50 protein-coding genes and 1 rRNA gene (1 of these 51 only partly in view) are annotated in these 56235 nt (G+C 66.4%); 31 read left to right on the plus strand and 20 right to left on the minus strand.

The annotated features are described in order from the left end of the window. Nucleotides 1-186: 186 nt before the first annotated feature. Nucleotides 187-301, plus strand: a 5S ribosomal RNA gene (gene rrf, locus AC13GA_RS00005). A 351-nt stretch (nucleotides 302-652) separates the two neighbouring features. Here the strand turns inward: rrf and AC13GA_RS00010 are convergent. Both AC13GA_RS00010 and AC13GA_RS00015 read right to left on the minus strand, forming a co-directional pair. Continuing rightward, on the minus strand, nucleotides 653-2368 hold the full coding sequence (locus tag AC13GA_RS00010; RefSeq protein ID WP_482997295.1) for a M28 family metallopeptidase: 1716 nt from the start codon (nucleotides 2366-2368) through the stop codon (nucleotides 653-655). Between the two features lie 86 nt (nucleotides 2369-2454). Further along, nucleotides 2455-3117, minus strand: coding sequence for a DUF4097 family beta strand repeat-containing protein (locus tag AC13GA_RS00015; RefSeq protein WP_253079358.1), 663 nt, complete (start codon nucleotides 3115-3117; stop codon nucleotides 2455-2457). A gap of 95 nt (nucleotides 3118-3212) precedes the next feature. On the opposite strand from AC13GA_RS00015, the gene AC13GA_RS00020 reads away from it, so the two are divergent. Both AC13GA_RS00020 and AC13GA_RS00025 read left to right on the plus strand, forming a co-directional pair. After that, nucleotides 3213-4511: a murein hydrolase activator EnvC family protein gene (locus AC13GA_RS00020; RefSeq protein WP_482997296.1), complete on the plus strand. Its 1299-nt coding sequence runs from the start codon at nucleotides 3213-3215 to the stop codon at nucleotides 4509-4511. Between the two features lie 108 nt (nucleotides 4512-4619). Then, a complete protein-coding gene (locus tag AC13GA_RS00025; protein WP_482997297.1) occupies nucleotides 4620-6152 on the plus strand; it encodes a S41 family peptidase in 1533 nt (510 codons plus the stop codon). A 109-nt stretch (nucleotides 6153-6261) separates the two neighbouring features. Here the strand turns inward: AC13GA_RS00025 and AC13GA_RS00030 are convergent, their stop codons facing one another. Further along, nucleotides 6262-6954, minus strand: a complete 693-nt coding sequence (locus tag AC13GA_RS00030) for a rhomboid family intramembrane serine protease (protein WP_004138280.1) — start codon at nucleotides 6952-6954, stop codon at nucleotides 6262-6264. Between the two features lie 226 nt (nucleotides 6955-7180). On the opposite strand from AC13GA_RS00030, the gene AC13GA_RS00035 reads away from it, so the two are divergent. Both AC13GA_RS00035 and pnuC read left to right on the plus strand, forming a co-directional pair. Further along, complete coding sequence (locus AC13GA_RS00035) at nucleotides 7181-8530, plus strand: outer membrane protein transport protein (RefSeq protein ID WP_046983902.1); 1350 nt, start codon at nucleotides 7181-7183, stop codon at nucleotides 8528-8530. Nucleotides 8531-8672: 142 nt separating this feature from the next. After that, on the plus strand, nucleotides 8673-9245 hold the full coding sequence (gene pnuC, locus AC13GA_RS00040; protein ID WP_019338979.1) for a nicotinamide riboside transporter PnuC: 573 nt from the start codon (nucleotides 8673-8675) through the stop codon (nucleotides 9243-9245). Between the two features lie 118 nt (nucleotides 9246-9363). Here pnuC and putA read toward each other — a convergent pair whose 3' ends face one another. Beyond that, complete coding sequence (putA, locus tag AC13GA_RS00045) at nucleotides 9364-12582, minus strand: bifunctional proline dehydrogenase/L-glutamate gamma-semialdehyde dehydrogenase PutA (RefSeq protein ID WP_482997298.1); 3219 nt, start codon at nucleotides 12580-12582, stop codon at nucleotides 9364-9366. A 274-nt stretch (nucleotides 12583-12856) separates the two neighbouring features. Between putA and AC13GA_RS00050 the strand changes: the two genes are divergently transcribed. The 6 genes from AC13GA_RS00050 to AC13GA_RS00075 all read left to right on the plus strand — a co-directional run bounded on the left by AC13GA_RS00050 (nucleotide 12857) and on the right by AC13GA_RS00075 (nucleotide 17653). Further along, nucleotides 12857-13333, plus strand: a complete 477-nt coding sequence (locus AC13GA_RS00050) for a DUF2244 domain-containing protein (protein ID WP_046983900.1) — start codon at nucleotides 12857-12859, stop codon at nucleotides 13331-13333. An 11-nt stretch (nucleotides 13334-13344) separates the two neighbouring features. After that, nucleotides 13345-14301, plus strand: a complete 957-nt coding sequence (gene coxB / locus AC13GA_RS00055; protein WP_253079362.1) for a cytochrome c oxidase subunit II — start codon at nucleotides 13345-13347, stop codon at nucleotides 14299-14301. 61 nt (nucleotides 14302-14362) lie between these two features. Continuing rightward, a complete protein-coding gene (gene ctaD, locus AC13GA_RS00060) occupies nucleotides 14363-15970 on the plus strand; it encodes a cytochrome c oxidase subunit I (protein ID WP_025878294.1) in 1608 nt (535 codons plus the stop codon). Between the two features lie 8 nt (nucleotides 15971-15978). Beyond that, nucleotides 15979-16176 carry a hypothetical protein gene (locus tag AC13GA_RS00065; protein WP_025878293.1) on the plus strand — a complete coding sequence of 66 codons (198 nt, stop codon included), beginning with the start codon at nucleotides 15979-15981 and terminating at the stop codon, nucleotides 16174-16176. Further along, nucleotides 16173-16763 carry a cytochrome c oxidase assembly protein gene (locus AC13GA_RS00070; protein WP_426354592.1) on the plus strand — a complete coding sequence of 197 codons (591 nt, stop codon included), beginning with the start codon at nucleotides 16173-16175 and terminating at the stop codon, nucleotides 16761-16763. The genes AC13GA_RS00065 and AC13GA_RS00070 overlap by 4 nt, the downstream gene beginning before the upstream one ends. Nucleotides 16764-16777: 14 nt before the next feature. Beyond that, entirely contained in the window at nucleotides 16778-17653 is an 876-nt protein-coding gene (locus AC13GA_RS00075) for a cytochrome c oxidase subunit 3 (protein WP_046983897.1), read from the plus strand. A 20-nt stretch (nucleotides 17654-17673) separates the two neighbouring features. On the opposite strand, the gene AC13GA_RS00080 is transcribed toward AC13GA_RS00075, so the two are convergent. Continuing rightward, entirely contained in the window at nucleotides 17674-17892 is a 219-nt protein-coding gene (locus AC13GA_RS00080) for a twin transmembrane helix small protein (protein WP_010484233.1), read from the minus strand. 57 nt (nucleotides 17893-17949) lie between these two features. On the opposite strand from AC13GA_RS00080, the gene AC13GA_RS00085 reads away from it, so the two are divergent. The 4 genes from AC13GA_RS00085 to cyoE are packed head-to-tail and all read left to right on the plus strand — an operon-like array spanning nucleotide 17950 to nucleotide 21358. Then, the gene (locus AC13GA_RS00085; protein ID WP_046983896.1) at nucleotides 17950-18666 is read left to right on the plus strand and encodes an SURF1 family cytochrome oxidase biogenesis protein; all 717 of its coding nucleotides are present in this window, start codon (nucleotides 17950-17952) and stop codon (nucleotides 18664-18666) included. A gap of 50 nt (nucleotides 18667-18716) precedes the next feature. After that, nucleotides 18717-19286, plus strand: coding sequence for a hypothetical protein (locus AC13GA_RS00090; RefSeq protein WP_012509837.1), 570 nt, complete (start codon nucleotides 18717-18719; stop codon nucleotides 19284-19286). A gap of 10 nt (nucleotides 19287-19296) precedes the next feature. Further along, nucleotides 19297-20460, plus strand: coding sequence for a COX15/CtaA family protein (locus tag AC13GA_RS00095; protein ID WP_253079364.1), 1164 nt, complete (start codon nucleotides 19297-19299; stop codon nucleotides 20458-20460). Nucleotides 20461-20464: 4 nt separating this feature from the next. Further along, a complete protein-coding gene (gene cyoE, locus AC13GA_RS00100) occupies nucleotides 20465-21358 on the plus strand; it encodes a heme o synthase (protein ID WP_004138490.1) in 894 nt (297 codons plus the stop codon). Nucleotides 21359-21535: 177 nt separating this feature from the next. On the opposite strand, the gene AC13GA_RS00105 is transcribed toward cyoE, so the two are convergent. The 6 genes from AC13GA_RS00105 to rpsU form a co-directional block, all read right to left on the minus strand. Then, the gene (locus AC13GA_RS00105) at nucleotides 21536-22507 is read right to left on the minus strand and encodes a bile acid:sodium symporter family protein (RefSeq protein ID WP_004138540.1); all 972 of its coding nucleotides are present in this window, start codon (nucleotides 22505-22507) and stop codon (nucleotides 21536-21538) included. Nucleotides 22508-22535: 28 nt separating this feature from the next. Next, nucleotides 22536-23036, minus strand: a complete 501-nt coding sequence (locus AC13GA_RS00110) for a protein tyrosine phosphatase family protein (protein WP_482997299.1) — start codon at nucleotides 23034-23036, stop codon at nucleotides 22536-22538. A 27-nt stretch (nucleotides 23037-23063) separates the two neighbouring features. Next, nucleotides 23064-24803: a DNA primase gene (gene dnaG, locus AC13GA_RS00115; protein ID WP_482997300.1), complete on the minus strand. Its 1740-nt coding sequence runs from the start codon at nucleotides 24801-24803 to the stop codon at nucleotides 23064-23066. A gap of 60 nt (nucleotides 24804-24863) precedes the next feature. After that, a complete protein-coding gene (locus AC13GA_RS00120) occupies nucleotides 24864-25808 on the minus strand; it encodes a YihY/virulence factor BrkB family protein (RefSeq protein WP_482997301.1) in 945 nt (314 codons plus the stop codon). 103 nt (nucleotides 25809-25911) lie between these two features. Continuing rightward, nucleotides 25912-26355, minus strand: coding sequence for a GatB/YqeY domain-containing protein (locus AC13GA_RS00125; protein WP_482997302.1), 444 nt, complete (start codon nucleotides 26353-26355; stop codon nucleotides 25912-25914). Between the two features lie 132 nt (nucleotides 26356-26487). Continuing rightward, nucleotides 26488-26703, minus strand: a complete 216-nt coding sequence (gene rpsU / locus AC13GA_RS00130) for a 30S ribosomal protein S21 (RefSeq protein WP_002808376.1) — start codon at nucleotides 26701-26703, stop codon at nucleotides 26488-26490. A gap of 166 nt (nucleotides 26704-26869) precedes the next feature. Here rpsU and tsaD point away from each other — a divergent pair, with 166 nt between their 5' ends. Continuing rightward, on the plus strand, nucleotides 26870-27895 hold the full coding sequence (tsaD, locus tag AC13GA_RS00135) for a tRNA (adenosine(37)-N6)-threonylcarbamoyltransferase complex transferase subunit TsaD (RefSeq protein ID WP_482997303.1): 1026 nt from the start codon (nucleotides 26870-26872) through the stop codon (nucleotides 27893-27895). Between the two features lie 90 nt (nucleotides 27896-27985). On the opposite strand, the gene AC13GA_RS00140 is transcribed toward tsaD, so the two are convergent. Beyond that, nucleotides 27986-28462 (minus strand): hypothetical protein, encoded by a 477-nt coding sequence (locus AC13GA_RS00140; RefSeq protein ID WP_482997304.1) that lies wholly within the window; start codon nucleotides 28460-28462, stop codon nucleotides 27986-27988. Between the two features lie 473 nt (nucleotides 28463-28935). On the opposite strand from AC13GA_RS00140, the gene folB reads away from it, so the two are divergent. The 4 genes from folB (at nucleotide 28936) to AC13GA_RS00160 (ending at nucleotide 33579) form a co-directional block, all read left to right on the plus strand. Then, on the plus strand, nucleotides 28936-29289 hold the full coding sequence (gene folB / locus AC13GA_RS00145) for a dihydroneopterin aldolase (RefSeq protein ID WP_025878255.1): 354 nt from the start codon (nucleotides 28936-28938) through the stop codon (nucleotides 29287-29289). A gap of 58 nt (nucleotides 29290-29347) precedes the next feature. Beyond that, the gene (locus tag AC13GA_RS00150; protein ID WP_482997305.1) at nucleotides 29348-30619 is read left to right on the plus strand and encodes a mechanosensitive ion channel family protein; all 1272 of its coding nucleotides are present in this window, start codon (nucleotides 29348-29350) and stop codon (nucleotides 30617-30619) included. A gap of 128 nt (nucleotides 30620-30747) precedes the next feature. After that, complete coding sequence (locus tag AC13GA_RS00155) at nucleotides 30748-32922, plus strand: glycoside hydrolase family 3 N-terminal domain-containing protein (RefSeq protein WP_482997306.1); 2175 nt, start codon at nucleotides 30748-30750, stop codon at nucleotides 32920-32922. 108 nt (nucleotides 32923-33030) lie between these two features. After that, nucleotides 33031-33579 carry a hypothetical protein gene (locus tag AC13GA_RS00160; protein WP_046983884.1) on the plus strand — a complete coding sequence of 183 codons (549 nt, stop codon included), beginning with the start codon at nucleotides 33031-33033 and terminating at the stop codon, nucleotides 33577-33579. Between the two features lie 70 nt (nucleotides 33580-33649). Here AC13GA_RS00160 and AC13GA_RS00165 read toward each other — a convergent pair whose 3' ends face one another. Next, nucleotides 33650-34816: a PQQ-dependent sugar dehydrogenase gene (locus AC13GA_RS00165; RefSeq protein ID WP_136639637.1), complete on the minus strand. Its 1167-nt coding sequence runs from the start codon at nucleotides 34814-34816 to the stop codon at nucleotides 33650-33652. 170 nt (nucleotides 34817-34986) lie between these two features. On the opposite strand from AC13GA_RS00165, the gene yiaA reads away from it, so the two are divergent. Next, nucleotides 34987-35439, plus strand: coding sequence for an inner membrane protein YiaA (gene yiaA, locus AC13GA_RS00170; protein WP_046983882.1), 453 nt, complete (start codon nucleotides 34987-34989; stop codon nucleotides 35437-35439). 52 nt (nucleotides 35440-35491) lie between these two features. On the opposite strand, the gene AC13GA_RS00175 is transcribed toward yiaA, so the two are convergent. From AC13GA_RS00175 to AC13GA_RS00200, 6 genes are all read right to left on the minus strand, one after another. Further along, nucleotides 35492-35833, minus strand: coding sequence for a hypothetical protein (locus AC13GA_RS00175; protein WP_478474513.1), 342 nt, complete (start codon nucleotides 35831-35833; stop codon nucleotides 35492-35494). 111 nt (nucleotides 35834-35944) lie between these two features. Beyond that, nucleotides 35945-37246 carry an APC family permease gene (locus tag AC13GA_RS00180; RefSeq protein ID WP_426354557.1) on the minus strand — a complete coding sequence of 434 codons (1302 nt, stop codon included), beginning with the start codon at nucleotides 37244-37246 and terminating at the stop codon, nucleotides 35945-35947. Further along, nucleotides 37243-38004 (minus strand): L,D-transpeptidase family protein, encoded by a 762-nt coding sequence (locus AC13GA_RS00185; protein ID WP_482997307.1) that lies wholly within the window; start codon nucleotides 38002-38004, stop codon nucleotides 37243-37245. The genes AC13GA_RS00180 and AC13GA_RS00185 overlap by 4 nt, the downstream gene beginning before the upstream one ends. A 15-nt stretch (nucleotides 38005-38019) precedes the next feature. After that, a complete protein-coding gene (locus AC13GA_RS00190; RefSeq protein WP_046983879.1) occupies nucleotides 38020-38868 on the minus strand; it encodes a MurR/RpiR family transcriptional regulator in 849 nt (282 codons plus the stop codon). A 323-nt stretch (nucleotides 38869-39191) separates the two neighbouring features. After that, complete coding sequence (locus AC13GA_RS00195) at nucleotides 39192-40286, minus strand: dipeptide epimerase (protein ID WP_004139139.1); 1095 nt, start codon at nucleotides 40284-40286, stop codon at nucleotides 39192-39194. After that, nucleotides 40287-41723 carry a C40 family peptidase gene (locus tag AC13GA_RS00200; protein WP_482997308.1) on the minus strand — a complete coding sequence of 479 codons (1437 nt, stop codon included), beginning with the start codon at nucleotides 41721-41723 and terminating at the stop codon, nucleotides 40287-40289. A gap of 132 nt (nucleotides 41724-41855) precedes the next feature. Here AC13GA_RS00200 and AC13GA_RS00205 point away from each other — a divergent pair, with 132 nt between their 5' ends. The 9 genes from AC13GA_RS00205 (at nucleotide 41856) to hglS (ending at nucleotide 52979) form a co-directional block, all read left to right on the plus strand. Next, complete coding sequence (locus tag AC13GA_RS00205; RefSeq protein WP_482997309.1) at nucleotides 41856-43346, plus strand: transglutaminase-like domain-containing protein; 1491 nt, start codon at nucleotides 41856-41858, stop codon at nucleotides 43344-43346. 51 nt (nucleotides 43347-43397) lie between these two features. Next, nucleotides 43398-46421, plus strand: a complete 3024-nt coding sequence (locus AC13GA_RS00210) for a TonB-dependent receptor (protein ID WP_482997310.1) — start codon at nucleotides 43398-43400, stop codon at nucleotides 46419-46421. Between the two features lie 55 nt (nucleotides 46422-46476). Continuing rightward, nucleotides 46477-48030, plus strand: a complete 1554-nt coding sequence (locus AC13GA_RS00215; protein WP_482997311.1) for a serine hydrolase domain-containing protein — start codon at nucleotides 46477-46479, stop codon at nucleotides 48028-48030. Next, nucleotides 47963-48676, plus strand: a complete 714-nt coding sequence (locus AC13GA_RS00220) for a M15 family metallopeptidase (protein ID WP_482997312.1) — start codon at nucleotides 47963-47965, stop codon at nucleotides 48674-48676. Before AC13GA_RS00215 ends, AC13GA_RS00220 begins: the two co-directional genes overlap by 68 nt. A gap of 351 nt (nucleotides 48677-49027) precedes the next feature. Beyond that, complete coding sequence (locus tag AC13GA_RS00225; RefSeq protein WP_032968343.1) at nucleotides 49028-49399, plus strand: hypothetical protein; 372 nt, start codon at nucleotides 49028-49030, stop codon at nucleotides 49397-49399. A 232-nt stretch (nucleotides 49400-49631) separates the two neighbouring features. Beyond that, nucleotides 49632-50042, plus strand: coding sequence for an EF-hand domain-containing protein (locus AC13GA_RS00230; protein WP_004139214.1), 411 nt, complete (start codon nucleotides 49632-49634; stop codon nucleotides 50040-50042). 95 nt (nucleotides 50043-50137) lie between these two features. Then, nucleotides 50138-50890, plus strand: coding sequence for an HAD family hydrolase (locus AC13GA_RS00235; protein WP_482997313.1), 753 nt, complete (start codon nucleotides 50138-50140; stop codon nucleotides 50888-50890). Nucleotides 50891-50921: 31 nt separating this feature from the next. Further along, nucleotides 50922-51410, plus strand: coding sequence for a hypothetical protein (locus AC13GA_RS00240; protein WP_253079821.1), 489 nt, complete (start codon nucleotides 50922-50924; stop codon nucleotides 51408-51410). 204 nt (nucleotides 51411-51614) lie between these two features. Next, complete coding sequence (hglS, locus tag AC13GA_RS00245) at nucleotides 51615-52979, plus strand: 2-oxoadipate dioxygenase/decarboxylase HglS (RefSeq protein WP_482997314.1); 1365 nt, start codon at nucleotides 51615-51617, stop codon at nucleotides 52977-52979. Nucleotides 52980-53070: 91 nt separating this feature from the next. On the opposite strand, the gene AC13GA_RS00250 is transcribed toward hglS, so the two are convergent. After that, nucleotides 53071-54585 carry a succinyl-CoA:acetate CoA-transferase ScpC gene (locus tag AC13GA_RS00250; RefSeq protein WP_046984464.1) on the minus strand — a complete coding sequence of 505 codons (1515 nt, stop codon included), beginning with the start codon at nucleotides 54583-54585 and terminating at the stop codon, nucleotides 53071-53073. 386 nt (nucleotides 54586-54971) lie between these two features. On the opposite strand from AC13GA_RS00250, the gene glnE reads away from it, so the two are divergent. Further along, nucleotides 54972-56235 carry the start of a bifunctional [glutamate--ammonia ligase]-adenylyl-L-tyrosine phosphorylase/[glutamate--ammonia-ligase] adenylyltransferase gene (glnE, locus tag AC13GA_RS00255; protein WP_482997315.1) on the plus strand. 1532 nt of this gene lie beyond the right edge of the window, so the window shows 1264 of its 2796 coding nt (coding positions 1-1264); it begins with the start codon at nucleotides 54972-54974; its stop codon lies off the right edge, out of view.

The raw sequence follows: 56235 nt of genomic DNA on the forward strand, positions 1-56235 counted from the left end.
GCTGCGCCGATGGTAGTGTGGCCTAAGCCATGCGAGAGTAGGTCATCGCCAGGGTTTATACCCAAAAACCCCGCTGCTCACGCAGCGGGGTTTTTCTTATTAAGTGAAGGCACTGCTTTTTGAGTGGCTTCCGCCCCGAGGGCAAGATCGCGATGCTGGCGCTGCAAGCGCTGCTGCAACCGTCTCCCTGGTGAAATTAGCGCTATGGAACCACCCGATCCCATCCCGAACTCGGAAGTGAAACGTAGCTGCGCCGATGGTAGTGTGGCCTAAGCCATGCGAGAGTAGGTCATCGCCAGGGTTTACACCCAAAACCCCGCTGCTCACGCAGCGGGGTTTTTCTTTGTGCGCAGGAAATGCGGGTAGTGCCGGCCGCTGGCCGGCAACCCGATGGCGTTACATCACCCGGTAGATCCACGACATGCGTGGATGCCCTCCGTGAGGAATCACGGCGCCAACCAAGGTTGGCAGCTACCTAGGGCAGGCGAACCCACAGTAGATCCACGCAATGCGTGGATGGATTGTTCCCGCAAAGAGCGGCGCCAACCAAGGTTGGCATCTACCACCGCGCTGCAATCGCACGCACAAAAAAGCGGCGCCCTTGCGGGCGCCGCCTTGGATTGCTTCAGTACTCAGTCGAGCAGGGTCGACGCTACTTCGCCGCAGCCGGTGCCTTGTCCTTCATCATTGCATCGCGGGCCGCCTTGAACGGGTTGCCTGCATACCAGTTCGGCCAGCGATCGCCGCCGGCCAGTTCCTTGCCGACGCCGTACATCAGCTGCAGGTCTTCGACAGTCCCGTCCAGCTTCCAGGTGGCCGCGTCGAACTCGTCCTTCGGGCCGTGGTAGCGATTGGCGCCGTAGTCCGCTGCGGCCTTGCGGCCGGCCTCCACGCCACCCTCGCGCAGGTCCTCGCCACCATCGGCGTACAGGGCCGGCACGCCGGCCTTGGCGAAGTTGAAGTGATCCGAGCGGAAGTAGAAGCCACTCTGCACCGAGGTCTCACCGTGCAGGGTACGGTCCTGGGCCGCGGCCAGCGGCTTGAGAATGTCTTCCATCTCCGAGCTGCCGAAACCGGTGACAGTCACGTCCTTGGCACGGCCAGCCACCGACATCGCATCGATGTTGATCACGCCGGCGATCTTGTCCAGCGGGAAGGTGGGGTGCGCGACGTAGTACTTCGAACCCAGCAGGCCGGATTCTTCCAGGGTCACCGCCAGGAACACCACTGAACGCTCCGGCTTCGGATCCTGGTGGGCCATTGCTTCAGCCACCTCGAGGATGCCGGCCACGCCGGTCGCATTGTCGACTGCACCGTTGTAGATGTTGTCGCCGGTCTCGCCCTCGTGCTTGCCCAGGTGGTCCCAGTGCGCCATGTACAGCACGGCCTCGTCGGCACGCTTGCTGCCCGGCAGCACGCCCACCACGTTGCGCGACTGCTTCTGCGCGATCTGGCTCTTCAGGTCGACCGCGGCGGTGGCCTTCAGCGGAACCGGCTTGAAGCCGCGCTTGCTGGCGTCCTTGTACGCCTGCGCCAGGTCCAGGCCGGCGCCGGCGAACAATGCCTTGGCGGCTTCCGCACTCAGCCAGCCCTGCACCGGGATGCGGGCTTCCGGGTCGTCCTTGGCCGGCAGGTCGTACTGCGGGCCCGCCCAGGAGTTCTTCACCACGTCCCAGCCATAGGAGGCGCCGGCGGTGTCGTGCACGATCAGCGCGGCGGCGGCGCCCTTGCGTGCGGCTTCCTCGAACTTGTAGGTCCAGCGGCCGTAGTAGGTCATGCGCTTGCCGTCGAACAGCTTCGCGTCATCGACGTGGAAGCCCGGATCGTTGACGAACATGACGACCGTCTTGCCCTTCCAGTCCTGGCCGGCGTAGTCGTTCCACTTCTGCTCCGGCGCATCGACGCCGTAGCCAACGAACACCAGGTCGCTGGCGTCGACCTTCACCTCGGCCTGGCCGGTACGGGTGCCCACCACCATATCGGTACCGAACTTCAGTTCGGTGGTTTTGCCGCCCTGGGTGATCTTCAGCACGGTCGATTCGTTGGCCGTGGTCTCAGTCATCGGCACGTCCTGGAACCAGCTGTCGCCGTTGCCGGGCTGCAGGCCGATGCGCTGCATCTGGTCACGGATGTAGTTGACCGTCAGTTCTTCGCCCTTGCTACCCGGGGCGCGACCTTCGAACTCATCCGAGGCCAGGGTCTTGACCATCTCGGCGAAGTCCCCGGCGTTGATTTCCGGCGAGAACGAATGGGCTGCCGGCTTCGCAGCGGCAGTGTCAGTGGCCGGCGCGGGCGCCGGAGTATCTTCGCCTTTGCAGGCACTGAGCGCGGCCGCAGCGGCCAGGCACAGGAGGAGTTTGCGGGGCATCGTCGATTCCTGGAAAACAAAGGGCGGCCACACCTCGAGCGTGGCCGGTAACAGCGAGTATCACCGAACCGAATGGCCCGGTGCGCTCAATCCGCCGGAGCGGTTTCGGCGTCGAACGGGATCGGCTCGGCGCCGGTGACCGGCCCGATACGAGCGGTGCGATGCACGTACAGCACCACCTCGCGTTCGAACTGCAGTGGGCCGTTGACCACGGCGTTCGGGCCGATGATCACGCGCGGCTTGCGGCTGGCGGTGAGCGAGACGCTGAAGTTCGGCTTGCGCACATGCACGCCACCGTTCACCTGCGAACCGATGCCGACGGTGATATCGCCGTTGACGGTCTCCACGTCCTTGCCGACGCGGCTTTCGACCAGGCCGATGCCACCGTTCACGGTTTCGACGCCGCCTTCGATCTGGCTGCCGCGATCGCTGAAGATGCTGCCGTTGACCGTGCTGACGTCGCCACGGGCGATCACCTCGCGGCCCAGGCGCACGCCGCCGTTGACCGTCTCGATCTGGCCGGTGCGTGCGCGGTCGGCGACCTTCACCCCACCATTGACGGTGTCGATACTGCCGGTCTCGACGCCTTCGCCGACACGGATGCCGCCGTTGACGGTATCCAGTTTGCCGTAGCGCTGGCCGGCGTCGGCGCTGATGCTGCCGTTGACCTTGCTGATGTCTTCCTGGGCCACAACCGGCCCGGTGGCCAGCAGCACGCCCAACAGCAGCGGAATGGAAAGAGTTTTCATGGGGACCTCGATGGATGTGCGGCTGGCAGGCCGCGTGCGGAGATGTCACCATTCCCCGGTACCCCCTGCAACTGCCTGAAGTCACTGGAAAGCCCTTGCGCGACAACGCCTTCCCATCACGCCGACATCACATCGCCGCCATCCGCGGCGGGCGCTGCCTGCTGCTGGGGCTGGCGTTGGCCCTTGCCCTGCCCTTGCCCGGTGCTGCGCAGACTACCCGCGAGACCGAGCGCAAGCTGCAGAAGCTGCGCACCGAACTGAAGGGCGTGGCGCAGGAGCGCCGGCAGATCGAAGGGCAGCGCGGCCAGGCATCACAGCAGCTGCGCGAGGCGGATGAGAAGGTGGCCCGCACCGGCCGTGCGCTTGCGCAAACAGAAACCGCGCTGCGCGAGCAGGGAAGGGCCCTGGCCGAGGCCGAACAACGCCGCAGCACGCTGCAGGCCAACCTCGCCCAGCAGCATCGCGAGCTGGCCGGCCTGCTGCGTGCGGCCTACCAGCTGGGCAACCACGCACCTTTGAAGCTGCTGCTGTCGCAGGACACGGTGGCCGATGCCAATCGCGCCCTGGCCTACCACCGCTACCTGCAGCGCGAGCGGGCAAAGCGCATCACCGCGCTGACTGCTGACCTGAAGGAGCTGGAGGCGCTGCAGGCGCAGATCGCTGAGCGCAAGCAGAAGCTGCAGGGCGCGCAGCAGAACCAGAAGCAGCAGGCAGCGGCGCTGGAAGTCGACCGCCGCGATCGCGCAAAGACTGTTGCCTCGCTGGACGAGCGCTTCAAGGACCAGCGCGAGAAAGAACAGGCGCTGGGCCAGGATGCCAAGGCGCTGGAAACGCTGCTGGCCAATCTGCGTGCGGCCGCCGCCCGTGCCGAGGCCGAGCGTCGCGCGGCTGCGCGCCGTGCGGCAGCGGAGAAGGCCGCCGCCGAACGTGCCGCACGCCAGGCGGCGGCACAGGGACGGCCGCTGCCGCCCACCAAGGTGCCGCCTGCCGTGGCCTCGGCGCCTGCGCCGAAGGTTGGAGGCCTGGGCTGGCCGTTGTCCGGCAATCTGCTGGCGCGCTATGGCGGCAAGTTGCCTGACGGCCGCACCAGCAGCGGTGTGCTGATCGGTGCACCGGCCGGCAGTACCGTTACTGCGGTGGCCGATGGCACCGTGGTGTTCTCCGACTGGATGACCGGCTACGGCATGATCCTGATCGTCGACCACGGCAACGGCTACATGAGCCTGTATGCCCACAACGACACCCTGCTGAAGGATGCCGGTACCCGGGTCAGTCGTGGCGACGCGGTGGCCAAGGTCGGCAATTCCGGCGGCCAGGGCGTGACCGCGCTGTACTTCGAGCTGCGGCGTGGCGGGCAGCCGGTCAATCCGGACAGCTGGCTGCAGCGGCGCTGAATCCAGCGCTACCGCAGGCATGGCGGATTCAACGGGAATTTAGCTGTGCTTCGCGCATAATCGGCGCATGTGCCTTGGGCACGATGCCATCGTCGACAGGAGTGATCCATGCGCGCAGCCCGTACCGCCACCCTCTTGCTGGCTCTGTTGCCAGCGCTGTCCTGGGCGCAGCAGACCGCGCCCGCCCCGAGCCAGGAAACCAGCGGGCAGGCGGCGAACAGCGAGGAGGCGGTGACCTCGAAGGTACCGCTGGAGGAGATCCGCCGTTTCGTGGCCGTGTACAACGCGGTGCGTGCTGCCTACGTCGACCCGGTCGATGACAAGAAGCTGATGCAGTCGGCGGTGCGCGGCCTGCTGCTCGACCTTGATCCGCACAGCACCTATTTCAACAAGGAAGACGCGCAGGCTTTCGACGAACAGGCCAGCGGCGCCTACGAAGGCATCGGCGTGGAGCTGCAGCAGCAGCCGGACAACGCCAGCATGAAGGTGATCGCGCCGATCGACGACACGCCGGCGGCCAAGGCCGGCATCCTCGCTGGTGACCTGATCATCGCCATCGATGGCAAGCCGATCAGCGCGATCGACGCCAGCGAGCCGCTGCGGGGCGCCGCCGGAAGCAAGGTGGTGCTGACCATCGTGCGCGAAGGCAAGCCCAAGCCGTTCGATGTCAGCCTCACCCGCCAGACCATCCGCGTGACCAGTGTGAAGAGCCGCATGCTCGAACCGGGTTACGCCTACATCCGCCTGAGCACCTTCCAGGCCGATACCGGTTCTGATTTCCAGAAGCACGTGCAGCAGCTGCAGAAGCAGTCCGGTGGTCAGCTCAAGGGCCTGGTGCTGGATCTGCGCAGCAACCCGGGTGGCCTGCTGACCGCCGCCGTGCAGGTGGCCGATGATCTGCTCGACAAGGGCAATATCGTCAGCACCCGTGGCCGCATCAGCATCAGCGATGCACGCTTCGATGCGACCCCTGGCGATCTGTTGAAGGGCGCACCGGTGGTGGTGCTGGTCGACGCTGGTTCGGCCAGTGCTTCGGAAGTGCTGGCCGGCGCGCTGCGCGACAACAAGCGTGCGCGCGTGGTCGGCAGCCGCACCTTCGGCAAGGGCTCGGTGCAGACCGTGCTGCCGCTGGACAACGGCGATTCGGTGAAGCTGACTACCGCGCGTTACTACACGCCCAGCGGCAAGTCGATCCAGGCCACCGGCATCGTGCCGGAGGTCGAGCTGAAGCCGGCGGCGCGCCCGGAAGAAGAGGCGCTGCCGGCCAGCCTGAGCGACTACAGCGAAGCGACCCTGCCGGGCCACCTGCGCGGCGACGACGAAGGCACCGAGGGTTATCACGCAGGGGCAGTACTGCCGGGCGATGGCCCGATCAACGATGCGCTGGCCGAGCTGAAGAATCCCGGTTCGGTGGCTGCACGGTTGAAGGCCGAAGCGGCGAAGGCCGCTGCGGCCAAGGCTGCGAAAACGGCGGCCGCGAAGCCGGAGGCCACGCCGGATGCAAAGGCCGAGCCGAAGCCGGAGGCCACGCCGGATGCGAAGGCCGAGCCGAAGCCGGAGGCCACGCCGGATGCGAAGGCCGAGCCGAAGGCGGAGAGCAAGCCGGAAGCAAAGCCCGCTCCGGCCCCGGTCAAGCCCTGACGGTAGTGCCGGGCCATGCCCGGCGACGAAACCCGCAGTCGAGCACGCTTGACGCTACGAACGAGCGGGTGAGCGTGGAGTTGGCCAGCGGCCGGCACCACCGGACCGGTCAGAACCCGTGGCGCTTGCGCAGCTTGCGGGCGATCGCGGCGCGCACGTAGACCCCGTACACCAGGCCGAACATGAAGCCACCGATGTGCGCCCACCAGGCGACCATGCCGAAGCTCGGGCCGATGTGGGCGAACACCACCTGCAGTGCGGCCCAGACGCCGATCAGCAGGTAGGCCGGGGCGCGCACGAACTCCAGGAACAGGCCGAGCGGGATCACCACGCCCAGCCGCGCGCCCGGGAACAGCGCCAGGTAGGCGCCGATCAAGGCCGAGACCGCGCCGCTGGCGCCGATGATGATCTGGTCCGGGCTGCCCATGGTGTAGATCGCCACCAGGTTGGAGACCGCACCGCCGACCAGGAACAGCAGCAGCAACCGCCACGGGCCCAGCACCCGTTCGGCGGGCAGGCCGAAGATCAACAGGAACACCAGGTTGCCCAGCAGGTGTGACCAGTCTGCGTGCAGGAACAGGGCCGTGAACAGTCGCAGCACGCTGCCGTCCTGCAGGGTCGCCCACCAGTCCAGCGGGTGGGTCAGGCCGGTGGACAGGGCGCCCCAGTCCAGCCAGAGGCTGCCCCGGGCGTCGTCCGGACGCGAGATCGACCACAGGAACGCCAGCCACAGTGCCGCAAACAGCACGGGCGTGGCCCAGCGCAGGGCCGCCTTCTTGCGCGACGGGAGGGAGACGAACATGGGCAATAGCCTAGCGTGCGGGCGCCTGCGGCGGGATTTGTCCTGTTCAGCTTTTGAGACGAAAAAAGCGCCTGCGCTGTTATTGTTTCATTAACAGCTCTGGGTAATACTCGCATACGGCGTCGTATGTCGGGAGGGGAATCCGGCGCGCTCCGAAGGGCCCCAGGGCCTGCCGGGCGCAGGCGCACTCAGAGCACCATCACCGCTTACCGGAGAGAGAACTACGATGCAAACCGCTTCCACCATTGCCCGACTGACCCTGCTGGCCGTCGGCGTTGCCGGTGCGCTGGCCGCCGCCGATGCCAACGCTGCCGCCTTCCAGCTGAAGGAAAACAGCGCCAAGGGCCTCGGCCGCGCGTTCGCCGGTTCCGGCAGCGCCGAGGGCGACGCCTCCATCATCGCCGTCAACCCGGCCGGCATGCGCCAGCTGGAAGGCACGATGGTCCAGGGCGACCTGAGCGCCATCAGCTTCAAGGCCGAGTTCAAGGGCCAGGGCCGCAATGCGGCAGGCCGCCCGCAGACCGGTGGTGACGGCGGCGACGCCGGCATGATCGCTCCGGTTCCGGCTGCGTACTTCCACATGCCGGTCGGCGAGAAGGCCCACTTCGGTGTGTCGCTGACCGCACCGTTCGGCTTCAAGACCGAATACGACAACGGTTGGGTCGGTCGCTACAGCGGCCTGAAGACCGACCTGAAGGCCATCGACCTCGGCTTCGCCGCATCGTATGACGTCAACCCGTACGTGTCCTTCGGCGCGTCGGTGTTCGTCGAGCACCTGACCATCGAGCTGAGCAACGCCGTCGACTACGGCAGCATCCTGGCCGGCGCCGGTGCTCCGGGCTTCGCCCCGGGCAGTTCGGATGGCACCCTGAAGATCGAAGGTGACAACAATGCCGTGGGCTGGACCGTTGGTGGCCTGTTCTCGATCGACGAGAACACCCACATCGGCCTGAGCTACCGTTCCAAGGTCGAGCACAAGATCACCGGTGGTGATGCGACCTTCAGCGGCGCCGACCGCGCCCGTTCCCTGCTGACCAACTCGCCGCGTACTCGCGGTTGGTTCATGGACACCAGCGGCAAGGCCACGGTGACCATGCCGGCCTCGGCCACCCTGAGCGTGACCCACAAGGTCAACGACCGCTGGACCGTGATGGGCGACGTGACCCGTACCGCCTGGTCGACCGCGTTTGACAGCGTGACCGTTGACTACGCTTCGCCGCAGCCCGATTCGGTTCTGGAGTTCGGCTACCGCGACACCACCTTCGTGTCGCTGGGCGCCGACTACAAGCTGAGCGACACCGTCACCCTGCGCGGTGGTGTTGCACTGGACCAGACCCCGACCACCGACGCCCACCGCGACGTCCGCGTGCCGGATACCAGCCGCAAGTGGCTGTCGCTGGGCGTGGGCTGGACCCCGTCGCAGAACACCGAGTGGAACATTGGTTATACCCACCTGTTCACCAGCGATCCGAACGTGAACGTGCCGGCGACCACCGCCAACCAGGGCAACTCGCTGTCGGGCAAGTACAAGGTCCGTGGCGACGTGCTGGCAGCTTCGTTCCAGTACAAGTTCTGATTCGGGCTTCCGCCTGACGCAGTACACGGAGGGCCCCGCGCAAGCGGGGCCTTCTTCTTTTGTGGCCTCGGGTCATCCACGCGTGGCGTGGGTCTACTGAAGAGCACCGCCATCCACGGCGTGGATCCACGACAATAGCGCCATGAACCTGTCCGACCCGAACTTCCAGCTGGAGCTGGCTGCCAACATCGCCGTCGCCGGCTCGATCCTGCTGGCCGGGCGCAACAACGTGCACACCTGGTGGCTGGGCATCGTCGGCTGTGCGCTGTTTGCCGCGGTGTTCGAGCGCTCGCATCTGTATGCCGACATGGTGCTGCAGTTCTTCTTCATCGCCATCAGCGTGCTGGGCTGGTGGCAGTGGCTGCGCGGCGACCATGGTGCGCCGCTGCCGATCACCTCGCTGCGACCACGTGCATGGGCCTGGCTGGCGCCGCTGGCGGTGGTGGCGACCTTCGGCTACGGCTGGATGCTGACCCGCCTGACCAATGCCTATGCGCCGTACATCGATTCGGCGGTGCTGGTGCTGAGCGTGATCGCGCAGATCCTGATGATGCGACGCAAGCTGGAATCGTGGTGGGTGTGGCTGCTGGTGAATACCGTCGCGGTGCCGCTGTACTACAGCCGTGGCCTGCACCTGACCTCGATCCTGTACGTGGGCTTCTGGATCAACGCGCTGGTGGCATTGCGCCACTGGCGCAATCTGATGCGGGTGTAGCGCCGAGCCCATGCTCGGCTGCACCGTGCAAGCTGAGCATGGGCTCGGCGCTACAGGAAACAAGGCACAAAAAACCCCGCTTTCGCGGGGTTTTTCGTTTGCCGCATGACGCCTGGGATCAGTCGCCCAGGGTCAGCAGCGAGGCATTGCCGCCGGCAGCGGTGGTGTTCACCGTCACCGTCTTTTCGGTGGCGAAGCGCAGCAGGTAGTGCGGGCCGCCGGCCTTGGGGCCGGTGCCGGACAGGCCCTGGCCGCCGAACGGCTGCACGCCGACCACCGCACCGATCTGGTTGCGGTTGACGTAGACGTTGCCGACGTGGACGCCGTTGCTGATGCGGTCGACGGTTTCGTCGATGCGCGAATGCACGCCCAGGGTCAGGCCATAGCCGGTGGCGTTGATCTGGTCGATCACCGCGTCGAGCTGGTCGCCCTTCCAGCGGATCACGTGCAGCACCGGCCCGAAGATTTCCTTCTGCAGCTGGCCCAGGTCCTTCAGTTCGTACGCACGCGGTACGAAGAAGGTGCCGTTGGCCGCTTCGGCCGACAGCTCGGCGGCGGCGATCAGGCGTGCTTCGCGGTCCATGCGTTCGGCGTGGTCCTGCAGGATCTTCAGTGCATCGGCGTCGATCACCGGGCCGACGTCAGTGGACAGCAGGCCGGGGTTGCCGACCTTCAGTTCCTTCATCGCACCGGCCAGCATGGTCATCACCTTGTCGGCGATGTCGTCCTGCACGAACAGCACGCGCGCGGCCGAGCAGCGCTGGCCGGCCGAGGTGAAGGCCGAACCAATCGCATCCTTGACCAGCTGTTCCGGCAGCGCCGAGGAGTCGGCGATGAAGGCGTTCTGGCCACCGGTTTCGGCAATCAGCACGCCGATGGCGGCGTCACGTGCGGCCATCGCGCGGTTGATCGCACGGGCGGTCTCGGTGGAGCCGGTGAAGGCCACGCCGGCCACGCGCGGGTCGGCGGTCAGCGCAGCACCGACGGTGGCGCCATCGCCCGGCAGGTACTGCACCACGTCGGCCGGCACGCCGGCATCGTGCAGCAGCTTCACTGCGTAGTAGCCGATCAGGTTGGTCTGCTCGGCCGGCTTGGCGATGACGCTGTTGCCGGCGGCCAGTGCGGCAGCCACCTGGCCGAGGAAGATCGCAAGCGGGAAGTTCCACGGGCTGATGCAGACGAACACGCCGCGGCCATGCAGCTGCAGTTCGTTGGATTCGCCGGTCGGGCTGGGCAGCTTCTCGGCGTGGCTGAACTGCTCGCGTGCCTGCTTGGCGTAGTAGCGCAGGAAGTCCACGGCTTCGCGTACTTCGGCGATGCCGTCGGGCAGGCTCTTGCCGGCTTCCTTCACGCACAGCGCCATGAATTCGGGCATGCGCGCTTCCAGCTGGTCGGCGGCGTGCTCGAGGATGGCGGCGCGGCTGGCCGCCGGGGTGCGGTTCCAGGCCGGCTGTGCGGCCACGGCATTGGCCAGTGCCTTCTGCACGGTGGCGGCATCGGCGGCCTGCCACTGGCCGACCACCTCGCGGGTATCGGCGGGGTTGGTCACCGGCTGTGCGGCGCCGGCCGGGTTGGCACCCGGCACCAGCGGCGCGGCCGACCAGGGCTTCACTGCAGCGTTGAGCTGCTCGGCCAGGGCGCGCAGTTCGTTGTCGTTGGCGAGGTTGGCGCCCATGGAGTTCTTCCTGTCGTGGTTCTGGCTGCGCAGCAGGTCAACCGGCAGCGGGATCTTGGGGTGCGGAATCGATTCGAACGAGGACACCATCTCGACCGGATCGCGGATCAGGTCGGCGATCGGCACGCGCTCGTCGGTGATGCGGTTGACGAAGCTGGAGTTGGCGCCGTTTTCCAGCAGGCGGCGCACCAGGTACGGCAGCAGGTCTTCATGCGAACCAACCGGCGCGTACACGCGGCACGGCAGGTTCAAGCGGTCGGCCGGCACCACTTCGGCGTACAGGTCGTCGCCCATGCCGTGCAGCTTCTGGTGCTCGTAGACGCCGCCATTGGCGATGCTGCGCACTGCCGCGATGGTGTGCGCGTTGTGCGTGGCGAACATCGGGTAGATCGCGTCGGCATGGGTAAACAGACGCTTGGCACACGCCAGGTAGGACACGTCGGTATTCTGCTTGCGGGTGAACACCGGGTAGCCGGCATAGCCTTCGATCTGCGCGCGCTTGATCTCGGCGTCCCAGTAGGCACCCTTGACCAGGCGCACCTGCAGGCGACGACCGGCGCGGCGCGCCATGTCGGCCAGGTGGTCGATCGTGTACGGCGTACGCTTCTGGTAAGCCTGCACGACCACGCCGAAGCCATCCCAGCCGGCCAGCGAGGCATCGCCGAACACCTGCTCGATGATGTCCAGCGACAGTTCCAGGCGATCGGACTCTTCGGCGTCGACGGTGCAGCCGATGCCGTAGCTCTTGGCCAGCTGTGCCAGTTCCAGCACGCCTGGTACCAGGTCCTTCAGCACGCGCGCGCGCTTGGCGTGCTCGTAGCGCGGGTACAGCGCCGACAGCTTGATGGAGATGCCCGGGGCGTTGTTGACGTCGCCGTCCGGGCGGCCACCGCGGGCCTTGTGGTCACCACCGATGGCGTGGATCGCACGACGGTAGTCCTCCAGGTAGCGCAGCGCGTCCTTCATGGTCAGCGCGCCTTCGCCCAGCATGTCGAAGGAGTAGCGGTAGCTGGCGTTGTCGCCCTTGTGCGAGCGCGACAGTGCTTCGCTGATGGTGCGGCCCATGACGAACTGGTGGCCCATGATCTTCATCGCCTGGCGCACGGCCAGGCGCACCACCGGTTCACCCACGCGGCCGACCAGGCGCTTGAACGCGCTGGGCGCATCAGCGCGGGTGGCATCGTTCATCTGCACCAGCTTGCCAGTCAGCATCAGGCCCCAGGTGGAGGCGTTGACCAGCACCGAGTCGCTGCCGCCCAGGTGCTTTTCCCAGTCGGCATCGGCCAGCTTGTCGCGGATCAGCTTGTCGGCGGTGTCCTGGTCCGGAATGCGCAGCAGCGCTTCGGCCACGCACATCAGCAGCACGCCTTCCTCGCTGCCCAGGTCGTACTGGCGCATGAAGGCTTCGATCGCCCCCTGGTCCTTGGCGCGCACGCGCACCCGGCCGACCAGATCGGCGGCCAGCGCCTGCACCTTGGCCTGTTCCTCGGCGGGCAGGCGGGCCTGCGCCAGCAGTTCGCGCACGTGGCTGGCCTCGTCCTTCAACCAGCCATCGGTGATGGCCTGGCGGAACGGGTTGGGGGACGCCGGCAGTTCCGGCGACAGCAGCGCGCCGGGACGCGGAGCGTCGCTGGCGGCAGGGGAGGAGAAGGGTGCGTTCATGCCGGTCCGGCCAATGGAAAACTTGGCGATTTTAATCATTTTTGCGCCTTGGGGAAGTGCCCCGCAGCCACCTTCGTGAAGGGCTGATAGCCCCTAACGGTGGTGGGTTCAGCCTGTTCAGAAAGTCCTGCAGAATTTGTGCCGAATTCGTCATTCGCGTTGCCGGGGTCATGCTGTGTTGCAGCATCGGAAAAAGTGTGAATGCACCCTTGCTACTGGCGAGAGGGCGGGGCTACCATCGAGACGTTTCCCGCGGCAGGAACGCGGTTGCGACATGATCGAGGTGCTTACAGCTCCAGATGGATCAGGTACGCAGCTGCGACTGCGTCCCCCACGGGCGCTCGATGCCCGGCAGTTCGTCCTGTTGTTTGCTGTGTTGTCGGGAGCGATGTGGCTGGTGTCCGCCCTCGGGTGGTTGGCCGGCAATGCATTCGCCCCCCTGTTCGCGCTGCTGTACAGCCTGCTGTTGGCAGTCGCGTTGCGCGCGTTGTGGCGCAGCGGTGAACGGCAGGAGGAGATCCGGGTAGTGCCAGCGTGTGTGGAGGTCATCCCCGTACCTGGTGGATCGCCGGTGTTCCGGGCCCATCCCCACTGGGTGCGCCTGCTCACCGACGACGAGAAGGTCCGGCTGGCATCCAGCGGCCGGCAGGTGGAGGTGGGGAGTTTCCTCGCGCCGGCCGAACGTCAAACGCTTGTTGAAACGCTTGAAGATTTGCTCGCCGCCAGCGATGGCGGCAACCGACGACGCTAAGGGTCTAGGCAATGAAGCAAAGCAGAGGGTGGGGCACGAAGTGCGTTGCAATGGTCGCCACGATGGCGGCCCTGCTGTCGATGCCGGGGACGGCACTGGCCCAGGCGGCCGATCCAAAGCCGTGGCAGCTGAACATGGGCAAGGGGGTGACCCAGACCTCACGCCTGGCCTGGGAATCGAACAATCTCTCGCTGATCGTCTGTACGGTGATCGGCGTGATCGTGTTCGGCGCCATGGCCTACGCCATGTTCAAGTTCCGCAAGTCGAAAGGCGCGGTGGCCGCCACCTTCAGCCACAACACCAAGGCCGAAATCATCTGGACAGTGATCCCGGTGATCATCCTGGTGGTGATGGCGTGGCCGGCCACGGCCAACCTGATCAAGATGTACGACACCCGCGATGCCGAGATGACCGTGAAGGTCACCGGTTACCAGTGGATGTGGAAGTACGAATACCTCGGTGAGAACGTCACCTTCACCAGCCGCCTGGACCGTGAATCCGATCGCATGCGGCAGAGCGGCAAGGTGCCGACCCGCGAGAGCCATCCGCATTACCTGCTGGACGTGGACAACCGGCTGGTGTTGCCGGTTGATACCAAGGTGCGCTTCGTCATCACCTCCGACGACGTGATCCACGCCTGGTGGGTACCGGCGCTGGGCTGGAAGCAGGACGCCATCCCCGGTTTCATCAATGAAGCCTGGACCAGCATCGAGCAGCCCGGTGTCTACCGCGGCCAGTGCGCGGAGCTGTGCGGCAAGGACCATGGCTTCATGCCGATCGTGGTCGAGGCGGTGTCCAAGGAAGAATTCAAGCAGTGGCTGGCGCAGCGCAAACCCGCGCCTGCACCGGCAGCGCCTGCCGCGCCCGCCGAACCCACCGCACCTGCCAGTGAAACGCCGGCGCAGCCGGCGGCACCGGCAGCCGCCGAGGCCGGCAACGCGCCTGCGGCGGCGGCCAGCGGAGCCTGATGTAACTGCCCGCGGCCGTATCGCGGCTGCGGCGACAACCGATCCTGAGAGGTGTTTTGCAATGGCGCACTCGGCAGTTGGGCACGACGATCACCATCACCCGCAGAGCTTCTTCGAGCGTTGGTTCTTCTCGACCAACCACAAGGACATCGGCACGCTGTACCTGGGTTTCAGCTTCATCATGTTCGTCATCGGCGCGTTCATGAGCGTGCTGATCCGGCTGGAACTGGCCCAGCCCGGCATCCAGTACATCCGTCCGGAAATCTTCAACCAGCTGACCACCGTACACGCGCTGGTGATGATCTTCGGCGGGGTGATGCCGGCCTTCGTCGGCCTGGCCAACTGGATGATCCCATTGCAGATCGGCGCGCCGGACATGGCGCTGCCGCGCATGAACAACTGGTCGTTCTGGCTGCTGCCGGTGGCCTTCAGCCTGCTGCTGCTGACCTTCCTGCTGCCCGGTGGCGCGCCGGCCGGTGGCTGGACGCTGTACCCGCCGCTGTCGCTGCAGGGCGGCTACAACGTGGCGTTCACCGTGTTCGCCATCCACGTGGCCGGCATCAGTTCGATCATGGGCGCGATCAACATCATCGCCACGGTGCTGAACATGCGCGCGCCCGGCATCGACCTGCTGAAGATGCCGATCTTCTGCTGGGCCTGGCTGATTACCGCGTTCCTGCTGATCGCGGTGATGCCGGTGCTGGCCGGTGCGGTGACGATGCTGCTCACCGACAAGTTCTTCGGCACCAGCTTCTTCAATGCGGCCGGTGGTGGTGACCCGGTGATGTTCCAGCACATCTTCTGGTTCTTCGGCCATCCCGAGGTCTACATCATGATCCTGCCCGCCTTCGGCGTGGTCAGCGAGATCATCCCGACCTTCAGCCGCAAGCCGCTGTTCGGCTACCAGGCGATGGTCTACGCCACTGCGGCGATCGCGTTCCTGTCGTTCATCGTCTGGGCCCACCACATGTTCACCGTGGGCATGCCGCTGGGCGGCGAGATCTACTTCATGTTCGCCACCATGCTGATCTCGATCCCGACCGGCGTGAAGGTGTTCAACTGGGTCAGCACGATGTGGCGTGGCTCGCTGACGTTCGAGGCGCCGATGTTGTGGTCGGTGGCCTTCGTGATCCTGTTCACCATCGGCGGGTTCTCCGGCCTGATGCTGGCCATCGTGGCGGCTGACTTCCAGTACCACGACACCTACTTCGTGGTCGCCCACTTCCACTACGTGCTGGTGACCGGCGCGGTGTTCGCGCTGATCGCGGCGGTGTACTACTGGTGGCCGAAGTGGACTGGGCGCATGTACAGCGAGAAGTGGGCCAAGGTGCACTTCTGGTGGTCGATCGTGTTCGTCAACCTGCTGTTCTTCCCGCAGCATTTCCTGGGCCTGGCCGGCATGCCGCGCCGCATCCCCGATTACTCGGTGGCGTTCGCCGACTGGAACCTGATCAGCTCGATCGGTGCGTTCGGCATGTTCGCCACGCCGTTCATGATGGCTGCGATCCTGCTGTCCTCGCTGCGCAATGGCGAGAAGGCCGAGGCCCGCTCCTGGGAAGGTGCGCGCGGCCTGGAATGGACGCTGCCGTCGCCGGCACCGGCGCACACCTTCACCACGCCGCCAACGATCCGCCCGGGCGACCTGGCGCACGACGATATCGGTCATTGAGGTGATGCATGCATAACGAGAGCCCGATCACCCCGGCCAGAGCCGAGCCACGCTTGGCCGCAAGCGCATCGCCAGGCCAGCGGCCGGGCACCGCGCCGCTTTATGCGGAGCAGCGCCAGCGCGCCAGGCGCACCGCGCTGTGGGTGGGCGCGATCGCCGTACTGGTCTACGTCGGTTTCATCCTCAGCGGCGTGATCGGTCGATGAGCGAAACGCCGACCACCGCTCCGTCACGCAGCGCCGGCCTGCCGCGCCTGATCGGCGTTGCGGTGGTGGTGTTCCTGCTGACGTTCTCGCTGGTACCGCTGTATCGCATCGCCTGCGAGAAGGTATTCGGCGTGCGCCTGGAACGTGGCCCGGGCAGCGAAGCCAGTACCGGTGCTGCCACCGGCAAGCGCACCGTGCGGGTGGAATTCGATGGTGGTGTCAATTCGCGGCTGCCGTGGTCGTTCCATCCCGAGCAGCTGACCATGGATGTGGTGCCTGGCGAGCTCAACGAGGCGCTGTACTTCGCCCGCAACGATAGCCAGCAGGCCGTGGTCGGCAGCGCAGTGCCGTCGGTGGCGCCGGCACGCGCGTCCGGCTTCTTCAGCAAGACCGAGTGCTTCTGCTTCACCGCGCAGACCCTGCAGGCCGGCGAGAAGCGTGACATGCCGGTGCGCTTCATCGTCGATCCGGACCTGCCGCCGGAAATCCGCACGATCACCTTGTCCTACACCTTCTACCGCAACGATGCGTTGTCCGATCGGCTGGCGCCCGCCGCCACGTCGGAAGGCGCCCACGCTGCTCCCTGACCCGGATACCGACCATGGCCCAGACACCTACCGACGCCAACGTGTACTTCGTCCCGGCCCAGAGCAAGTGGCCGTTCGTCGGTTCCATCGCGATGATGGTGACCATGGTCGGCGTGGCCAGTTGGCTCAATGACGCCAGCTGGGGCCGCTGGACCTTCTACATCGGCGTGGCGATGTTGGTGCTGACCCTGTTCTGGTGGTTCAGCGACGTGGTGCGCGAATCGCAGGCCGGCAACTACAACCATCAGGTCGATGGGTCATTCCGGATGGGGATGATCTGGTTCATCTTCTCCGAAGTGATGTTCTTCGGTGCGTTCTTCGGCGCGCTGTTCTACACCCGCAACCTGGGCCTGTCGTGGCTCAGTGGCGAAGGCCGCGGGGTGATGACCAACGAACTGCTCTGGCAGGGCTACTCGGCGGGTTGGCCCACCAATGGCCCGGCGGCGATCGGTGGCACATTCCAGACCATTCCGGCCTGGGGCCTGCCACTGATCAATACGCTGATCCTGCTGACCTCCGGCGTGACCCTGACCATCGCCCATCACGCGCTGAAGGCCGGTAACCGCCGCCAGCTGCTGATCTGGCTGGGCCTGACCGTGGTGCTCGGCCTCGGCTTCCTGACCCTGCAGGCGGAGGAGTACATCCACGCCTACAAGGAACTGAACCTGACGCTCGGTTCGGGCATCTACGGTTCGACGTTCTTCATGTTGACCGGCTTCCATGGCGCGCATGTGCTGCTGGGCACGATCATGCTGATCGTGATGTGGCTGCGTTCGGCGAAGGGGCACTTCACCCGCGACAACCATTTCGGTTTCGAAGCCGCCGCGTGGTACTGGCACTTCGTCGACGTGGTGTGGCTGATGCTCTTCATGTTCGTCTACGTGCTTTGACCGAGCACGTATCGGTGGCCTCAGCCGCCGATGCCGTGCGGTTTGATCCAGCCCATGTAGATGCTCACGATCACCAGTACGATCAAGGCCACCGACACCCCGATGCGGCGTGTCAGTGCGTTGACCGTGCGCTTGGTCTGGCCGCGGTCGACCAGCAGGTAATACAGGCCGGCGCCCAGATTCCAGACGATGACGATCAGAAACGCGATTACCAGCAGGGTCTTCAGCGAATCACTCATGCGCGGCTCGAGGGCAGGGTGGATGCGCCTATCTGACCGCGTTTGCGCGGACTTGTCATGATGCGCCAGCACACGCGCGCGATCGGATGGCTGTTGGCGGTGCTGGCGATGGCCGGTTTCAGCGCATTGGGGCTGTGGCAACTGCAGCGCATGCATGCCAAACAGGCAATGTTGGATGCGCAGGGTCCAGCTGTGGCACAGGCGTTGCCGCTGTCGCAGGCACTCGCGGCCCCCGGCGCGTTGCACGGTGTGGCCGACCATGGCCGTTTCCTGCCCGGCGTGGTGCTGCTGGACAACCAGACCCGGCATGGCCGCGCCGGGGTGAAGATCTATCGCCCGTTCCGCAGTGACGAAGGCAGCGTGCTGCTGGTCGATCTGGGGTGGCGCGCGCTGCCGCCGGATCGCACGCTGCCGGATGTGCCGGCACCCCCTTCGCCAGTGGCCGTGCGCGGGCTGCTGGCGCCGCCGCCGTCAGCGGGACTGGCACTGGGGCCCGCGTTCTCCGCTACCGATGAGGCCGGGCGTTGGCTGGCCAGCCGCTTGCCCGCCAAGGGCCTCGCGGCGGCGCTCGGCCTGCCGGCATTGCCCGACCGCGTGCTGCGGCTGGATCCGGCGCTGCCCTTCGGCGACGAACGCGATATGGACCTGCTGCCGAACACGCTGCCGCCGCAGCGCCACCTGGGCTACGCCGTGCAGTGGTTCGGGCTGGCCCTTACCGTGCTGGTCGTTGCGCTGGTGCTGGAGCGGCGCAGGAGACGGCCCGTTGCCCGGTAGTGCCGGCCGCTGGCCGGCATCCCTTTCCCAACCATGAGAAAATGACCCGCATGAACACTGCTACGTCCCCGCAGGCGCGCGGCTCCGGCCGCCGGACCCTGGTGCTGCTGTTTGCCGTGTTCTTCGGGGCGATGGCGCTGGCAGCCGTGCTGCGCTTCACCGGCTGGCAGCCGACCGGGCACCGCAATGCCGGCCAACTGCTGAAGCCGCCGGTCGACCTGCGGCAGCAGGCTCCGGCCCTGGCCAATGGCCAACCCTACCCCTGGAACCCCGAGGCGCGTACCTGGCGTCTGCTGGTGGCGCCGGCCGGGGCCTGCGATGCGCAGTGCGTCACTTTGTCGCAGGGACTGGGCAAGGTGTGGCAGCTGTTCGGCCATAACGCCGATAATGTCGAGATTCTGTGGCTGGGAACGCCACCGGCGTCGATCGCCTCGCTGCCCGCGTTGCGGCCGCTGGCTCCGTCGCCAGCCCTGCGCGCGGCGTTGCCGGGCGTCGATGATCCGGCGGGCCTGCCGGTCTACGTGATCGATCCGAACGGCTTCGTGATCATGCGTCATGCCCCGGGCAGCGACCTCGGTGGCCTGCGCAAGGACATGGCCACGTTGCTGAAACTGAAGTGAGTCCTGTTTGATGAGCCTTTCCGCGCGTCCGGCGCTGCACCGCAATTTCCACCGCCTGGCGTGGTTCGCCATGATCATGACTGCGAGCACGATCATGTTCGGTGCGTTCGTGCGCCTGTCCGATGCCGGCCTGAGCTGCCCGGACTGGCCGACCTGCTATGGCCAGGCCACCTGGCCGCAACACGTGGAAGAGACCATTGGCCACCCGGCGGCAGAGATCCGCCCGCTGGAGACCCATAAGGCCTGGCGTGAGCAGGTGCACCGCTTCCTGGCCGGCGCGCTGGGCATCGAGATCCTGACCCTGGCGCTGCTGGCCACGCGCAAGCGGCGATTCGGAAGCACGGCGGTGGTGACCGCCTGCGTACTGGTGGCCGCCGGCATACCGCTGTACATGATGGGCTGGCATGGCACGGCCAGCGCCTTGGCGCTGATCGGCGAGGCGATCCTGCTGATCGCGGCGCTGCGCTGGAGCAACATCGACCTGGCGCGCGCTGCGCTGCTGACATTGGCGGTGGTGATCTTCCAGGCGCTGCTGGGCATGTGGACGGTGACCCTGCTGCTCAAGCCGATCGTGGTGATGGGTCATCTGCTGGGCGGCATGCTGATGTTCGGCCTGCTGGTGTGGATGGCCTGGCGTGCCACGCACATGCCGATCACCCTGGCTGAGGCGCCGAAGCTGAAGTGGCTGCTGCGCATTGGCGTGGCGGTGCTGGTCACCCAGATCGCGCTGGGTGGCTGGGTCAGCGCCAACTACGCGGCGCTGGCGTGTGGCGGCGGCAGCGCCTCGCTGGACAACTTCCCGCGCTGCGCCAACCAGTGGTGGCCGCAGCACAACTTCGCCGAGGGTTTCACCCTGTGGCGCGGTATCGGTGTGGACTACGAAGGCGGCGTGCTGGATGGCGCTTCGCGTATCGCCATCCAGATGGCGCACCGCATGTTCGCGGTGGTGGTGGCCGTCTACCTGCTGTGGCTGGGCGTGCGCCTGTTCCGGGTGCCGAGCATGCGTGGCTGGGCCAGCGCGCTGATCGCGCTGCTGGTGCTGCAGGTCACCCTCGGCATCCTCAATGTAAAGCTGGCGCTGCCGCTGGAAGTGGCGGTGGCCCACAACGGCGTGGCCGTTGCCCTGTTGTTCGTGCTGGTCAGCCTGCTGGCCCGCCTGCGTGCCCCGGACTGATTCCATGTTTTCCAATTACCGCCAGTACTGGGACCTGACCAAGCCCAAGGTCGTCGCCCTCATTGTTTTCACTGCCCTGGTCGGCATGGTCCTGGCCATCCCCGGCGTGCCCAGCTGGGAGCAGGTGCGCGCCGGCGTGCTCGGCTTCCTCGGCATCTGGCTGGCGGCGTCGGCCGCGGCCGCGATCAACCAGCTGCTGGATGCGCACATCGATGCGCAGATGGCACGTACCTCGTGGCGGCCTCTGGTGGTGGGCAAGGTCAAGCCGTGGCAGGTGCTGGTGTTCGCCAGCGTACTGATCGTGCTGTCGATGGTGATCCTGGTGCTGTGGGTGAACCTCATCACGGCCGTGCTGACCTTCGCTTCGCTGATCGGTTATGCGGTGATCTACACCGTGTACCTCAAGCGTGCGACCTCGCAGAACATCGTCATCGGTGGCCTGGCCGGCGCGATGCCGCCGATGCTGGGCTGGGCCGCGGTGACCGGCATGCAGGGTTCGTCGGACTGGGCGTACTCGTCGCTGCTGGTGCTGATCATCTTCATCTGGACCCCGCCGCACTTCTGGGCGCTGGCGATCTTCCGCCGCGAGGATTACGCCAAGGCGGAAATTCCGATGCTGCCGGTGACCCACGGCGTGGTGCACACCCGCAAGCAGATCATGGTGTATTCGGTGGTGCTGGCGCTGGTCTGCCTGCTGCCGTACCTGGTGGGCATGAGCGGTGCGTTCTACCTGGGCGGCGCGATCGTGCTCAACGCCGTGTTCCTCTGGTACGCCTGGCGCATGCTGGACCCGCCGGACGAGCTGTTCTCGATGAAGATGTTCTATTACTCCATCGTCTACCTGATGGCGCTGTTCGCCTTCCTGCTGGTGGATCACTGGATCCTGCCCTGGTTGTAGCGGGTGGATCCGCCGGGCATGGTCCGGCGCTACCTGTGGATTCGAGCAATGCTCGACTCAGGGTCAGATCCCCGAAGGGGCTCTGACCCCGTATGCACCCAGCCGAGCATCGGCTCGGTTCTACAGTAGATCCACGCCACGCGTGTATGTTTCTCCCGCAGCAACCCGCGCGTCGGGTCAGGGCTTGCGCCGCGCATACCGCTGCGCGATCACGCCGCAGACGATCAGCTGGATCTGGTGGTAGATCATCACCGGCAACACGATGGCGCCGAGGCTGCCACCCGCAAACAACACCTTGGCGATCGGCACACCCGTGGCCAGGCTCTTCTTCGAGCCGCAGAACACAATGGCGATCTCGTCCTCGCGGTTGAAGTGCAGGCGGCGGGCGAGGAAGGTGATCAGCGGCATGGCGATGCCGAGCAGCACGGCGGCGACCACTGCCACCGCGAACAGCGACAGCAGCGGTGTCTTGCTCCACAGCCCTTCGGTCACCGCTTCGCCGAACGCGGAGTACACCACCAGCAGGATGGTGGCCTGGTCGGTGTAGCGCAGCAGCGCGCGCTGCTTCTCCACCCAGCCGGCGATCCACGGCCGCAGCAGGTGGCCGGCCACGAACGGCACCAGCAGCTGCAGCATGATGCCGCCGATGGCGTGCAGTGGGTCATGCACGCCGCCGGAGGTACCGGCCAGCGCGGTCAGCAGCAGCGGCGTCAGGAACACGCCAAGGATGCTCGACAGCGAGGCGCTGCACACCGCGGCAGGCACGTTGCCGCGTGCCATCGAGGTGAACGCGATGGACGACTGTACGGTGGAGGGCAGGGTGCACAGGAACAGCACACCCAGATACAGCTCCGGGGTCAGCAGCCAGCCCGACAGCGGCTTGAACAGCAGGCCCAGCAGCGGGAACAGGATGAACGTGCAGGCCAGGATGGTCAGGTGCAGCCGCCAGTGCAGCATGCCGCCGATGATCGACTCGCGCGGCAGGCGCGCGCCATGCAGGAAGAACAGCGCGGCGATGGCGACGGTGGTGACATCGTCGAGGACGATGGCGGCGGCGCCCTTCATCGGCAGCAGCGAGGCCAGGCCGACGGTGCACAGCAGGGCGAGGGTGAAGTTGTCCGGTCGCAGGCGCGACCACCAGCGGGTCATGGTGGGCAGGGTCCTTGGTGCGGAGGGTTCAGGGCGAGGTGACCGGTGTGGCCAGGCGCTGGCGGGTAGCGGCTTCCAGCGACTTCAGGCCGGCGCGCTGGCCGAGCTGCAGTGCCTGTTCTGGGCTGGCGTGTTCGTAGCGTGCGTTGACCAGGCCGAGCACGGCGCCGGCGCGGTTGCCGGAGGCGCAGTGCAGCAGCACCGGTCCCTGGCTCTGCTGCAGGGCCCGGTGCACGGCGCGCACGTTGACTGCATCGAGGACGTCGGCGCCGGCCACCGGAATGCGTACATAGCGCAGGCCCAGTGATTCGGCCACGCGCGTTTCGTCGAAGCCGCGGTCTTCGCCGGGCTGGCGCAGGTCGATCACGGTGCGCACGCCCTGCGCGGCCAAGGCCTGCAGCTGCGTGGCGCTGGGTTGGCCACCTGCATACAGGCCGGGGCGAACTTCGTTGAGGGGCGCGTCTTCAGCCCAGGCCACCAGCGGCAGGCAGAGCGACAACAACAGCAGGCAGGTCAGGCGCAGCAGCATGGTCCTCTCCGTGAAAACGTTCTGCCGCTACAGGCGCAGTCCGGCGCGGGCCTTCAGCAGCTCGCGCAGTTCGTACTTGTCAGTATCGTCCAGGCCCTGCTGGCGCTGCTTTGCCAACAGCTCTTCCAGACGTTGCACCAGCAGCTGTTTCTCCAGCTGGGCGACGGCATCGTGCAGTTCCTGGGTCCACATCGCGTCGTCGCCGGGCATCGTCTGCGCGGCCAGTGTGTGCAGTGATGCCTGCTCCTCACGCCCGTCGAAGTGCTCCAGCAGGGCGCCGGTGCTGATGTCCGGTCGCTGCTCGACCAGCCCCAGCAGCTCCAGCAGCAGCTCCACGCCGGGCAGGCGCAGGCCCTGGAAGTGGTGCTTGCCGCCCAGCGTCAGCGCCAGCGAGGGCTGCTGCAGCAGCACGGCGATCGCGCCGCGCACCAAGCTGCGCTTGGCCACTGGCTGGATCGTTCGCGAGGGCTGGCGCTGCGGCATCGGCGCGCGCGCGGCCTGGGCGTTGCCGCCGAGCCCGGTCAGCTGCGCCAGCTGCTGATTCATCAGGTCGCCGAAGGCGCCGTCGGGAATCTGCGCCAGCATCGGCTTGGCCCGCTCGGCCAGGCGCGCCTTGCCATCGAGCGTGCCCAGGTTGACCTCGCGGGTGAGCTCGTCGAAGAAGAACTGCGACAGCGGCGTGGCCTGCTTCAGGCGTTCGTTGAACGCCTCGGCGCCTTCCTTGCGCACGATGGTGTCCGGGTCCTCGCCATCGGGCAGGAACAGGAAGAAGGCCTGGCGGCCATCCTTCATGCGCGGCAGCACCGACTCCAGCGCCTTCCAGCCGGCGCGGCGGCCGGCGGCGTCGCCGTCGAAGCAGAAGAACACGTCCGGCGCGTTGCGGAACAGCAGTTCGGCATGGTCTGGCGTGGTTGCAGTACCCAGTGTTGCCACCGCCTGGGTGACCCCGAACTGGAACAGCGAGACCACGTCCATGTAGCCCTCGACCACGATCAGCCGCTCGATCTTCTGGTTGGCCTGGCGCACCTGCCACAGGCCGTACAGTTCGCGGCCCTTGTGGAACAGCGCGGTCTCGGGCGAGTTGAGGTACTTGGGGCCGTCGTCCTTCTCGAACACGCGGCCGCCGAAGGCGATCACCCGGCCGCGGCGGTCGAAGATCGGGAACATCACCCGGTCGCGGAACTTGTCGTAGACGTGGCCGCGGTCGTTCTTGGAGAACAGGCCGGCGCGGTCGAGCAGCTTCATGCGCCGCTCGTCCTTGCCCAGCGCATCGCGCAGGCCGCTGTAGCCATCCGGCGCATAGCCGATCTGGAAGCGGGCGCGGTTCTCTTCGTCCACGCCACGGCCATCCAGGTAGCTGCGTGCCTTTTCGCTGCCCTGCAGGTTGCTCTGGAAGAACTTCGTGGCCGCCTCAAGCGCCGAATACAGCTCGCGACTGTCGTCCTGCTGCTGGGGGCTGCGCGGGTTCTCGCTGCGGGGCACTTCCATGCCGGCGCGCTTGGCCAGTTCATCCACCGCGTCGAGGAATTCGAGGCGGTCGTAGTTCATCAGGAAGCTGATCGCGGTGCCGTGCGCGCCGCAACCGAAGCAGTGATAGAACTGCTTGGTGGGCGAGACCGTGAACGACGCCGAGCGCTCGTCATGGAATGGGCAGCGCGCTGCGTATTCCTTGCCCTGTCGCTTCAACGGCACGCGGCTGCCCACCACCTCGACGATGTCGGAGCGGGCGAGCAGGTCGTCGATGAAAGCGTCGGGGATACGGGCCATGGGCAACAGAACGGGGCGCGGCCGCCAGGGCGCGCAGCAGGGGCGGCAGGTTCCCCTAGTTTACTCGCTGGCGATGCCGGGGCTGGCCTGTTCGGACTCGACCCCAGCCCTGGCCAGTTGCGCCCGTGCATGCTGGCGTTCGTCGATCACCGCGGTCATCAGCGCGCCGACGAAGAACACGGCGGTGGCGTAGTAGATCCAGACCAGCGAGATCACCAGCGCGCCCATCGAACCGTAGGCACTGCCCGGGGCCACGGTGGCGATGTAGACGCCGATGCCATAGCGGCCGAGGGTGAACAGCGCCGAGGTGATGGCACCGCCGATGAAGGCCTGCCGCCAGGCCACGCGGCGGTCCGGCAGGTAGTGGTAGAGGAAGGCGAAGGCCAGCGTGTACAGCAGCAGCGAGGTGAGGTAGCCGATTGCCGGCAGTACCGATGGCAGTTGCGCGAACACCACCTGCAGCGCAGTGGTGGCGGTCATCGACAGTATCAGCAGGAAGCCCAGTGCCAGCACCACGCCGAACGAGAACACGCGCTTGCGCAGCCAGGCCTTGATGCCTTCCAGACGCTGGCCGCTGGTGTGGAAGATCCGGTTCAGCGCGTTCTGCAGCTGGGCGAACACGGCGGTGGCGCCGATGAACAGCAGCAGCGTGCTCCACAGCCCGGCCAATGAACCGACGCTGGGCTGGCTGTTGGCGTTGTGCAGCACGGTGTCGGCAACACTGGCCACGCTGCTGCCGGCCACTGAACCGATCTGGCTGATCAGCGTCTGTTGTGCAGGTGGGTACAGCGAGGCGGTCAGCCACAGCAGCAGCACCAGCAGCGGTGCCATCGACAGCAGGGCGTAGAAGGAGACCGAGGCGGCCTGGGTCAGCACGTCGATTTCGACGAAGCGCTTGGCGACGGCCATCGGGAAGCTGTCCTGCAGGCGGTCAGCGTAGTGGCGAAGCCGTGCGGGAATGCCGTGGGGACGCGTGTCGGCGGGGGAGTGCGATTGCTCGACCATGGGGATGTTGTAGCAGCCGGGGGTCGAAGGTGCGGTGAAGCGGGTGCATCAATGGGGTCAGAGCCCTTCCGCGATGCGAAAGGGATCCGACCCCGGCAATGGCTTACGCCAGCTGCTGCTTGACCAGCTTGGAGACCAGGCCCATGTCGGCCTGGCCAGCGAGCCTGGGCTTCAGTGCGCCCATCAGCTTGCCCATGTCGGCCGGACCGGAAGCGCCGGTTTCGGCGATGGCGGCCTGGATCGCGGCGACGATCTCGGCTTCGCCCATCTTGGCCGGGAGGTAGGCTTCGATGACCACGATCTCGGCGCGCTCGATCTCGGCCAGGTCTTCGCGGTTGGCGGCTTCGAACTGGCTGACCGAGTCCTTGCGCTGTTTGACCATCTTGTCGAGCACGGCGATCACGGCGGTGTCATCCAGCTCGATGCGCTCGTCCACTTCGCGCTGCTTGATGGCGGCGTTGATCAGGCGGATCACGCCCAGCTTGTGCTTCTCGCCCGCCTTCATGGCGGCCTTCATGTCTTCGGTGAGCTGCAGCTTCATGCTCATGAGGAACCTCGTGGTGGTGGTGGGGCGGGGCGGATGCCCGAACCCGGAAACGCAAAAAGCCGGCGACGCTCGCGCGTGCCGGCTTCGGCTCCATCGCGACAGGCAAGCCCATCGCAATGAAGATGCGTCCGATCAGTACAGGCGCTGACGCTTGGTAACGTCGCGCGACGAGCGGCGCAGCTGACGCTTCACAGCAGCGGCGGCCTTGCGCTTGCGCTCCTGGGTCGGCTTTTCGTAGAACTCGCGCTTGCGGGTTTCGGCCAGCACACCGGCCTTTTCGCAAGTGCGCTTGAAGCGGCGAAGAGCAAACTCGAAGGGCTCGTTCTCGCGGACTTTGACGCTGGGCATGGAATCTCCGGGACACAGTAGAACCGGGTCACGCCCGGCGAGCCGCACATTATAGCGGCGAATAGACAAACTGCAAGCGGCCAACCCTGAATACGGGCCAGAGGTTCGAAAGCAGTGAGACCTGCGCGTCCCCCGAGGGGGCGGCAGGGGCGTCATAATAGCAGGCATGCGAGTCCTTGGCATCGAATCTTCCTGTGATGAGACCGGCGTGGCGGTGTATGACACCGACCTGGCCGGCAGCGCGGCCCTGCGCGCCCATGCGGTCTACAGCCAGATCGCCCTGCACGCCGAATACGGTGGTGTGGTGCCCGAACTGGCCAGCCGCGACCACGTCCGCAAGCTGCTGCCGCTGGTGCGCCAGACCCTGGCCGAAGCCGGCCTGGGTGTAGGTGATATCGACGGCGTGGCCTATACGGCCGGTCCCGGCCTGGTTGGCGCGCTGCTGGTCGGTGCGGGTGTGGCCCGCTCGCTGGCCTGGGCGCTGGAGGTACCGGCGGTGGGCGTACACCATATGGAAGGCCACCTGCTGGCCCCGCTGATGGAAGACGACCCGCCGCAGGCGCCGTTCGTGGCGCTGCTGGTGTCCGGTGGCCATACCCAGCTGGTGGCGGTGGATGCGATCGGCCAGTACCGCCTGCTGGGCGAGACCCTGGACGATGCGGCCGGCGAGGCCTTCGACAAGACCGCCAAGATGATGGGCCTGCCCTATCCGGGCGGCCCGCAGCTGGCCAGGCTGGCCGAGCGGGGCACGCCGGGTGTCTACCGCTTCGCGCGGCCGATGACCGACCGCCCGGGGTTGGATTTCAGCTTCTCCGGCCTGAAGACCCAGGTCCTGATGGCCTGGCGCGACAGCGACCAGAGCGAACAGACCCGTGCCGACATCGCCCGTGGCTTTGAAGATGCCGTGGTCGAGACTCTGTCGATCAAATGCGAGCGCGCGCTGGAAGCGGCCGGGACCAACGTGATCGTGGTGGCTGGCGGCGTCGGCGCCAACAAGCGCCTGCGCGCACGCCTGCAGCAGATGGCCGAGCGCCTTGGCGGCCGTGCCTGCTTCCCGCGGCCGGCGTTGTGCACCGACAACGGCGCGATGATCGCCTTCGCCGGCGCGCTGCGCCTGCAGGCCGGCCAGCACAGCCCGCCAAAGGTCGAGGTTACCCCGCGCTGGGACATGGCGACCCTGCCGGCGGTCTGAGCCCGTAGCGCCGGGCCACGCCCGGCGAACGCATTATGGATGCCCTGCCAACGGCGACGCCGCCAACACCGTCGTCGCCCGCTCATGGCGCTACCACCCCAGCGTATGTGGGCAGCGGGCGTGGATCAGCCGCCCGATCGCCGCCAGGTCGGCACCGATGTCGCGTTCCAGGATGGGTTCGTGGTGGGCGATCCGATTGCGCAGGAGGCGGATGCGCCCGATGTCTGCGTGGATGTTCGTGCGAACCACGCTGAGAGCATTCTGTGGCGCGTTCGGCAACGCAATCTTCAAGCCCCGCGTCCAGATGGCTCCCTCGAAGCGCCGCGTGAAAAGCTGCTGCCAGAACGCGAAGCGAAGGCTGGCGATGATCTCCTGAGTGTCCATCCGACGATCTGCCTGTCTATGGATATCCTGCAAGGCCGACAACGCGCCATCTGCTGGCATCCGCTGCAGCAGTGCAGGATGCCAAGGCCAGCGCGGCCCATAGGCATGTGCCAGCGCCGCGGCCACCGCGTTGCGGATTACGATTTCACAGACGTGCAGGGGGGATAGCAGCGCGCCGCACATCTGCATGTTCCATACGTAAAGCGAGGCGGCATCCAAAGAGTGCCGGTCCGCGATACGTTTGTACGTCGCCCATCGTGGGCGTGACAGCGCTGCCTGCTGTATTCGTTGCTCTCTCATCAAATACGGACCACATGGCGGATCACCAGCCTGCGCTGGTTGCCGCTGGCGTGATATCGGGCAATGCCGCTGCGTCAGACAGCAGAATTCCTCTATCGCCTTGAGCTTCCACCAACATGTCGCGATTGACTCTGGACCGTAGAGGAAATGAACGTCATGATCTGCATCGTGTGCTCCGGGACTCGCGGCTGGATTCCAGCTCCCCCCGGGGACGTTGAGAGGTACCAAAGGGCCCCGCTAGCAGGGCCCTTTGTCTTTTCTGGAGCTGCGTCCCTGCCGGCCACCCATCGCCCGTTCCGGGCAGGCTCACCGCCGTGCCGCTACCATGGCCCCATGTATTCGGGCTGGTAAGCGCAATGGACAAGGTTTTCATCGAGGGGCTGACGATCGACGCCCTGATCGGCATCTACGATTGGGAACGACGGATCCGCCAGGACCTGGTGTTCGACCTGGAGATGGGCTTCGACAACCGTCGTCCTGCGGCCTCCGACGACATCGCTCACACCCTGAACTACAAGGCGGTCAGCAAGCGCCTGGAGCAGTTCGTGCGTGAGTCGGAATTCGGCCTGGTCGAAACCCTGGCCGAGCGCTGCGCGCAGATCGTGCTGGACGAATTCGACGTGAAGTGGCTGCGCCTGAAGCTGAGCAAGCCGGGCGCGGTGCGCGGCGCGCGCGCGGTCGGCGTGATCATCGAACGTTCGCGGGACTGACCCGGTAGTGCCGGCCGCTGGCCGGCAACCTCAACGGCAATGACGAAGGAGACAACTGATGGTGGACGCGGTGGTGGCGGTACAGTGGCTGGAACGGCTGCAGAACACACTGGAACCCTATCCTGGCGCCTACCTGGCGTTGATGATCTCGGCGCTGCTGATCGCAGCCGGCCTGGCCAACTGGGTGACCAAGCGCATCCTGGTGCGTGGCCTGCGGCGCCTGCTGCAGCGCCTGCCGGGCGCCGAGTCCGGGCGTGGCAGCCACCTGATGCGGGTCATCTCGCGCCTGTCCAACGTGGTGCCCAGCCAGGTGATCGCCTCGGGCATCACCCTCATCCCCGACCTGCCGCCCGGCCTGGTCAACGTGATCATCAAGCTGTGCATCGTGTGGGCCGTGCTGACGGTCTCGATGGCGTTTTCGCATGCGCTGGACGCGGCCAACAGCCTGTACGAGCGCAAGCCCGATGCGCGCAACAAGCCGATCAAGGGCTACCTGCAGGTGGTCAAGATCGTGGTGTTCGTTGCCGCCGGTCTGTCCATCATCGCCACCCTGCTGGGGGTAGCGCTGGGCCCGCTGGTGACCGGTCTGGGCGCGGCTACGGCAGTGCTGATGCTGATCTTCCAGGACACCATCCTGTCGCTGGTGGCCAGCGTGCAGATCAGTGGCGATGGCCGCGTGCGCATCGGCGACTGGATCGAGATGCCCAGCCAGAACGCCGACGGCGATGTGATCGACATCGCGCTGCACACCATCACCGTGCAGAACTTCGACAAGACCATCACCACCATCCCGACCAAGAAGCTGGTGACCGAGTCGTTCAAGAACTGGCGCGGCATGCAGGAGGCCGGTGGCCGCCGCATCAAGCGTGCGCTGTATCTGGACCAGCACAGCGTCGGCTTCCTGGACGAGGGCGACCTGGCCTTCCTCGGCCAGTTCGCGCTGCTGCGTGATTACCTGCAGGACAAGGAACAGGAGCTGGGGCAGTGGAACGGGCGCCTGCGCGAGCAGGGCGTGGCCGAGGTCAACAGCCGCCGGGTGACCAACCTGGGTACCTTCCGTGCCTATGTGGAGCGCTACCTGCGCAGCCACCCGGGCATCCATACCGACATGACCCTGCTGGTACGGCAGCTGCAGCCGACCACCGAAGGCCTGCCGCTGGAGCTGTACTGCTTCACCCGCAGCACCGCCTGGGGTGAATACGAGGCGGTGCAGTCGGACATCTTCGACCACCTGCTGGCGATCCTGCCGGCCTTCGGCCTGCGGGTGTTCCAGGCCTCCAGCGACGCCATGTTGATGGCCGGGCAGCGCCAGTTGGCCGGCTCGGAGTAAGCTGCGATGCCTCCGGCGGGGCCATACGGACCCCGCTGGTGGCTGAAACTGAATGAAAAAACCTCTCGCCAAATCGCCCGGGATCGCTAGAATGCCGGGCTTGTAAACGTTTTCATCAAGGACTGCCGGTGGCCTCCGATCGCATCGAATCCCTCATTGCCCAGATGACCGTCGAGGAAAAGGTCGGCCAGCTGGGTGTCTTCGCGGACATGGTCCGCCCGTTCGCCCCGGACGTGAACCCGGAAGCCAACGTGCGCAATGCCGACCAGGTGCTGCAGCAGGTGCGCGAGGGCAAGGTCGGCTCGCTGTTCAATGGTGTGGGCGCCGAGCTGGGCCGCCGCATCCAGCAGGTCGCCACCGAAGAGAGCCGCCTGGGCATCCCGGTGATCCTGGCTGCTGACGTCATCCACGGCATGCGCACCGTGTTCCCGATTCCGCTGGGCGAGGCCGCCAGCTTCGAGCCGGACCTGGCCGAGCGCACCGCGCGCGCCACCGCCGTCGAAGCCACTGCCGCCGGCCTGCACTGGACCTACGCACCGGCCGTGGACATCGCCCGCGACCAGCGCTGGGGCCGTGGTGCCGAAGGTGCCGGTGAGGACGTGGTGCTGGGCTGTGCATTCGCCGCCGCCCGCGTGCGCGGCTTCCAGGGCAGCGACCTGCGCGCCGACGATTCGCTGCTGGCCACGCCCAAGCACTTCGCCGCCTACGGCGCGGTGATGGCCGGCATGGAATACAACATGGTGGACATCTCGCCGCAGACCCTGCGCGACGTGCACCTGCCACCGTTCAAGGCCGCCTTCGACGCCGGCGCGATCACCGTGATGTCTTCGTTCAACGACATCAACGGCGTGCCGGCCAGCGCCAACGCCGAGCTGCTGACCGACATCCTGCGCGGTGAGTGGAAGTTCCCGGGCGTGGTGATCTCCGATTACACCGCCGACATGGAACTGGTCGCGCACGGCTATGCCGCCGACGACCGCGATGCCACCGCCAAGGCGTTCACTGCTGGCCTCGACCTGAGCATGCAGAGCGGCTTCTATGCCGAGCACCTGCCGGGCCTGGTCGAGAGCGGCGAGGTGCCGATGGCGGTGCTGGATGAAGGCGTGCGCCGCATCCTGTGGCTGAAGGAAACCATCGGCCTGTTCGACGACCCGTACCGTTCGCTGGACCCAGCGCGCGAAGCCGACACCTCGCACATCGCCGCGCATGACGAACTGTCGCGCGATGCGGCGCGCCGTTCGATCGTGCTGCTGAACAACCGCGACAACGTGCTGCCGTTGCAGAAGACCGGGCAGAAGATCGCCCTGATCGGCCCGTTCGTGCAGGACCGCGAAAACATCGAGGGCTGCTGGACGCTGTTTGGCGACAAGCAGCGTTACGTGGACCTGGAAACCGGCGTGCGTGCCGCCATCAGCGACGAAGCGCTGCTGGAGATCGTGCCAGGCTGCGAACTGGAAGTGGCCATCCCCGGTGGCACCGAAGCGGCCGTGGCCGCTGCGCTGCGCGCCGACGTGGTGGTGCTGGCGCTGGGCGAGCCGCAGCGTTACAGCGGCGAAGCGCAGTCGCGCGTCGAGATCACCCTGCCGCCGGCACAGCAGGCGCTGGCCGAGGCCGTGGCGATGACCGGCAAGCCGCTGGTGGTGCTGCTGCGCAATGGTCGCGCGCTGGCCCTGCAGGGCGCCGTGCGTAATGCGCAGGCGGTGGCGGTGACCTGGTACCTGGGCACGCAGACCGGCCATGCCGTGGCCGATGTGCTGTTCGGCGATTACAGCCCGTCGGGCCGCCTCCCGGTCAGCTTCCCGCAGGTGTCGGGCCAGCAGCCGTACTTCTACAACCACCCGCGTACCGGTCGGCCGGAACTGCCGACCATGTCGGAGTTCAAGGCGCGCTGGCGCGAGATTCCGAACGAGCCGCTGTATCCGTTCGGGCATGGCATCGGCTACACCACCTTCGCCTACGGCGCGCCGCAGCTGAGCGCAGCCCAGCTGGGCTGGGATGAGACCCTGACCCTCACCACCACGCTGACCAACAGCGGTGATGTGGCCGGTGAAGAAGTGGTGCAGCTGTACATCCACGACCGCGTGGCCAGCCGCGTGCGTCCGGTGCGCGAGCTGAAGGACTTCCGCAAGGTGGTACTGCAGCCGGGCGAGTCCACCGAGGTGGTGTTCACCCTGACCCGCGAGCAGTTGGCGTTCACCGGCCGCGATGGCGTGCTGCGTGCCGAGCCGGGCCTGTTCGACGTGTGGGTGTGCGCGTCTTCGGCCGCCGGTGAAGCGGTGCAGTTCGAGCTGCTGAAGGGCTGATCGCGGGGTGGTAGCGCCGTGTCATGCCCGGCGTCCTCACCCATGGCAAACACGCCGGGCATGGCCCGGCGCTACCATCGGCATCCTTGAACCGATGGATGCCCGCGCATGCGCATGATCGCTGTGTTGATTCCCGCCCTGTTGCTGGCGGCCTGTTCGCAGCCGGCGCCGCCGGCCGAGCCTGCGGTGGATGCACCGCCGCCGATGGAGGCCAGTGCTGCAGCGACGCCTGCGGCTGAACCTGCCAAGCCTGCCGCCGAACCCGCCTCAACTGCACCCACCGCTACGGATGAGCCTGCGGCGGATGCGCGTGCGCGCATTGAAACCCTGCTCGGCGATGCCGCGCAGTACGAGAAGGTGTTCAACACGTTCAAGACCGCGGTGATCGGCGGTGATCGCGCTGCCGTGGTCGAGGAAGTGCGCTTCCCGTTGAACATCAGCGGTGGAAAGAAGATCACCGGTCCCGGTGAGTTCCAGCGCAACTACGAGAAGATCATCACCCCGGCGGTGGTCAAGGCGGTGTCCGAGCAGGACTTCAGCAAGGTCTTCGTCAACCAGCAGGGCGTGATGATCGGCGATGGGCAGGTGTGGTTGAACGGCCAGTGCCTGGACCAGGCCTGCACGAAGACCGAGGTGAAGGTCATCACCATTCAATGAACGCAGACGGCCCCGCGTGCGGGGCCGTTGCAGACAAACGTGCCGGCCAGCGGCCGGCACTACCACCCTGTCAGGTCTTCGGGGTGAGCTTCAGCAGACGCGCCTTGTTGCCGTCTTCCAGCAGCCACAGTGCGCCATCCGGGCCCTGTTCCACTTCACGGATGCGTTCGCCCATGTTGAAGCGTTCGGCTTCGCGCGCGCTGTCGCCATCGAAGGCCACACGTACCAGCGAGGTGGATGACAGGCCGCCGATGAAGCCGCTGCCCTTCCACTGCGGGAACAGGTTGCCGCTGTAGATGACGAAGCCGGCCGGCGAGATCACCGGCGTCCAGGTCACCTTCGGGGCGGCGAATTCCGGGCGGGTGCTGTGGTCGGGAATCGGGCGGCCGTCGTAATGGTCACCATTGGAGACGATCGGGTAGCCGTAGTTGGCGCCGCGCACGATCAGGTTCAGTTCGTCGCCACCGGCCGGGCCCATCTCGTGCGCCCACAGCTTGCCGTTGGCGTCGAAGGCCATGCCGAGGATGTTGCGGTGGCCCAGCGACCACACCTGCGCGGCAACACCGCCCTGCGAGGCGAACGGGTTGTCGGCGGGCAGGCTGCCGTCGTCGTTGAGGCGGATGATCTTGCCGAGATTGCCGCCCATGTCCTGTGCCGGATCGAACTTCTGCCGTTCACTGGAACTGATCCACAGCTTGCCGTCCGGGCCGAAGACGAGGCGGTGGCCGTAGTGGCCCTCGCCGCTGACCTTGGGCGTCTGTCGCCAGATCACCTTCAGGTCCTTCAGCTCACCGCCACCCTTGGCATCCAGCGCCAGCGTGGCGCGTGCGACGGCAGCGCCACGGGTGTCCAGCGTGCCCTCTTCGGCATAGCTGAAGTAAATGACGTGGTTGCGGGCGAACTGCGGATGCAGGATCACATCGCCGAAACCGCCCTGGCCACCATAGGCGACCTTGGGCACACCGGTGATTTCATGCTTCTGGCCACTGGCCAGGTCCAGATGCTGCAGCTTGCCGCGCTTTTCGGTCACCAGCAGGCTGCCATCGGGCAGGAACGTCATTGCCCACGGCTGGTCGAAACGACTGATTTCGGTGGCGGTGAACGGTCGCTGGTCGGCAGCGTCTGTGCTGGCGGCGGCAGCCTTCTGCCCACTGGCATCGGGGCCGGCGGCACTGCAGGCCGTGGTGGCGAGGATCGGCAACAGGCCGAGGGCGAGCAGCAGGGGCGTGCGGGTCATGGGTATCTCCAGCGGAAGGGGATGCGGATGGCCAGGCTCTCCCTTGTATACCACCGGGGCGGTGACGGTCCTGGCCCGAAGGTCCTGTTTCCCCCTGTGCGGCGGCGGCGGGATCGTCTAGGGTGGGTTCGCCCGGGCAAAGCATGCCCGCCTGACTGCAAGGAACCGCAATGAACGCACCGATCATCCATCGACCCTCGCCGGCCTTCATTGCCGCCTCCTGGGTGGCCCTGCTGCTCGGCGCGGTGGCCTACCTGGTAGGCCTGTTCAATGCGGAGATGCCGCTGAACGAGAAGGGCTATTACCTAACCCTGCTCCTGTTTGGCCTGTTCGCAGCGGTGTCGCTGCAGAAGAGCGTGCGCGACCGTGTCGAGGGAATTCCGGTGAGTGGCCTGTATTACGCGCTGTGCTGGTTCGCATTGCTGTCTGCGCTGCTGCTGCTTCTGGTTGGCCTGTGGAACGCGACTCTGGTGTTGAGCGAGAAGGGCTTCTATGGCATGGCCTTCGCGCTGTCGCTGTTCGGCGCGGTGGCGGTGCAGAAGAACACTCGTGATCTGATCGCCGCCGGTGACGGTGAAAGCAAGCGCAGTGCGGGCGTGCCGCCGCTGCCGGAACAGGATTGACAAACGACCGGTAGCGCCGGGCCATGCCCGGCGCTACCGGCATCCGATCAAGTCAGGTGCCGCGAGGCACGCCCTTGTCCAGCCGCTGGTCGAGATTGATCGCTTCCTCCCAGCCTCGGCGTACGGCATTGCGGGCCTGCGCCCACTCCAGCCGGCTCTTGCCACGTTCGCTGGCCCAGCGTGATTCCAGTTCGCTTTCCACTTCCTCGTAGGCGCGGATCATGTCCTGCGCGCGGGCCGAGTGGCCAATACGGTAGGCTGGTTCGTAGTCGTCGAAGAACAGCTGATCGTCATAGTACGGTTCAGAGGTGTAGCGCTCGCGCCAGTAGTTGCTGACCGCGTCGCGCGGGGTGCTGTCGTCCGGCACGCGGCCGGGAATCTGGTAGTCGGTCATGGAAGGGCTCCGTGGTGGACGAAGCCTGATCGTGCCTGCGCGGCGGTTAACGGCCCGGTCCGGCAGCGTGATCGTCAGATCAATCCGCCGGGCATGGCCCGGCGCTACCGATCACCCGGCGTCGGCATCCTTTCGCGGTAACTTGTAGATCACCGCGCCGATGGCGAACGCGACCAGCGCGGCCGCGATGTTCTGCCAGCTGGCACTGGCGAACAGGGCCAGGCACAGCAACAGCGCCAGCACCGGAATCAGCGGGCCACCGGGCAGCTTCAGCGCACCGGGGCGGTCGGCGTAGCGTTTGGCCAACACCAGTACTGCGGCGGCAGTACCGATGTAGGCGAACAGGCGCGTGGTCATCGACAGCAGCGCCAGCTGCACGAATGACCCCGACAGAGCCAGCCCGAGCGCGATCAGGCCCTGGCACAGGATCGATGCGGCCGGTGTATGGAAGCGCGGATGCACCTGCGCCAGGATCTTCGGCCCGTAGCCATCGCGCGCCAGCGCGAACAGGAAGCGCGGGCCCATCATCATCGTGTTGCTGTTGGTGCCGAGGATGGAAATGGTCGCGCCTACGGTCAGGATCAGCGCGAGTGCCTCACCACCGAAGCCGGCGGCGGCGTCAGCCAGTGGCGTGGCCGAGCTGGACAGCCCGGCCAGCGTGCCCTGCGCCACCACCTGCACCGCTCCATAGATGACGGTGACGGTGACGATCATGGTGATCAGTGCGAACGGAATATCGCGGCGTGGGTTGCGGTACTCGCCGGCCGCAGCCGGGATGTTCTCGAAGCCCGCGTAGGCGTACAGCAGCAGCAAGGCGGCTTCACCCATGCGCTGCAGGTCGTGCGGGTCCGGGCGCTGCCCGGAGAACACCAGCTGCGGATCGATGTAGAACGCGCCGATGGCCACGAACAGCAGCAGCGGCAGCATCTTGCCGATCACCAGCACCACGCCGGTCCGCGCGGCCGAGCGCACGCCGATGATGTTGACGCCGGTGAGGAAACCCAGCGACACAACGATCACCGCGATGCGGCCCATGCCGGCGCCGGCCCACGGCCAGAAGCGTGCCACCGCATCGGCCAGCGCGTTGCTCAATGCGGCCGCCGAGCTGATGCGGGTCAGCCAGATCATCCAGCCGATCTCGAACCCGGCGAAACGGCCGAACGCCTCGCGGGCATACAGGTAGCTGCCGCCGGGCTCATCGAAGTAGCTGGCGGCCTGCGCATAGCACAGCACCAGCAACGCAACGACGATGCCGGCGGCGACCACGCCCCACAGGCTGAAGGGGCCGAGCAGGGCGACGGTGGCGGCCGGCAACAGGTAGATGCCGCTGCCGATCACGTCGTTGATCGACAGGCCGACGATCTGCCAGCGGCTGACCGCGCGTTGCAGCTGCGGTTCGTCCGGGGTGCTCAACGGGCGTCTCCGCTCAGTGCAGGCAGCTGCCACTGTGCCTGCAGGCGCTTGTACTCGGCGCGCGGCAGCAGCACGAAGCGCGGCGTATCCTGCGGCCGCAGCCAGTCCAGCAGCGCCTGCATGCGCGGCTGCGGCATGGCGGTGCAGCCAGCCGTGGCCTCACCGGGCGCGCGCCACAGATGGGCGAAGATGCAGCTGCCCTTGCCGGGCTGGTTGTCCGGGTTGTGGGCAATCACGAAGCCTTCCTGGTAACGCACGTCGCCCTTGTTGTGCAGGTCCAGCCGCATCGGCTCGGTGGAGCCCTTGATCGCGGCGCTGCCGACCTTCTTCGCATCGACGATGCGGTTGTAGAACGGTGAACCGGGCACATCCATGCAGTAGCTGCTTTCAAGCATGGGCTGGTAGGCCATCGCGGTGCCGGGGCGGGTGATGGCATAGCCGAAGGCGCTGCCGAGCGCGAACACGCCGGCCGGGCTGCGGCCATCGCCTTCCTGCTTCTGCGGGCCATCGCCCTGTGCCGGATGCAGGCCCAGGCCCCACGCGCTGCCGGTACGGCCGAGCGCGACCGGGAAGGCTTGCCCGTGCGCGTGCCAGCCCTTGCCGTCGCGTACATAGGCCTGCAGCTGCCCTTGGGTGCTATCCCAGTTGTCGCTGGTGACCACGATCAGCTGTCGCGCGCCATCCAGCGGCGCGGCGTGGACGGACACCGCAGCGGCAAGCAGCAGCGCAGTGGTGGTGAGACGGGCCAGCGATTTCATCAACGTGCGCTCCGGTCAGGAATCCAGCAGGTGGTCGATCCGCTCCAGGTTCACCGCCAGTTGCTGCTGGCGGTCCGGATTGGCGTGGCAGAGCAGCACGAACAGGAAATCGAGCAGCGCGTGCATGGCGCTACGGTACAGCAGCTGCGCGACCTGCGGCGTCCGGTCGTGCGCGCACACCGCCAGCGCGGCATCAGCATGCGCGCGCAGCGGGTTGGCGGTGTGGCGGGTAATGGAAATCACCTTGCCGCCCATGTCCTGGAACTGCCGCGACAGCTGCGAGAGCTGGGGCAGGTTGCCGAACTCGGAGAACATCAACAGCGCGTCACCCGGGCGTGCCGCTGACAGGTTGGCCAGCATCAGGATCGGGTCGGTATGTGGCACCACCAGCAGCCCGAGCAGCGACAGCCGCATGGCGAATTCACGCGCGTACAGGCCGTCATCACCCAGGCCGTACACGAACAGCTTCGGTGCCCCATCGAGCAGCTGCACGATGCGCTCTATCTCCTCTCGGGGATTGGCCTGGCGGGTTTCCTCCTCGGCCAGAGCCTTGCTGCGGCGCAGGGCGTCGCCCAGGCGCAGGTAGTCATCGCCGCTGTCGGGTTCGCTGGGCGCCTGTTGCGGGTCGGCACCCGCGCGGGCCACGTCCTGGCCGATCGAATACTTCAGGTCCGGGTAGCCCTTGAAGCCGAGCTTCTGGCTGAACTTGACCACGCTGGACTGGCTGATGCCCAGCGCGCTGGCCAGCTGCTGCGAGGAGTAGTCGCGCAGCAGGTGCGCGTTGTCGAGGATGAAGTCGGCGATGCGGCGTTCGATGGCCGACATCTGCCCGCGCTCGGTGCGGATTTTCAGCAGGGGCGGCATGCGGGGCGTCCGGGCATGGATAGGCGCGTTGCGGTTGGCAGCGTAGAGCAGATTATGTGGTGGGTCGGGCGGGGTGCCAGCCGCGAAGGGCGTACGGAGCGGGGCAAAAGCAGGAGCAAGGGCATCCACCCATGGCGTGGCTCTACCCGGAGCTGCTGTTGAGTCCGCCTTCAAGCGAGCCGTGCACCGCAGGGCACCGGCGTGCGCAGCACGTCGGCTCGCGGCCGGCGGAGCGTTTCTTTTGGTTACTTTTCTTTTCGCGAAAAGAAAAGTAACGCCCGACCAAGCATCAGCCGTAGACGCTGCTTGCAGCGGTGCTCCGATCAACCCAGCATCTCCAACCCCCGCACTTCGGTGATACCCAGCCCCGGCACGTCGCTGATGCTGATCTCCGATTCGTTGAAATGCACGCCACCGCTGACCGGGTCGAACTGGCCCAGCGATGGGCCGTCGAGGTCGACCTTGGTGATCACATCGCTCTTGGCCACGGCCAGATGCACCGCTGCGGCCACGCTGATGCTGGATTCGATCATGCAGCCGATCATGCACGGCACGCCGTAGATGCCGGCAATATCGGCAATGCGGATCGCGTTGGACAGGCCACCGGTCTTCATCAGCTTGATGTTGATGATGTCGGCCGCGCGCTGCTGGATCAGGTCCATCACCTGGCTCGGGCTGAACACGCTTTCGTCGGCCATTACCGGCGTGTTGACGCGGTCGGTGACGTACTTCAGGCCGCTGATGTCGGCCGCCTTTACCGGCTGCTCCAGCAGTTCCAGCACCACGCCGGCTTCTTCCAGCGTGCGCATTGCGTGCACGGCCTGCTTGGCGGTCCAGCCCTGGTTGGCGTCCAGGCGAAGCAGGGCGCGGCCTTCCACGGCGGCGTGGATCGCCTTGACCCGTTCGATGTCCAGACCGATGTCCTTGCCGACCTTGATCTTCAGCGACTCGAAGCCGCGTTCGATCGCCGACAGCGAGTCAGCCACCATCTTGTCGATGTAGTCCACGCTGATGGTGATGTCGGTGGTGATCACCGGGTCACCGCCACCCAGCATCTGGTACAGGGGCGCGCCATGCAGCTGTGCCCACAGGTCGTACAGCGCGATCTCCACCGCCGCCTTGGCACTGCTGTTGCGCTCCATCGCGGTCTGCACCAACGTGCATAGATGGTTGAGGTTGACCACGTCCTGGCCGATCAGGCGCGGGGCGATGAAGTGCCGGATCGCTTCGATGATCGAGCCGTGGGTGTCACCGGTGATCACCGCAGTGGCCGGCGCTTCGCCGTAGCCGGTGTGGCCGGTATCGGTGCGGATCAGCACCACCACGTCTTCCACGGTTTCCACCGTGCGCAGGGCGGTCTTGAACGGTGTTTTCAGCGGCACGCGCAGCATGCCCAGTTCGATGGCAGTGATCTTCATTCAGGGGGTCTTGGCACGCAGGCGTTGGATGTTGGTGATGCGGTCGATGTAGCGGACGCTGTCGCTGGCCATCATCGGCTCCAGCGGGGTGACCGAAACACCGTTCAGGTGGGCCTGCACGCGTTTGCCGTCGGCACCGAACCAGCTGCCGCCCGCGGTATCGTGGATCACCCAGGTGCGGCCGTCGACGTGGCCGATGGCCATCATCACGTGGCCGGGGATGTAGACCAGGTCGCCCACCTGCAGATCGGTAACGGCGCGGTCGCGCACGGCCTTGCCGTCCTTGGTGGTGAACGGCAAGCGGTCCAGCGCCGGGCTGACCGCCTGTGCACTGGTATTGCGCGGCAGCAGCACGCCGAAGCTGCGGTAGATCTCGGAGACGAATTCGCTGCAGTCGCGGGTGTCGTAGTCGTGGCCCCAGCCGTAGCGTTCACCGAGGAACTTGAAGGACTGCTGCAGCAGCAGGCGCGGGGTCAGTGGCAGATAGTCGGCGGCGGTGTCCTGTGAGCGCGGCAGCAGGGCCGGCACCAGCTTCAACCGGCCATCGCTTTCGCGTACCGGCAGCTGCACCACCCACGAGGCGTGCGCCTGTTGCCCGTTCACCGGTTTGGCGGCCGGCCACTCGGCCAACACCGGCAGGCGCACGCCCATGTCCAGCTGCAGGCGCGAGACACGCGGTTCTTCCGGGGTGTAGGCGGTCTGTGCGGTGGCGCCGGTGACGATGCGGTAAGGCCCCTCGGCGCCGTAGCCGAGCACGGTGGCTTTGTCGCCGCTGGCGATGGCATCGGCCTCGATCCACGCGCTGTAGCGTTCGCTGTGCACGAACAGCCAGCGGCCATCGGCGCTGCGATGGACCACCGCGACCTTGTCGCCGGGGAACAGGGCCGATTCCTGGAAGCGGTCGATGTCGGTGTCGCCGACGGTGCTGAAGACGCGCTCGCGGGTGGGGAAGGTGCGCAGTGCGGCGCGCTTCACCACCAGCCCGTATTGCGGTGTCGTCTGCGCGGGAATGGCATCAAGACCGAGGTTGGCTTCGATCGCGCTGCGCAGTGCCGGGGTGATGGTCTGGCCCTTGTCGTTGTACAGAGTGCGGGCGGGCCAGCTCGACAGCGCGGTGATGCTGCCGCGCACTGCCTCCGCATCAAGCTGTGCGGGCAGCACGGCGATGTCCTGGATATGGCTGTCCTGCGCCCGCATCCGCGCGTTCTGCGCGTCGATCTGCGTGCGGTCGAGGATCGGGGTGTCGGCGTTCTCGAGCCGTGCTGCCCAGTAGTCCGGCGTGAGGTAGGCCTCGTGCAGGCCGATCACATAGGGCAACGGCGCACCGGGATCAGGCGTCGGGGCAGCCAGTGCGAAGGCCGGGGCGGCCAGCAGGCACAGGGCCAGGGTCAACCGACGCGGCCAGTGCCGGCGCGGTTCGCGGGAAGCCAGGATCATGCGCTGCACACCCTCCTCGAATACCTGTTGGAATATTTATTCCTTTCGGCGTCGAAAGCAAGAATAAATTATTGACCGGTCTCCCGGCCCGTGTTACACAGCCGTTACCACCCGCGCTTGGGAAGTGTCGCCGTGGATCCTGCCGTTCGCAAACTGCGTCTGCCTGCTGCTGCCGGCCTGAGTGCCGCGCTGCTGCTGTGCGCGTGGTCCGCAGCAGCGCAGCCACCGCCGTCGGCCACGCAGTTCGCGCAGGTGGTGCAGATGATCGATGCCGGGCGGTTCTCCGAAGCCGGCAGCGAACTGAATACCTGGTCGGCAGCCGATGCGGCCGAGTCTGGCGTCAGCGAACAGGACATCGCCTTCCAGCAGGAGCGCATGCGGCGAATCCGCCTGGATTTCTCCTTGGACCAAGCCGGTGCCAAGGCGGCGGTGCGGCGCTGGATTCCCGACCTGACTGACGAGGAATTCGCGCGCTGGGACCAGCTTGGCCTGATCGAGCATCTCGATATCGACGGCACGCGCTGGTACTTCAAGCGCGCACCGTCGAACCTGTTCCTGCTCAGCGACCAAGCGCGCGCACGCCGCCGCGCGGATGCGCCGCTGCCGGCGCCCGGCCCGAACGAAGTGCTCAATGCACACCATGCGCGCGTGATCGCGGCGGCCGAACAGAGTGGCCAGGCCTCGGTGCTGCCGCAGCGCATCGAATTCACCCAGTCGCTGACGGTCAAGGCCGATGCGGTGCCGGCGGGGGAAACGGTTCGTGCCTGGATTCCCTACCCACGTGAACTACCTGGCCAGCAGGAGCAGGTGCAGTGGCTGGGCAGCACCCCCGGCAGGGCGCGCGTGGCACCGGCCAGCACGCAGCAGCGCACCGCCTATCTGGAAGCAAAGGCGGTGGCTGGGCAGCCGACGCGCTTCGAGATCCGCTACGCGCTGACGATCTTCGCGCGCCACACCGCGATCGATCCGGCCATGGTGCAGCCGACACCGGCCGACCCGGCACTGAAACCCTACCTGTCCGAGCAGCTGCCGCATGTGCGCTTCACCCCGGCGCTGAAGCTGTTTTCCGGCCAGGTGTTGCAGGGTGAAATACGCCCATACGAGGTGGTGCGCAGGCTGTTCGCCGCGGTCGATCGCATTCCGTGGGCCGGCGCGCGCGAATACTCCACCATCAGCAACATCAGTGATTACGCATTGCGAGCCGGCCATGCCGACTGCGGGCAGCAGACCCTGTTGCTGATCGCGCTGCTGCGCATGAACGGCATTCCCGCGCGCTGGCAGTCGGGCATGGTGTTCGCCGACGATGGCAGCGGCTACAACAACCTGCATGATTGGGGGCAGGTCTACCTGGCGCCGTATGGCTGGCTGCCGATGGATGTGACCACCGGCGCGCTGGCCAGCGATACGCCCGCGCTGCGTGATTTCTACCTCGGTGGCCTCGACGGCTACCGTATCGCCTACAACGACGATTTCGGCCAGGCCCTGGTGCCGGCCAAACAGCACCACCGCTCGGAAACGGTCGACTCGCAGCGCGGCGAGGCCGAGTGGGCAGGCGGCAACCTGTACTTCGACCAATGGAACTACGACTTCCAGTGGCGGGTACTGCCAGCCGGGCAACGCTAGCGCGACACACCACCCACACCACCATTCAATTCTTGCAGGAGAGAGCAGGGGATGAAGGCTTACACCATCAAGCGGGCGGCCTTGTGCGTCGCCCTCGGCACGTGCCTGGGCGCGATGCTGCCCAGCATCGCGTTGGCACAGAATGTCAGTGGCGCCGTGGCCGGCCGTGCCACCGCCGGCGACCAGGTCACCGTGGTCAGCAGCAGTACCGGCCTGACCCGCACCGTAACCGTCGGTGCCGATGGCAGTTACCGCCTGGGTCAATTGCCGGTAGGCGACTACCAGCTGCAGCTCAGCCGTGAGGGCCAGGCGCTGGGCGATCAGGTCGCGGTCAGCGTCGCCGTCGGTGGCACCACCACGGTCAACCTGGCAAGTGGTGGCGGTGTCACCAATCTCGATGCACTGCAGGTGCGCGGCACCCGCGTGATCAACCGCGTGGATGTCTACTCCACCGAAACCTCGTTCAACATCAATCGCCAGGAGATCTCACGGCTGCCGGTAGCGCAGGACCTGTCCGCGGTCGCGCTGATGGCACCGGGCGTGGTGGGGGGCAATTCGTCGTTTGGTGGCCTGTCGTTCGCCGGTTCCTCGGTGGCCGAGAATGCTGTCTTCATCAACGGCCTCAATGTCACCGACATGTACACCCGGCGCGGCTTCAGTACCGCGCCATTCGCCTTCTTCAACGAGTTCCAGGTCAAGACCGGTGGCTACTCGGTGGAGTTCGGCCGCTCCACCGGTGGCGTGATCAATGCGGTGACCCGTTCGGGCAGCAACGTGTTCGAAGGCGGCGTGGAAGTGACCGCTGAACCGAGCGCGTGGCGTTCCAGTGGCGGCGATCATTTCCACCGTGACGGTACGCCGCATTCCTACGGAAGCCGCGACAACAATTCGTTCCTGAAGACCAACGTCTGGGGTTCCGGCCCGATCATCAAGGACAAGCTGTTCCTGTTCGCCATGTACGAGGACCGCAGTGACAAGGGACACAACACCTCGTCCGATGGCAGTACCTGGTTCAAGAATGATTCCGGCAACGGGTTCTGGGGCACAAAGCTGGACTGGAACATCAACGACAACCACAGCCTGGCACTGCTGGCGTTCTCCGACGAGGGTGACGTCACCAATGCCTCGTATGGCTACAACTGGAACAACGACCGGCTTGGCGCCTGGGGGGGGGACTCGATCACCGAGACCGGCGGCCGCAACTGGTCGGCGACCTACACCGGTCATTTCGGGCAGAACTTCACTGCCCGCGCCATGGTTGGCCAGAACAAGCAGCGTGCGTTCACCAACTCGTCGCTGGACCAGGCCTGCAGCCCGGTGTTCACCGACAGCACGTACGGTCCGCGCCTGGGCAAGCTGCAGGGCCTGCGCGCCGGCTGCCATCCCACCGGCACGGCGGTGGCCGAGCGCGATGACACCCGCGACGTGGCCCGCCTGGACTTCGAGTGGCAGCTGGGCGACCACCTGCTGCGCTTCGGCGTGGACCGCGAGCTGATGACCACCGACCAGTCCACCCGCTACCCGGGACCGACCGCACTGAGCTATACCGCCTACGTCGCGCGGCCCGGCGATGAAGTGTGGGACGGCGCCAACGCCTATGTTCCGGCCGGCGTCACCGAGATGCTGCGCGCACGCAACCGCCAGTCCGGCGGCAAGTTCGAGACCGAGGCCAACGCGTTCTACCTGGAAGACATCTGGAACATCACCCCGAACCTGATGCTCAACCTCGGTGTGCGCTGGGACCGTTTCGAGAACCGCACCGCCGCCGGCAAGGCGTTCATCAAGATGGACGACCTGATCGCACCGCGCGTCGGCTTCTCGTGGGACATGCGCGGTGATGGCAGCACCAAGCTGTTCGGCAACGCAGGCCGCTACTACCTGCCGGTGACCAACAACATCAACGTGAACTTCGCCGGTGGCCTGACCGACGAGTACAGCTACTACGTGCTCAACGGCTGGGAGCAGAAGACCTCGCCGACCGGCTCGCCGTACATGGCACCGATCGTCGGCCAGCAGATCGGGCCGACCGACACCCGCATGAACACCGGTGGCGCCGATCTGCGCCAGAGCGTGGACCGCGACCTGAAGGCGGTCTACCAGGATGAGTACATCCTCGGCTTCCAGAACATGATCAACCAGGCCTGGTCGTGGGGCGTCAATGCTACCTATCGGCGCATGACCCGCGCGCTGGATGACATCCGCATCAACTACACCCCCTGTGGCCCGACCCCGAGCACGCTGTGGCCGATCGCCAACCCGGGCGAGAGCCTGACGATCTGGGGCGACAAGAGCATCGGCTGCGCCAATGAAGGCTGGATCACCATCGATACCGCCAACAGCGGCTACCGCAAGGGCGGCAGCGGCGAGGTGATCGGTTACTCCAAGCCCAAGCGCACCTACAAGGCGCTGGAGTTCCAGATCGACCGTGCATGGGACGAGAAGTGGATGCTCAACGCGTCCTACCTGTGGTCGAAGAGCGAGGGCAACTTCGAGGGCCCGGTCAACTCCGATACCAACTACGGCGACACCGGCATGGTCCAGTTCTGGGATCATCCGGCCACCAACGAGCGCTACGGCGTGCTGTTCAACGACTTCCGCCATCAGTTCAAGCTGCGTGCCGCCTACGCACTGAACAAGCAATGGTCGTTCGGCACCACGCTGCAGGTGCAGTCCGGTGGCCCGATCACTGCGTACGGCGTGATGTGGCCGAACGATTCCATCGCCGGTGGTAGTACCTCCAGCGAAGGCAGCGGCGGTGGCACCGGCTGGCTGTGCGTGGCCAACTGCTCGGGCCCGTACGACAAACGCCAGTTCGAGTACAGCCCGCGCGGCGCGTTCGGTCGCCTGCCGTGGACCTGGACCATGGGTGCCAATGTGACCTGGCGCCTGCCGGTGGAGGGCATCGACCTCAGCGCGCGGCTGTCGGTGTACAACCTGTTCAACAACCAGAAGACCATCAACGTGCATCAGCGCTATGAAGCGCAGCCGGGACAGTACCGCGAAGCTACCTTCGCAACTGGCACGCGTTGGCAGGCGCCGCGCTACACCCAGCTGGTGGTGACCTGGAACTTCTGAGGCCGTGATCCGCGCCGTCCACCGTGACAGCGCGGGCAATGGAGGCGCTGCCCGCATGCACCATCTGCTGATCCTCGCAGCGGCACTGACCGCTCCTTCCGCTTCGGCAGCCGATACCGCATCCATCGATGCGGATGTCGCCGCCGTGGTCCGCGTCGAGCATCTGCCCGGACTGGCGATGGCGGTGGTCGAGAACGGGCAGGTGGTCCATCGCCATGTGGAAGGTACGCGTGGTGATGGAGGCCGCATCGATGACGACACGCTGTTCAAGATTGCCTCCAACAGCAAGGCGATGACCGCCGCGCTGCTGGCACGGCTGGTGCAACAGGGCAAGCTGCGCTGGGACGATCCAGTGCAGCGGCATCTGCCGGGCTTCCGAATGCATGACGCGTGGGTCGGCCGGCAGATGCAGGTGCGCGATCTGCTGATCCACAACAGTGGGCTCGGATTAGGTGCCGGCGATCTGATGCTGTGGCCGGAGCCGAACGCGTTCACCCGCGCCGATATCATCGCCGGACTGGCGCACCTGAAGCCGGTCAGCAGCTTCCGCAGCCACTATGCCTACGACAACCTGATGTACGTGGTGGCCGGTGAAGTGGCTGCTGCGGCCGGTGGCAAACCGTACGACCAGCTGATGCGCGAGCAGGTGTTTGAACCACTGGGCATGACGCGCTGCCAAGTGGGGGCATGGTCGGTGAAGCGCGTGGGCAATGTGGCGCAGCCGCACGCCTGGCGTGGTGAACGCAACGAGGTGGTGAACGCCGACGGTGAGACCAGCCCTGACCTGCCGTCGATGGCAGCTGGCGGCATCCGCTGTTCGCTGCGTGACCTGACGCGTTGGATGCAGGTGCTGCTGGATCCTGCCCTGGTGCCGGACTGGCTGGGCAGCGAGCAGCGGCGCACGCTGTGGACCCTGCACATGCCGATGCCGCTGGGTGAGCGCCAGCGGCGCTGGGACAACGCGCACTTCCATGGCTACGGCTACGGCTGGCGAGTGTCCGACATGGACGGGCAGTGGAAGGTGGCGCATACCGGCACGCTGTCGGGAATGTATTCGTCACTGGCGCTGCTGCCCGACCGCAAGGTGGGCGTGGTGATGCTGATCAACGGTGAAGGCGAGGATGCGCGCACCGCGTTGATGCAGGCCGCGCTGAAGCGCTTCACCGCAGCGGACGGTGCGCGGCCTGCGATGGAGTACCTGGCCGAATTGAAGGCAGACCAGGCAACGCGGGCGGCGTCCGGGCATCAGCGGCCAGTGACGTCGGACGCGCGGCAGACGTCGGCGTCCGATCTACAGCACTGGCAGGGCCGCTACACCGACCCCTGGCTGGGCCCGGCCTCGTTGTGCCCGGGCAAGGACGGCCTGCGCTTCAGCGTGGACAGATCGCCGCGGCTGCAGGGTGCCGTGCTGCAACTGCAGGGGCGTTGGCTGTTGCGCTGGGATACGCTGGGCGAAGACGCGCAGGCGTGGCTGCAGCCCGGTGACGGTGCGCCGCCCACGCTGGACCTGCGTGCCATCGACCCGGACATCGACTTCAGCTATGACTTCCAGGACCTGCATTTCACTCGTACTGGCGATTGCCCTGGCGGCGAGCGCCAGCGCCGCTGAGCCACCGCGCGTTTCACCGGCCACCGATGCAGCCAGCGCCGGATTGGTGGAGATCCGCACGTTGTCGCCAGGCATCGAGATGGACATCCGCTACGCCGGCGCCAACAACTTCACCGGCGCGCGCGTGCCGCGCTACGAGGCGCCGTCCTGCTACCTGCTGGCGCCGGTGGCGAAGGCGCTGGCGCATGTGGAACAGGACCTGCGCGCGGATGGCTTTGGCCTGCGCATCTATGACTGCTATCGGCCGGTGCGTTCGGTGCAGGCCTTCATGGCCTGGGTGAACGACCCCAGCGAGCTTTCGCGGAAGGCGCTGCAGTACCCGGACCTGGACAAGCCGCGCCTGCTGGCCGACGGCTACATCGCCGAGCGCTCCGGCCACAGCCGCGGCGCCACGGTCGATCTCGGTCTGCTGGACTGCCGCAACGGCCGCTGCAAGCCGATGGACATGGGTACCGACTTCGATTTCTTTGGCCCGCGTGCGCATACGCAGACGAGCGGACTGAGCGATGCACAGCAGGCCAATCGGCAGCAGCTGGTAAGCGCGATGGCCCGGCGAGGCTTCGCCAACTACCCGAAGGAGTGGTGGCACTACACCCTGCAGCCCGAACCGGACCCCGGCACCGCGTACGACGTGCCAGTGCTTTAGGGGTTATCGGCAGGGCTGCGCCCTGCACCTGCAGAGGCAACGGCAACGGCAACGGCCGAAGCAACAGCTGGCATTCCGTGGATTGGCGGGGTGGGGCCGGTTGCGTGGGACGCTGCAAGTACGTCCATGTAAGCTCGGTCGCCGCTTGCTCGTGTGCGCAGGACAGCGCACACGAGAAAGCGGTGACCAAGCCCCCATGGATGGGTTCACGGCGGCCCCGCACACTCACAGTGCCCCGCCAACCCTCAGTATGCCGCTTTGGCTTTGGCTGTTGCTTGAAGCCTCGGCAGGTGCAGGGTGCAACCCTGCCAATACCCTTACACTGGCCGCCATCCCACCGTTGCCTACCCGATGAACCTTCCCCTGCACTTCGGCCTGCTCGGTACCCTGGAAGCCGGCGCCATCGCCCTGCTGGTCGGGCTGCTGGTGTACTTCCTGTGGTCGCAACTGTGCCGGCTTCTGCACTGGACGGTCGGCCACGCGATCGGCTGGTCGTGTGTCATCGCCGTGATCATCTCCGCCGGCATCGATGCATGGAAGCTGTTCTACATGGGCATCGTGCGGCTGGAATCGCCACTGTACGCGCGCCTGTTCCTCGCCACCATCCACGATCCGAACGAACTTGGCAGTCGCGTGGTGCTTGAAATCGCCGGCGCGCTCGCTGGTGTTGCCCTCGGCTGGGTGGTGTTCAGTTCGCGGTCATCGGCGCAGAACGTCGACTGACGCAGGTTTTTCGTTCGCTGCCGGTTAAATCCGGCAGCGCTGAATGCGCATCTTATGAGCTGCTCACTTGCTGCTAACCACCGCGCTAAAGCATGCGTGGAGGCGAGTGGTTAATCGTGCGTGTTGACGCCGGTCGCGGGGCAAAATCGATTCAGAAAGGCGGTGGCAGGGTAGGTGCCGTGCGGAGACAACACGCCGCGCAACACCACCCAATTGGTAGGAGACACCCCTGATGACTATTCGCAACCGCAAGCCCCTGATCGCCCTGATCGTCGCCGCCGGCAGCGTGCTGGCCATTCCGGCGATGGCCCAGTCGGCCAAGCAGCAGGCCGCGCAGGCACAGAACGAGGCCGCGCAGGCGCAGCAGTCGGCGGCGCAGGCAGGGCAGGCGGCTGACCAGGCGACCAATGCGGCCGCAGCGGCCTCGGCACAGGCCAACGGCGGTGGCCAGACCTGGGCCAGCATCGATACCGATGGCAACGGCACCATCAGCAAGACCGAGGCGCAGGTGAACGCTGGCCTCGCCCAAGTGTTCGACCAGGCCGATACCAACAAGGACGGCGAGCTGAGCGCCGATGAGTACAAGGCCTACGTGGCCGCGCAGCAGGCCGGTGCGGGTGCCGGCGCGGCGCAGGGCCGCTGATCCACGCCTGATTCGGGAAGACCGGTGCATGGGGACCCGGGCGGCTGCGGCCGCCCGGGTTTTTCTCGTCATCGCCGCCCCTGTATCCTTGCGCGATGAACACCTCCACGCCTGCGCCGTCGCGCGCCATCGGCCTGGTCGGTTTTGACGGTGACGATACGCTGTGGAAGAGCGAGGACTACTACCGCAAGGCCGAGCAGGATTATCTTGACCTGCTGTCGCGCTACGTCGACGTGCATGACACCCAGACCGCGCGTCACCTGCTGGAAGTGCAGCAGCGCCATCTGGGTACCTTCGGCTACGGCGTGAAGAGCATGACGCTGTCGATGATCGAAGCGGCCATCGACATCACCGGCCAGCGCATCGAGGCCAAGGACATCCAGCGCATCCTGGAGATCGGCCACGACACTCTGCGCCACCCGGTCGAGCTGATCGACGGCGTGCGTGAAGCGGTGGCTGCGATCGCCGAAGATTATCCGGTGGTGCTGATCACCAAGGGCGACCTGTTCCACCAGGAAGCCAAGATCAAGGTCGCCAATCTCGCCGAGCTGTTCCCGCGCATCGAGATCGTCTCGGAGAAGGACCCGGAAACCTACGCCCGCGTGCTGGCCGAATTCGAACTGCCGATGCAGCGCTTCGTGATGGTCGGCAACTCACTGCGTTCGGACATCGAGCCGGTGGTGACCCTGGGCGGCTGGGGCGTGCATACCCCGTACGCAGTGACCTGGGCACACGAGACCCAGCACGGCGTGGCCGACGACGAACCGCGCATGGTCACCGCCGACACCGCCCACGATTGGCCGGCCGCACTGGCGGCGATCGAGGCCAAGGCCTCGGCGGCGGCCTGACAGGACCCGGCGGCTGCGGCAGAATCGGGGCATGAACCTCCGACTGCGCGCACTGTTGTTGTCCCTGCTGCTGGCGCCGGCCACCGTGCTGGCCCAGCAGACCGCCGAGCGCTCGGCGGCCTACGAGGTGGAAACCGGCGACAGCTGGGTCGATGCCCAGCTGCAGGACGTCAATCACTACGCCGAACGCTACCCGGACGCCTTCCTCGACGAAGTGTCGCGTTATGCCAGCGTGCCGCGCGGCTACATCAGCGCGCTGTTCACCACCCATGGCTGGCAGGCCGGGGACATCTACTTCGCCTGCTTCTGGGCCAAGGCCAGCGGCCAGACCTGCCGCGACAGCGTGCGCGCCTTCAGTCAGGACCCGGAGGGCGGTTGGGAGGCGGTGGTGAAGCGCATGCCGACCAAGCCGGACAATCTGCATTACCGCGCCGTGCGCCACGCCATCGTGGCCAGCTACCAGCACTGGGACCGGCCGATCACCCTGGATGCCACCCTGAAGCGCCAGCTCAAGCGGTAGTGCCGGCCGCTGCCTGATTCTGGTGGGTGCGAACCTTGGTTCGCACGCCTTTTGCTCCTTCCCCCCCAGACCAGTGCGAACCAAGGTTCGCACCCACCAGGCCTACCGGGCTGGGCGCCATGTTGCTCTGCATATCGCCGCCGCGCCGCGCTCCGGCGACAATACGGGTTCGAGCTGTTCCCCGTTCCCGTAATCGAGTGACTGATGAGCGCCTCTTTCGTTTCGCCTGATGTGATCCGCCGCCTGTTCGCGCAGGCCATGTCCCGCATGTACCGCACCGAAGTACCGTTGTACGGCACGCTGGTGGAACTGGTGGAGCGGATCAACGCGCAGGTGCTGGAGCAGGACCCGGCGCTGGCCGCGCAGCTGCAGCGCAACGACGAGCGTGCGCGCCTGGACGAAGAGCGCCACGGCGCGATCCGCGTCGGCACCGTGCAGGAGCTGGCCACGCTGCGCCGCCTGTTCGCGGTGATGGGTATGTACCCGGTCGGCTACTACGACCTGTCCGTGGCCGGCGTGCCGGTGCACTCCACTGCGTTCCGCCCGCTCACCGGCGCGGCGCTGGCGCAGAACCCGTTCCGCGTGTTCACCTCGTTGCTGCGCCTGGAGCTGATCGAAGACGAAGCGCTGCGCGCCGAATCGGCAAAGATCCTTGCCGGCCGCCGCATCTTTACCGATGGCGCGCTGGCACTGATCGACCAGGCCGAGCGTGACGGCGGGCTGTCGCAGGCCGATGCCGGGCGCTTTGTCGATGAAGCACTGGAAACCTTCCGCTGGCACGGGGATGCCACCGTCGATCTGCCGACCTACCACGCGCTGCACAACGCGCACCGGCTGGTGGCCGACGTGGTCAGCTTCCGCGGCCCGCACATCAACCACCTGACCCCGCGTACGCTGGATATCGACGCTGCGCAGGCTGCAATGATCGAGCACGGCATGGCGGCCAAGGCGGTGATCGAAGGTCCGCCGCGCCGTGCCTGCCCGATCCTGTTGCGCCAGACCAGCTTCAAGGCGCTGGAAGAAGCCGTGCATTTCCCGGACAGTGAGGGCGGCGACGCCGGCACCCACACCGCGCGCTTCGGCGAGATCGAACAGCGCGGCCTGGCCCTGACCCCGAAGGGCCGCGCACTGTACGACCAGCTGCTGTCGCAGGCACGCGATGCCGGTGGCGAAGGCAGCACCGGTGGCGGCTACGGCCAGCGCCTGCAGGCGGTGTTCGCCAGCTTCCCGGATGACCATGACACGCTGCGCCAGGAAGGACTGGGTTACTACCGCTACCAGCTGACCGACGCCGGTCGCGCCGCACCGGAGCGCGTGGCCGACCTGCCGGCCGAAGTGCTGGTGGCCGCAGGCCTGGCCACGGCCGACCCGATCGTCTACGAGGATTTCCTGCCGGTCAGTGCCGCAGGCATCTTCCAGTCGAACCTGGGCGGTGAAGAACAGCGTGCGTATGCCGCACACGCCAACCGCGAGGCCTTCGAGCAGGCGCTGGGCGTGGCGGTGAATGACGAGTTCGAAATCTACGAGCGGCTGCAGGCCGAATCGCTGGCGGCGCTGCGCACCGCGTGAAGGTAGAGCCGGCCGCTGGCCGGCTCTACCCGATGTCCGTACCTGGGGTCAGAGCCCTTTCCAATGGAAAGGGATCCGACCCCGACGGCAATCAGCCCTTCATCGTGCCGGTATCCAGCCAACGCTGGTGCCACGACAGCGCTTCCGGCAGCAGGTGCGGGGTGTGCTTGCCGTAGCTTTCGCGGCTGGCACGGTCGAAGTAGTCCTGCAGCTGCGGGCGGAAATCCGGGTGCGCGCAGTTGTCGATCAGCACCTGCGCACGCTTGCGCGGGGTCAGCCCTCGCAGATCGGCCAGGCCCTGTTCGGTGACGATCACCGACACGTCGTGTTCGGTGTGGTCCACGTGGCTGGCCATCGGCACGATCGCCGAGATGGTGCCGTTCTTCGCGGTGGACGGGCTCAGGAACGCCGACAGGAAACCGTTGCGCGCAAAGTCACCCGAACCGCCGATGCCGTTCATGATCCGGGTGCCCATCACGTGCGTCGAATTGACGTTGCCGTAGATGTCCACTTCGATCATGCCGTTCATGCCGATGCAGCCGAGGCGGCGCACCAGCTCCGGATGGTTGGAGATTTCCTGCGTGCGCATGATGATGCGCTCGCGATAGAAATCGATGTTCTCCTTGAACGTCTCGTTGGCCTGCGGGCTCAGCGCGAAGCCGGTGCACGAAGCGTAGCTCAGCACTCCGTCACGCAGCAGATCGAGCATGCCGTCCTGGATGACTTCGGTGAACGCGGCCAGGTCGCGGAAGCCGCTCTTGGCAAGGCCGGCCAACACCGCGTTCGGAATATTGCCCACGCCCGACTGCAGCGGCAGCAGGTTCGGCGGCAGGCGGCCCTTCTTCACCTCGTGCTTGAGGAATTCGATCAGGTGCGAAGCGATCTGCTCGCTGGTCACATCGATCGGGCTGAATGGGCTGTTGCGGTCCGGGCCGTTGGTGCGCACCACGGCCACGATCTTGTCCGGGTCGCAGCGCAGCGCGGTGTCACCGATGCGGTCGTTGGCGTTCACCAGCGGAATCGGCTTGCGGTGCGGCGGCAGCGCTGTGCCGTAGTAGATGTCATGCATGCCGTCGACGCCGGCCGGCTGCCATTCGTTGACCTCGACGATCACCTTCTTGGCCAGGTCCAGCCAGGTCTTGTTGTTGCCGACCGAGGTGGACGGCACCAGCGAACCGTCTTCGCGGATGGCCGAGACTTCGATCACGGCGGTATCGATCTCGCCATAGAAACCGAACCACACATGCTGGGCCACGTGGCTGAGGTGGATGTCGATGTAGTCCAGCTTGCCCTCGTTGATGCGGTTGCGCGCATCCGGGTCGCTCTGGAACGGCATGCGCATGGCGATGCCATCGGCCTTGGCCAGCGCGCCATCGAGTTCCGGCGCAGTGGAGGCGCCGGTCATCAGGCTGATCTGGAAGGGCAGGCCCTGGGCGTGCACCGCTTCGATGCGGCGGGCCAGTTCGACGGGAACAGCCTTGGGGTAACCAGAGCCGGTAAAGCCGCTCATGGCCACGGTTTCACCGGGCTGGATCAGCGCGGCTGCGGCCTCTGCGGAGACCACGCGGTCACGGAGACGCGCGTTGGCGATGCGATCAACAGACATGACGACACGTGTTGCTGGGGGGAATCCCGATTATCGGCCATCCCCCGCCGTACGGGGGGTTCTACCTTCGTGGAATGGCTTTTCCCGCAGGGGTCACCCAAACCCGCCGGTTTTGTTTTGCAGTGCAGCGTGCAAAGTGCTTTCGCAGCCCGCACGATGGACCTGCATCCCGACGTGGGGGAGGGAGCAGAGCCCGCTGGCAGTTCGCTGCAAGCGGGCTTTTTTATTGCCTGTCGCCCAGTATGAATGCGCGGCTCCCATCGGGGGTCGGATCCTTTTGTCACAGGCAAAAGGCTCTGACCCCACCAGCGGCATCAACCGGCGGCATCTCGGGGTCAGAGCCCTTCGCCGTTGGCAAAGGGATCCGACCCCGTGAGAATCAGCCCATGACCCTCGCCCCCGCTGACCTGCCCGCCTCCCTGCAGCCTCTTGTCGACCGCGCTTTGGCCCGTCTGGCCCAGGTCCTGCCCGAGCCCGTCCCGGCCGATCTGCTGCCGTTGCTGAACCAGCTGGCGGTGGCCAGCGACTTCGCGCTGGACACCCTCGTGCGGCAACCGGCCTTGCTGGCACAGCTGGCCGCCCCCAGCTGCCCGCCGATCCCGGCGCCGGTGCTCGATCCCCTGCAGCCCAGCGACTGGCCGGCGCAGATCCGGCGCTGGCGCACCGCGATGTCCACGCGGCTGATCTGGCGTGACCTGGCCGGCCTCGACGACGTGCCGCAGACCCTCGCCGGTGCCACCACCCTGGCCGAGGACTGCCTGCGTCTGGCACTGGATGCCCTGCAGCAGGAATTCGCCCAGCGCCACGGCGTCATCGCCGATGAACACGGCAACCCGCAGCAGCTGGTGGTGTTCGGCCTCGGCAAGCTCGGCGGTGGCGAGCTCAACTTCAGTTCCGATGTAGACCTGGTCTACGCCTATCCGCAGGGCGGTGAATCCGATGGACCGCGTCCGTTGGCGGCCGAAGAATATTTCGCCCGCCTCGGCCAGCGCCTGGCCAAGCTGCTGGACGAAACCACCGTCGATGGTTTCAGCCACCGCGTCGACCTGCGCCTGCGTCCGTTCGGTAGCGCCGGCCGCGTTGCGCTGTCGTTTGCGGCGATGGACCAGTATTTCCAGCGCGAGGGCCGCGACTGGGAACGCTATGCCTGGTTGAAGGCGCGCGCGGTGGCCGGCGACATCGATGCCGGCGAGGCGTGGCTGCAGACCCTGCGCCCGTTCGTGTACCGCCGCTACCTGGACTTCACCGCGCTCGACGGCCTGCGCGAGATGAAGGCGGCAATCACCGCCGAAGTCGCGCGCCGGGAACTGCACGACGACATCAAGCGCGGCGCCGGTGGCATCCGCGAAATCGAATTCCTGTGCCAGGCGCTGCAGCTGATCCGCGGTGGTCGTGAACCGGCCCTGCGCGAGCGTCGCCTGCTGGTGGCGCTGGACGCACTGGTGGCCGCCGGACAGATCGCGCCCGAGGATGGCAGCGCGCTGCGCGAGGCCTACCTGTTCCTGCGCCGATTGGAAAACCGCCTGCAGATGCTGCGTGACGCGCAGACCCATGTGCTGCCCAATGATGCACTCGACCGCGAACGCATCGCCGTGGGTCTGGGCTATCCGGATTGGGACGTGCTGCGTGCGGCGCTGGCGGAACAGCAGC

The sequence above is a fragment of the Stenotrophomonas sp. 22DLJC03 genome (genome assembly GCF_056861405.1).

What these genes read in the sequence shown, in the direction of transcription:
- putA (WP_482997298.1), bottom strand. Translation starts at nt 12,582, where the DNA reads ATGAACGCACCCTTCTCCTCCCCTGCCGCCAGCGACGCTCCGCGTCCC.
- AC13GA_RS00025 (WP_482997297.1), top strand. Translation starts at nt 4,620, where the DNA reads ATGCGCGCAGCCCGTACCGCCACCCTCTTGCTGGCTCTGTTGCCAGCG.
- AC13GA_RS00105 (WP_004138540.1), bottom strand. Translation starts at nt 22,507, where the DNA reads ATGACCCGCTGGTGGTCGCGCCTGCGACCGGACAACTTCACCCTCGCC.
- AC13GA_RS00090 (WP_012509837.1), top strand. Translation starts at nt 18,717, where the DNA reads ATGAACACTGCTACGTCCCCGCAGGCGCGCGGCTCCGGCCGCCGGACC.
- AC13GA_RS00165 (WP_136639637.1), bottom strand. Translation starts at nt 34,816, where the DNA reads ATGACCCGCACGCCCCTGCTGCTCGCCCTCGGCCTGTTGCCGATCCTC.
- AC13GA_RS00235 (WP_482997313.1), top strand. Translation starts at nt 50,138, where the DNA reads ATGAACACCTCCACGCCTGCGCCGTCGCGCGCCATCGGCCTGGTCGGT.
- AC13GA_RS00095 (WP_253079364.1), top strand. Translation starts at nt 19,297, where the DNA reads ATGAGCCTTTCCGCGCGTCCGGCGCTGCACCGCAATTTCCACCGCCTG.
- AC13GA_RS00215 (WP_482997311.1), top strand. Translation starts at nt 46,477, where the DNA reads ATGCACCATCTGCTGATCCTCGCAGCGGCACTGACCGCTCCTTCCGCT.
- ctaD (WP_025878294.1), top strand. Translation starts at nt 14,363, where the DNA reads ATGGCGCACTCGGCAGTTGGGCACGACGATCACCATCACCCGCAGAGC.
- AC13GA_RS00185 (WP_482997307.1), bottom strand. Translation starts at nt 38,004, where the DNA reads ATGAAATCGCTGGCCCGTCTCACCACCACTGCGCTGCTGCTTGCCGCT.
- AC13GA_RS00080 (WP_010484233.1), bottom strand. Translation starts at nt 17,892, where the DNA reads ATGAGTGATTCGCTGAAGACCCTGCTGGTAATCGCGTTTCTGATCGTC.
- AC13GA_RS00175 (WP_478474513.1), bottom strand. Translation starts at nt 35,833, where the DNA reads ATGACCGACTACCAGATTCCCGGCCGCGTGCCGGACGACAGCACCCCG.
- AC13GA_RS00030 (WP_004138280.1), bottom strand. Translation starts at nt 6,954, where the DNA reads ATGTTCGTCTCCCTCCCGTCGCGCAAGAAGGCGGCCCTGCGCTGGGCC.
- AC13GA_RS00120 (WP_482997301.1), bottom strand. Translation starts at nt 25,808, where the DNA reads ATGGTCGAGCAATCGCACTCCCCCGCCGACACGCGTCCCCACGGCATT.
- AC13GA_RS00230 (WP_004139214.1), top strand. Translation starts at nt 49,632, where the DNA reads ATGACTATTCGCAACCGCAAGCCCCTGATCGCCCTGATCGTCGCCGCC.
- AC13GA_RS00015 (WP_253079358.1), bottom strand. Translation starts at nt 3,117, where the DNA reads ATGAAAACTCTTTCCATTCCGCTGCTGTTGGGCGTGCTGCTGGCCACC.
- folB (WP_025878255.1), top strand. Translation starts at nt 28,936, where the DNA reads ATGGACAAGGTTTTCATCGAGGGGCTGACGATCGACGCCCTGATCGGC.
- coxB (WP_253079362.1), top strand. Translation starts at nt 13,345, where the DNA reads ATGAAGCAAAGCAGAGGGTGGGGCACGAAGTGCGTTGCAATGGTCGCC.
- rpsU (WP_002808376.1), bottom strand. Translation starts at nt 26,703, where the DNA reads ATGCCCAGCGTCAAAGTCCGCGAGAACGAGCCCTTCGAGTTTGCTCTT.
- AC13GA_RS00010 (WP_482997295.1), bottom strand. Translation starts at nt 2,368, where the DNA reads ATGCCCCGCAAACTCCTCCTGTGCCTGGCCGCTGCGGCCGCGCTCAGT.
- AC13GA_RS00140 (WP_482997304.1), bottom strand. Translation starts at nt 28,462, where the DNA reads ATGTGCGGCGCGCTGCTATCCCCCCTGCACGTCTGTGAAATCGTAATC.
- AC13GA_RS00225 (WP_032968343.1), top strand. Translation starts at nt 49,028, where the DNA reads ATGAACCTTCCCCTGCACTTCGGCCTGCTCGGTACCCTGGAAGCCGGC.
- tsaD (WP_482997303.1), top strand. Translation starts at nt 26,870, where the DNA reads ATGCGAGTCCTTGGCATCGAATCTTCCTGTGATGAGACCGGCGTGGCG.
- AC13GA_RS00075 (WP_046983897.1), top strand. Translation starts at nt 16,778, where the DNA reads ATGGCCCAGACACCTACCGACGCCAACGTGTACTTCGTCCCGGCCCAG.
- AC13GA_RS00250 (WP_046984464.1), bottom strand. Translation starts at nt 54,585, where the DNA reads ATGTCTGTTGATCGCATCGCCAACGCGCGTCTCCGTGACCGCGTGGTC.
- AC13GA_RS00050 (WP_046983900.1), top strand. Translation starts at nt 12,857, where the DNA reads ATGATCGAGGTGCTTACAGCTCCAGATGGATCAGGTACGCAGCTGCGA.
- AC13GA_RS00220 (WP_482997312.1), top strand. Translation starts at nt 47,963, where the DNA reads ATGACTTCCAGGACCTGCATTTCACTCGTACTGGCGATTGCCCTGGCG.
- pnuC (WP_019338979.1), top strand. Translation starts at nt 8,673, where the DNA reads ATGAACCTGTCCGACCCGAACTTCCAGCTGGAGCTGGCTGCCAACATC.
- hglS (WP_482997314.1), top strand. Translation starts at nt 51,615, where the DNA reads ATGAGCGCCTCTTTCGTTTCGCCTGATGTGATCCGCCGCCTGTTCGCG.
- AC13GA_RS00240 (WP_253079821.1), top strand. Translation starts at nt 50,922, where the DNA reads ATGAACCTCCGACTGCGCGCACTGTTGTTGTCCCTGCTGCTGGCGCCG.
- AC13GA_RS00200 (WP_482997308.1), bottom strand. Translation starts at nt 41,723, where the DNA reads ATGATCCTGGCTTCCCGCGAACCGCGCCGGCACTGGCCGCGTCGGTTG.
- AC13GA_RS00190 (WP_046983879.1), bottom strand. Translation starts at nt 38,868, where the DNA reads ATGCCGCCCCTGCTGAAAATCCGCACCGAGCGCGGGCAGATGTCGGCC.
- AC13GA_RS00035 (WP_046983902.1), top strand. Translation starts at nt 7,181, where the DNA reads ATGCAAACCGCTTCCACCATTGCCCGACTGACCCTGCTGGCCGTCGGC.
- AC13GA_RS00070 (WP_426354592.1), top strand. Translation starts at nt 16,173, where the DNA reads ATGAGCGAAACGCCGACCACCGCTCCGTCACGCAGCGCCGGCCTGCCG.
- AC13GA_RS00110 (WP_482997299.1), bottom strand. Translation starts at nt 23,036, where the DNA reads ATGCTGCTGCGCCTGACCTGCCTGCTGTTGTTGTCGCTCTGCCTGCCG.
- AC13GA_RS00160 (WP_046983884.1), top strand. Translation starts at nt 33,031, where the DNA reads ATGCGCATGATCGCTGTGTTGATTCCCGCCCTGTTGCTGGCGGCCTGT.
- AC13GA_RS00065 (WP_025878293.1), top strand. Translation starts at nt 15,979, where the DNA reads ATGCATAACGAGAGCCCGATCACCCCGGCCAGAGCCGAGCCACGCTTG.
- dnaG (WP_482997300.1), bottom strand. Translation starts at nt 24,803, where the DNA reads ATGGCCCGTATCCCCGACGCTTTCATCGACGACCTGCTCGCCCGCTCC.
- AC13GA_RS00085 (WP_046983896.1), top strand. Translation starts at nt 17,950, where the DNA reads ATGATGCGCCAGCACACGCGCGCGATCGGATGGCTGTTGGCGGTGCTG.
- cyoE (WP_004138490.1), top strand. Translation starts at nt 20,465, where the DNA reads ATGTTTTCCAATTACCGCCAGTACTGGGACCTGACCAAGCCCAAGGTC.
- AC13GA_RS00125 (WP_482997302.1), bottom strand. Translation starts at nt 26,355, where the DNA reads ATGAGCATGAAGCTGCAGCTCACCGAAGACATGAAGGCCGCCATGAAG.
- AC13GA_RS00150 (WP_482997305.1), top strand. Translation starts at nt 29,348, where the DNA reads ATGGTGGACGCGGTGGTGGCGGTACAGTGGCTGGAACGGCTGCAGAAC.
- AC13GA_RS00210 (WP_482997310.1), top strand. Translation starts at nt 43,398, where the DNA reads ATGAAGGCTTACACCATCAAGCGGGCGGCCTTGTGCGTCGCCCTCGGC.
- AC13GA_RS00195 (WP_004139139.1), bottom strand. Translation starts at nt 40,286, where the DNA reads ATGAAGATCACTGCCATCGAACTGGGCATGCTGCGCGTGCCGCTGAAA.
- yiaA (WP_046983882.1), top strand. Translation starts at nt 34,987, where the DNA reads ATGAACGCACCGATCATCCATCGACCCTCGCCGGCCTTCATTGCCGCC.